The following is a 57,671-nucleotide window of genomic DNA, read 5'->3' as shown; positions in this document are numbered from 1 at the left end:
GTCTGAACGACTGTTGTCATGGCACTAGTATGAACCGTTTGAGCATGTTTTTTTTGATGTGACAGATTGGGCACGACTATCAATATCAATAAAGCGACGATGAATAAAACAATGGCCATTTCAATTAGTGTAAATCCACGTCTCAAGCTAGGTTTTCTATTTTTCATCAACCGATTCCTCCAATCATCGAATACATTGGTAAAAACAAACTGACATAACTGCCAATAATAATCGCCCCCAAGATCAAAAAAGAAATGGGTTGAATCCAAGTCATCATCATCTCAAAGCGGGCGGTCAAACGGTCGTAGTACAGATCCGCTAATGCCGTGAGTTCTTTAACCACTTCTGCTTGTGGCTTTCCCGTTTCAATTAGAACCCGTAATTCTCCTGGAACAAACGCATAATGCTTTAAAATAGTTGTCATTGCCTCGCCCGACGTGAGACGCTTGGAAAGGACCGCGCCAAATTGATAGAGAAGGGTCGTTTTTTTAGCTTGGGCAACTGTTTTTAACATCTCTTGGGTCCCTAAACCACCTCCCGCCATGATGGCAAGCGCCGCCAACAAATAATAACCATAGTAGATTCGAACTAGACTACCGATAATTGGGACTCTGGCAAGACGTTCGATCCGTTGTAGGATTGGTAGGCTTTTTAAATGCTGCCAACCAAGGAGCACCACTAGTAACACCACCAGACTGCCGGCCGCATACAACCACCAGTTTGATTGCGGCGTTGGCTCACCGGTCAATTGCTGAATTTGTGGCAGGACCAAAAAGTTTAACGCAAGAACGATTCCAACCAAAATAAACCCTAAAATCACCGGATATTGCATGAGGCGCCGGATTTTTTCTTGTCGCTGCGTATTGGCCGCTAACAATCGACTAACGTGTCCCAGACTCTCACTCAGTTGGCCATGTTGTTCCGCTAGCTTCAGTTGCATGCCGATTTGATCGTCAACATACGGTGCAAATGCCTGACTGATGCTCGTCCCTTCCCGTAATTGGGCGTTAATTTTTTGAATGTCGTCAAGGTGTTTGGCAAACAGAACTTCACAAAATCGAACTGCATGGTGAACTGAAAACCCTACAGTTAGTAAATCACTCATTAACTTAAATATTTCAGCTTGAAAGCGAATCGGCCACTGCTTAGCCTTCCTGGAATCGATTGGCGATTGACTCGCTAATTTGTTGGTTTTCGACACATTTTCCAAGGTAGCACCTCCATTCTGTTGTCATGCCCGTTTCTTCTCGCCATTCTTCATTAACCGGGCCCCTCTTCATGTCAAGCAGAGCAGCCATCGCACCAGTTATGGTTGGAATCAATCGTTGGTAGGCTACCCCCGTGACCGCCTGATGCAGTGCCAGTTCATCAACGCCCAGTTGCAATAACCGCGGGACAATGCCGTGGACGTTTAACGCGTGAACCGTACTTAAGACCAAATGACCGCTTAAGGCCGCATCAATAGCTGCTTGGGCAGTTTGGACATCCCTAATTTCTCCTAAAATCAAAACATCTGGCCGGTGCCGTAACGCCACTTTGATGAGGTCGTTGTAGCTCATTTGCGCCTCCTGATTGACCTGCAATTGTAGAAAGGTCTGCTCAGCGATTTCAACCGGGTCTTCAATCGTCAAGACAGAGTGAGAATGGCTCAGCGTTTTAGCGAGTTGATAAATTGTTGACGTTTTGCCTGACCCGGTTGGCCCTGCAAACAACACCAGCCCTCGTAACTGGCACCACTGCTGTAAGTGCTCAAATTGGCCGGGGACTAAAAAGTGACTCTGCTGTGTTGCCAAAGGGTAAATCAAGCGAATGACCATTGATTCCAGCTGTTTAAAATTACCGACTGTTGAAAGGCGTAAATGGATCTGGACCTGATTCACGGCAATCATCATCGAACCCAACTGAGGCCGCCTTGCTTCCGTAATCGCCATGTTTGCACGGTATTTAAAATGCGCAATCAGTTGTTGTCCCTTCTCAGCGCTTAGATCTTGAATCCACTGAAACCTGGAATTTTGGTGTTCAAAAACTCCGTAGCCCTCACCTTTAGGGAGCACATATAAATCAGAGCTACCCGCTGCCACGGCTCCTTCAAGTAATTGTTGTCCTAACGTTTCAATCACTTTATCACCTCCATACCTTAACCTACGCAGGACCACCGACAAATCACTTGTCTTTTCAAAATTTAGACAAAAAAGCCGTCCTGAATAATCAGGACGGCTCTTAATCGTTATTAGATTAACTTATTCAACGCCTTCAGGCATCGTGGCTGCTTCGTAAACATCGGCCACATCATCGTTATCTTCAAGCTCGTCAATGAGCCCTTGATATTGCGAAATTTTGTCTTCTGGAACGGGCGTTGTATTTTGTGGGAACATCGTCACTTCCGCCGTATCCAGGTCATAACCCTTTTCTTGAAGTGCATCGCGCACTGCAGGCAAGCTTGACGGATCGGTGAAAATTTCAAAGCTGGTATCAGTTGCTGTCATGTCATCAGCACCGGCATCTAAGGCGTCCATCAATACCGTGTCTTCATCGGCATCAAGGCCGTCGCGTAAAATCACAACGTAGCCTTTCCGGTCAAACATGTAAGAAACTGAACCTGCCGCACCCAGTGAACCACCATGGTGGGTAAATGCGGAACGAACCGCTGCTGCGGTCCGGTTCTTGTTGTCTGTCAATGCAGAAACCATGACAGCAGTCCCGCCTGGGCCGTATCCTTCGTAAGTGATTTCTTCGAATTTGGCACCACCGACACCGGTTGCCTTATCGATTGCGCGTTGAACGTTGTCTTTAGGCATGTTGGCTGCCCGCGCTTTATCCATGACCAAACGAAGTTGAGGGTTGTTCGCTGGGTCAGGATCACCTGCTTTAGCGGCTTGATACAAGTCACGTGAGATTTTTTGGAAGATTTTTCCACGTTTAGCATCTTGGGCGTTTTTACGTCCTTGGATGTTATGCCATTTTGAATGTCCTGACATCGTAACTCCTCTTTTCTTTAAGTAATAGTATCCGTTGGTACAGACTTTATTATACTACCACGTCTATCCCTGCATTTCAATCTTTCACGGACCCGTTTTCATTGGTAGTGGCTCGTCAAATAAAAACCACAGCCAGGCTGTGGTTTCAGTGCCTAATTTGTTGAATCGCGCTTCATTAAACCGTAGGGAAGAAGAACTGTCCGTTCGTCCACGGGTTCACTATTCATCAACTTCGTCAATAACCGCATTGAAACGGCCCCAATATCATAAAGTGGCTGCGTAATTGACGACATCTTAGGGCGCACCATTTCAGTTAGCTTAGTGTCGTTGCTCGTGATGATTTCGAAATCATCCGGAACATTCAACCCTGCATCTGAAACGCCATTCATCACCCCGGCCGCTAATTCGTCATCACCAACGATGGCTGCCGTAGCACCAGCCGCCTGAAGTGCAGGCTGTAATAATTGGCCAGCTTTGTATGAGTAATCAGTTTCAAAAACTAACTTTTCATCGTAACGCAAACCAGCCTTTTTCAAGGCCTGCTTATATCCCTTTAACCTGTATTCTCGGTTAATTGGCTGGTCTAAACTCCCAGAGATAAACGCAACCTTTTGATTGCCACGGTCAATTAGGTTTTTAACCGCCTCTTCCACCGCAGCCACGTAATCGATGTTGACACTTGGCATTTGGCCGGTTGGATCCACACAGCCAGCTAAAACAATCGGCGTTTTGGCGCGATCGAACTCCTTGCGCAACTCTTCTGAGATGTCGTTACCCATAAAGACGATCCCGTCAACTTGTTTTGCCATCAACGTATTCAGAACTTGGACTTCCTTTCGGCCGTTCTCGTCAGAATTCGTTAAAATGATATTGTACTTGTACATCATCGCAATATCATCAATGCCTCGTGCTAATGCCGAAAAGTAAATATTGGTGACGTCGGGAATAATCACCCCAACCGTGGTGGTCTTTTTACTTGCAAGGCCCCGTGCCACGGCGTTTGGCCGATAGTCCAAGCGTTCAATGACGTCGAGAACTTTCTTTCGAGTTGCTGGTTTGACATTTGGATTGCCATTGACTACTCGAGAGACAGTTGCCATCGAAACATCCGCTTCACGCGCTACATCATAGATTGTCACTGTTTGTTTATCCATCGCGATAGCCCTTTCTTTATTGGTCTTATATGTTTTCATGCATTTTCACTAACCTGATAAATATATCAGAAGTATTTTCAGAAATCAACGTGAAAACGTTTTCATAACCACTATACTCTAAACCAAAAAACTTTTCAAGCAAGTTAAATGCTATAATGTAGCTAATTTTATAAGAGGTGATTTGATGTCTAAATTAGAACAAGTTCAAAAATGGACTCAGGATAACAAGGTTGATTTTACCTATATCAGCGATCCTAAGACGATTCAATACCTAACCGGCTTTTACAGCGACCCCATCGAGCGGGTGTTAGCCCTCATCGTTTTCAATAATCAAGACCCCTTCATGTTCGCACCGGCTTTGGAAGTTCAAGCGATTAAGGAAACGGGGTTCCCCTACCCTGTTTACGGTTACCTAGACCATGAAGACCCATGGCAGCTTATTGCCCAAAACGTTTTCACCCGGATTGCCAATCCCCGCGAAATCGCCCTTGAAAAGGATCAGCTTCAAGTTGCTCGGCTTGAACAATTACAACGGGTCTTTCCTGCTGCCGCTTTCAACGCAGATATTACCAGCTTCATCAATGAATTGCGCGTTATCAAATCAGCCGATGAAATTGAAAAGTTAAAAGTGGCTGGTAAGTGGGCTGACTTTGCGTTCGAACAAAGTTTCAAAGCCGTTAAAGCGGGCCGGACTGAGCAAGAAGTAGTCGCCGAATTACAGTACGCCCTCATGAAAAAGGGCATCATGCAAATGAGTTTTGATACGCTCGTTCAGGCTGGCGCTCATGCCGCCGAGCCGCACGGCGCGACCAATGCCACTAAGTTCCAAACCAACGAACTGGTTTTATTTGATCTCGGAACGATTTGGGACGGCTACATTTCCGATGCATCCCGGACAGTCGCGCTTGGAACCCCGACAGACAAAGAATTGGATATGTACCAAGTTTGTCTGGAAGCCCAACTGACAGCCCAAGCCGCAGTAAAACCAGGATTAACCGCCGCTAAACTTGATAAGATCGCTCGCGACGTTATTTCCAAGGCCGGTTATGGGGACTACTTCATTCACCGATTAGGCCATGGTATGGGCATGAGTGAACACGAATTCCCATCCATTATGGCCGGTAACGACATGGTCTTGAAACCAGGAATGTGCTTTTCAATCGAACCTGGGATTTATATTCCAGACGTTGCCGGGGTTCGAATTGAAGATTGCGTCGTCGTCACTGACACGGGTTGCGAACCGTTTACGCACACTTCAAAGGAATTAACCTACGTTGGCTAAACCGCCACTAACCAAACAATAGCCAGTTCAAATTAAAAACCCCGGCCGTTTTTTAACGACTGGGGTTTTGTTATTGATCAATTAATCGGTTAAATAACCGGTGCTTAGTTAGCCGGTTTAACGGTCCCGTTCGGATAAATCACAACGGTTTGCGTCGGATCAATACTTGCCGCAATATCCGCACCGCCGAAAGTCTGTTCGCTGCTTAATACAATATCATCACTGCCGTCGCTTGCTTCCGTGGCAACATTTGACAGTTCTTCACGTAGTTCGTCTTCTGCCGCTTGGGGATCGTTCCAAGACGCTGCAACGTCCTTAATTCGTGCCGAAATTTCTTGAGATTGATCCGCAAAAACGGTCTTAAAATCATCCCATGCATCACTAGCATAAAAGACGTAATCCACCGCGCGATCCTTAGCTACAGCGACCTTGTCTTCAACCTCGTGACGTAACTGTGCTTTTTGTGTTTCATCCAGCCGGTGATAAGCGATGTGAGCCGCAGCGGCACCCGCTACTAACCCAACTAACAATCCAAGTTTCTTACCCATTGAGCTGACCCCTTTCCGATTCCGTTATTTGGTTTTACGATTCCGATAGGCATTGAAGGCGGTTCGACTCAGGCGGGACATAATTCCGGCTCCTGCAGTCTTTTTCGCGGTGCTTGAAACCCGACCCGTCAAGTTTCGAGTTGCGTCATTCAAGTCTGACACACTGGTTCCTAGATCGGCGGCCGCTTTGAACACGGGATCAATCGTAGCGACCTTTTGATTAACGTCTTCTAGCAAGACGTTGGCATTTGATAAGATGTCTTCTGCTTGCTTAGAAATCACGTCAATGTCCTCGGTCATCACTTTCACACTCCGAGTTACTTCCCCTAGCGATCGCACCATGTTCATTAAAAAGACCCCGATAAAAATAACGAGTAGCAAAAAGGCTCCCGCAGCAATCAAGCCGGCAATTTGTCCTGGCGTCATGTCATCACTCCTTCAGTTAATCTAGTTATTTTTAGAATAGCATTCAGCTGGGATTGACGCAATAAATTTCCATTGAAATCCAGGTCATAATAGTCATAGCTAACATAGTTTGTTACACTGAATACAGAGTGAAACAAGGAGCGTTGACACATGAACCAGCAACTGAATCAAATGACCCTTCAACATTTATTTCGCCATTTTAACTGGGAAAAAATGAGTGAACAATTCTTATCAACCATTGGCCAACTGGCCATCGTCACCATTGCTTTGGTTGTGATTAGCACCATTGGGCAAACGGTGATTAAGCATAGTTTTAACCGCTACAAAAGGACCCGCCTAGCTGGCGACTCTGGTAACCGAATTGACACCATTTACACTTTGATCATGAATTTATTCCACTACACCATCCTCTTTTTCTGGATCTATGCCCTGCTGTCTGCTATGGGCGTGCCAGTCGGGACCCTTATCGCTGGCGCCGGAATCTTCAGTTTAGCACTGGGGCTAGGCGCACAAGGCTTCGTTTCGGATATCGTTAACGGCGCTTTCATGTTAATGGAAAAACAAATTGATGTGGGCGATACTGTCCGAATCAACCAAATTGAAGGCACTGTTTCCGCCATCGGCATTCGAACCACCCAGATTGTCAGTTATGATGGCACGTTGAACTTTATTCCTAACCGCAATATTACAATCGTTAGTAACATGTCACGGCACGAAATGCGGGCCATGGTCGAGATTCCGATTTTTCCGGATTCACCCATTGACCAAATTTCCGCGATTATTGAGACCGTCAATACATCAATTAAAACGGATCTTCCAGCGATTACTAAGGCCCCAACGTTGCTTGGTACCACGCCTTTAACAAATGGTAAACTAGCGATTCAAGTGGTCACCTTTACTCAACCAGGGGAACAAGCTAACGTGCAACGTGAGTTACTCACTGCCTACTTGAAGGCGTTAAGTCAGGCCAACATTCCGTTGCCGACGCCCTACCCCCCTGAATCGACTGCCAATTAAGAAAGCCTGGTCAATAAAACTCGAGAGGTTCCAGAAAGCAACCTAAATAAGCCCGATTCCACAAACTATCGGAATCGGGCTTATTTTTGTTAACTGGTCAAAAACTGACTTTAGTTGCATCATTTGGCTGAGCTGCCCACTGCTGTCCAGACAGTTTATAGCAAAAATTGTCAAACACCAGTCTTTATTGCCTACTTTTTAAGTGGCGCACACTGACTAGCAGTGTAAAAATTGTCAAAATGATGGCCTAGGTAATTTAACCGTTTCAAAATTTCTCGTCTCGTGATGATGCCCTCAAAGTGCCGATCATTTGAAACGACAGGCAGAAAGGCGGCATCGACTAAATCGTGGAGGACGCTATCCAAGTCAATGGGCTGTGTTAACACCTTAAAATCCGTCTCCATCACAGAAGCCACAGAAAACTTCAGCAGATTTTCCGGTGCAATCCGGTCGGTCGTCAACATCTTTTCGGTTAACATCTGCAACGATAGCAACCCCTGAATACGTTCGTGTTGATCCAGTACCACAATCTTTGAATAGCCAACCTTTGTCAGCACCAAAAAGGCATGATAACCATCATTGGTCGTCATGACGTTTGCGACCCGACTCGCTGGAATCAATAAATCAGAAATATCTGGGGCCAATAACGTCTTAATCGGTTGCGAAATCATATGGGGCGCTCCTATCGTGAAAATTTTTGGTGAAGTTCAGGGACCGGCTCTTGATCCCGTGTGTAGAACTGGACGTCAATGGTTTGGCGATCCACATCAACAATTGCATAGGTCCCACCAAGAAAACGAAACTCGCCACGAGGAAGCGAAATACTACCGGGGTTGAGATACAATGTTTGGTCCACGTAGTCCGCCATTAATTGATGGGTGTGACCAAAGAAAACCAAACTTGCTCCCACTTCTTTTCCACGCAAGCTCAGTTGCGTCAATCCAAAGTTCACTTGATAGTGGTCCCCGTGTGTCATATAAACCGTTTCCGACTCAAACGGCACCGTCACTTCAACGGGAAAATTCTGTCCGTAATCATTATTCCCCTGAACCACGTATTGATTTTGAAAGAGCGGATCTGAGACACTAAGCTCAGAGTCACCACAATGAAAGATCGCTGTGACGTTCTTGGCGTTTGCCTTGTAAATCGCCGACAAAATGTCGCGATCACCGTGATTATCACTGATGACTAAAAATTTCATTTATTTCTCCCACCAATCATCAAATTGGACCAACATTTTCCTGAGGGCCCGACCACGATGACTGATACTATTTTTTTCTTCATCCGTCATCTCAGCCATCGTTTTGTTAAACGCCGGCACCCAAAATAACGGATCGTAACCAAACCCGTTTTCGCCGTGTGGGGTCGTCAATATTTTCCCATCGACGGTCCCTTCCGTTACCAGCTTATTGCCGTTTGGTTTAACAAGAACCAGCGTGGTGTGAAATGCTGCTTGTCGCTGTGAATCAGGGACCGCCGATAACTTAGCTAACAACTTACGGTTATTAGCTTGATCGTCATGGTCACCCGCATATCGCGCTGAATAAATTCCGGGTTCGCCATTTAATGCCGCAACAACTAACCCGGAATCGTCCGCAACAACTGGTAAGTTTGTTAATTTAGAAATGGCGGTGGCTTTTATCGTGGCATTTTCCTCAAACGTCGTCCCCGTTTCTTCAATTGTCGGTAACTGGTCAAAGTCCGCTAAGGTCTGAACGGTCACGTTCTTACTAGCGAAAAGCTCCCGAAACTCGCGGGCTTTACCCGGATTTTTGGTCGCCACAACAATGTGTCTTGAACTCATTTTTCTTCCTCCATTAACCCAACTTTTCCAACTGTGCCACCGAAATCGCCGTTGCAGTCAGATTAGCGCTTCCTAACCATGCTTTGGCAATTGTTTCGAACTGAGCCGGTTGACCGGTCGTGTAAAACCGGTGAAACACCGGTTCTTGACCATCATTTAACTGGTCATTAGCGGTCAAAATGGCCTTCACCGTCGCCACCGTTTCAGCCCCCGAGTCAATCAAGGCCACTTCGAGGCCCATCGCCGCACTGATAAACGGTCGAAGTAACGGAAAATGAGTGCACCCCATCACCAACGTATCAACTGGTTGGCGCTTAAATACCGCAAGCTTGTCTGCCACTAGGGCCTTGGTTGCCGGGGCTTGATAGGCATTTTGCTCAACCGCCATGACAAACTCAGGACAGGCCAAACCAATCACATGCGCACGAGGTGCTAGTGAAGAAATCGCCTGACTGTAGGCTTGACTGTTAATGGTCCCCTCAGTCGCAATCACGCCAATGTGCCCCGTCTGACTCTGGCGAACCGCTTGCTCACTTCCTGCTTTAATGACGCCAACTACCGGAATCGGCAGCGTTTCTTGTAGCACTGGTAATGCCGCGGCCGTTGCCGTGTTACAAGCAATGACCAATAATTTTATATCTTGCATTTCTAAAAAGTGCGCAATTTGAAGTGAAAAGCGCTGAACTTCCTGCGGCGGCCTTGGCCCGTATGGCATTCTGGCTTGATCGCCCAGAAAAACCATGGATTCATTTGGGAGCTGCTGTAAGGCTTCCTTGACGGCCGTTAGTCCCCCAACGCCTGAATCCATAAACCCAATTGGTCGTTTATCCATGAACACAGGTCCTTTCGTCTCTAACTTAAGACTCTATTATGGTGCATTTTTGACGCGCTTGCAAGAATTCCGAAGAAAGTTTAACTTAAGTGGATAGTGCTTGCATTTCGCCTAAGAGTCAGTGTAATCTAAATGTAATAATAGATGAGGATGACCGATATAATGATGAACAATGAAATTTATGACCAATACTTGGAAAACCCGGATCGGGTACCACTGTTCGGACAAGCTCTAATTCGAGATGTTGTCTTACCCGATATTTTGGGAGATGATGTCGACAACATCGCGTATTGGGAGGGAAAACAATTGGCTCGACGCTTCCAACTTGGCAATATTGAGGACCTGTCCCGCTTTTTCCAACAGGCCGCTTTTGGGACACTCCAGTTAACCACTCAATCAGCCAAAGAATGGCAATTTAGCCTTTCAGGAGCTCCTGTTGCCAGCCGCTTAGCCCATAACTTACAGGCGCCCTTTATGCTTGAGGCTGGCTTTTTAGCCCAAACTGTCGAACAAATGATTGGGGTTGTTGCCGAAACAAAAACGCCATTAGCAACCCCTAAGACGGCAACTGACGCAATCACTTTGAGCGTTCATTTAGACCCCCAAGATGCAATTGCCGATCCAGCTGAACTGACACCAATGACCTTGATTGTCCCTGATCAACCGGATTCAACTGATTTGCCAACTGAATAGCGGCCCCTTTAGTTTTGGGCGAAAAAAAACGACCAGCTCATGATGCGAACTGGTCGTTTTTTGACGTCTATTCAAAACTGACACGTCACTCGATTAAGCTTCCACGTATTGGGAAAGCAATTGCTTTAATTGGTCCTTTGAGTGGTAACCCACGATGGAATCAACCACTTCACCATCTTTTTTAACGAGGAGAGTAGGGATACTCATAATCCCAAATTTCTGTGGCGTATCTGGGTTCGCGTCCACGTCCATTTTGTTAAACGTCACCTGATCACCCATTTCTGTTGCCAAGGCTTCAACAACAGGCGACTGCATCCGACAAGGGCCACACCAAGTTGCCCAAAAATCTGTCAATGTAACGCCATTCGCAGTGTCATTTTCAAACGTCTTATCCGTTGTTTCTGCTACTGCCATATTTAATGACCCTCCTTCTTATTACAATTAGTAAGTGTACCAGAATTAACCCAAAATACAAGTTTTTCAGCCTTAAAGTTTTACGATTGTTGACCCATCACCACCCGCATTGGCAGGCGAGAAGCCGAACGATTTAACTCGCGAATTCGACTGTAAATACTGGGTAACACCCTGTCTTAAGGCGCCGGTTCCCTTCCCATGGATGATGGTGACAGAGGGATAGCCCGCCAATAGTGCCGAGTCGATAAAACGGTCAACTTCTGCCATCGCCGCTTCGTAACGGTGACCACGCAGATCTAAGGTCGGTGAAACCCCTTCTGACCGGGTACGATGCACTGTCGTCCGCTGTTTAGGCTCCTTAGCCTCTTCGACAACCGCCTTTTCAAGGTCGTTGGCCTCAATCTTCATCTTCAAAATGCCCATTTGAACTTCAAAATGATTCTTATCGAGCTTATCCATGATGACACCGCGTTGGCCATACGACTTGACGAGGACCTCATCGCCCTTTTTCAGTTGGTGCTTTCGTTTTTCACGGTTTAATACCCGGTTTTTCTTCAAGGTCGTCTCTTGGTGAAGCGCGTTCAGTTGGCCCTTCGCCTCAATTAACTCGTTTTCCTTAACCGCTGTCTTACCCACTTCGAGCTGCTTTTTACGCAGGTCTTTAATAATTTGATTAGCTTGCTTTTCCGCGTCATCAACAACCCGATTAGCCCGTTGTTTAGCCTCCGTCATTAACTGTTCTTTTTGGCGGAGATAACGATCAAAATTAGCTTGTAACTCTTCATGCAACCGATTGCTTTCGGCCAAGTCTTTAGCCGCCTGCTGAGCATCTTGTTCCGCTTGGCGCTTTTGCGCCGTCAAATCAGCAATCATCTGATTAATATCTTGGCTGTCAGAATCCGTTAATTCCCGCGCCTCGGCGACAATCGTTGAACTAAGACCTAAACGTTGCGCAATATCTAACGCGTTACTACGACCCGGGATGCCAATCAACAATCGATAAGTAGGCTTTAAAGTCTCGTTATCAAATTCCATGCTGGCATTAATGGTTTCCGGCCGGTTATAACCGTAAGCCTTTAATTCCGGATAGTGGGTCGTCACCACAACATCACTGCCAATGGTCCCAATTTCATCCAAAATTGCGATCGCTAGTGCCGCCCCTTCTTGGGGATCGGTCCCAGCGCCAAGCTCATCAATTAAAATCAAACTATTCCGCGTCGCCGTCTCCAAAATGCGCTTGATGTTTTCCATATGCGACGAAAACGTACTAAGGTTTGCTTCAATGGACTGTTCATCCCCAATATCCGCAAATACGTCATCGAATAACCCGACCGTACTCATTTCATTTGCTGGTATAAACAACCCTGATTGCGCCATTAGCTGAACAAGCCCCAGGGTTTTCAGTGTGATGGTCTTCCCACCCGTGTTAGGCCCAGTGATAACGATTGCCTTGTAGTGCTCACCAATCTCGATATCGTTAGCCACCACACGATCCCTGGCAATCAAAGGATGTCTGGCCTGCCGCAACGCCACGTGATTATCGGCCGAAACAATTGGCTCTGTAGCTTGTAAATCATGGGCATAAGCAGCCTTGGCATTAATAAAGTCCAAGTGGCCTAATATTGCCGAATTTTGGGTTAACTCCGCTTGATAGGGGCGAAGCGCTTCAGATAGCGCCAACAGAATTTTTCGTTCCTCTTGTCGCTCTGCAATTTGAGCCTCCCGTAACCGGTTGTTTTCACTTACCACGGCTTGTGGCTCAATATACAATGTTTGCCCGCTGGCACTTTGATCGTGCACAATCCCACCAAAGTGTGACTTGTATTCAGCCCTGACCGGCAAAACGTACCGGTCATCACGAATCGTCACTAATGTATCCGAGAGATACTTTGCTTCTTTCCCGCGGGTATAACCATTCATCTGATTACGAACTGCGGCTTCAATCGTCACAATGCGGTGTCGGATCCGTTTCAGTTCTGGTGAAGCTTCGTCGGTTAATCGGCCATCGTCTTCAACAGCCACCTTTAGCTGTCGGGTCAAATCTGGTAAATGGACAAGCTGACCAACAACGTCGTATAACCGACGAAGGGCAACGGGCCGGTCGGCCAAATCGGCAAAAAAAGCCACAACTTGAGCAACCGTCTGTAAGACCCGGCTCACTTCGGCTAATTCAGTCCCGCTTAACGTCCCATCGATCGATAAACGTTTAACGTGCGGCCCAATATCAGCTAGTTTAGGGATGGGTACCCCGTTTGCTAACCGTAAAATATCCGCGCCGTCCTTCGTTTCATCAATCGCTTCTTGGACCGTCGCTTGATCGTCGCTCGGTTCTAGCGCATTCAGTTCTGTTCGACCCCCGGCCGAGGTCAAATGTGATTTTAACTGGGCCTTAATTTGATCAAAGGCCAGTGTGGAAAATATTTTTTCGTTCATTTGTCGTTCATGTCCCCAGTCTCATATTGAGCGCTTGCTAGCAATAGCTCAACTTACTCGGAAGTGGGCGTTTTTTTGGCTTGCGCTTCTTTTTCAGCCACGTCTAACTGATCTGAGATAGCGTTAAATGCCAGTAAAATGGCCGCTTCTTCCTTTGAAGTTTGCGGTGCAAGCTTTTTGATCTGTGCCAACTGTTCATTCATAATTTCAGTGACCGCCTTCATGTGCGATTCACTGCGGTTACCAACAATGGTGTACGTTTTACCGTCAACCGTTGCTTTAAAACGGCGCTTTTGATTGTCCATCGCGTCTTACCTCCAAATTTAGCGCGAAATAAGATTAGCCGCTGACCCCACTCGGACCAACGGCTAATCTTGTGTGTCTCAGACACAGTTTTCGTGACTTATTCCGGATCTCCGCCCCAGTCTTGGTCAGAAGCATCCGTTCCGTTCCCACTTAGGAAGGTGTTCAGCATTGATTCTACCATATCCCATTCCTCATCACTTTCGATTGGCAACAGTTCGCCGCCTTGTGGGTCGGCAGGATCATCACCATCTGCTAGACGAAAGGCTTGAATATCAACCTCTTCGTCCTCTGACGCACTGGATGGGTACAGTAAAATGTATGATTTATTAAAGTCTGGTGATTTAAACGTGAACAAAACGTTGTAAAGCTCTTCGTTACCATCTTCGTCCACGATTGTAATTTGTTGTTGATTGTCTTCACTCATGGGTATTGTCCCTCACTTTTCAATTGTTAACGGACCTTTACGATCCAGATAGTTCTGTAAAATTAATGCGGCTGCGAGCTTATCAATCACCTTTTTACGTTTCTTCCGTGACGTATCCGCCTCTTCCACCAGCATCCGCTCAGCTTCAACCGTGGTTAACCGTTCGTCTTGAAAGTCGACTGCCAAATCAAAGGTCGTCGTTAATAAGTCGCCATAATTCTTTGCAGCCTCAGCACGGGGACCCATCGAATTATTCATGTTCTTCGGCATCCCAACGATAAACCCTGTCACTTCATACTGACTGACCAGTTCTTTAACCCGGTCAATGCCAAATTCACCGTCTTCTTCCTTGATTGGAATAATTTCAACGCCTTGCGCCGTCCATCCAAGTAAATCACTTACGGCAATCCCGACAGTTCGGGAGCCCACGTCAAATCCCATTAATCTCATCAGTTTTTTGACGCCCCGTTTTTGTCCAAATAAAACCGAACAAGTTCTTCGATGATCTCGTCACGTTCATGCTTCCGAATCAAATTCCGCGCGTCATTGAAGCGTGGAATGTACGCTGGGTCTCCGGACAGGAGGTACCCCACAATCTGGTTAATCGGGTTGTAGCCCTTATTTTCAAGCGCTTGATACACCGTAACTAACGTATCATGAACATCTTTGGGCTGCTTATCCCCAAAATCAAAATACATGGTTTTATCTAACGTACTCATGACCACACCTCCAACACTCTTGTTGCTTCAATTCTATCTGAAACCCCATTCAACAACAATGACTGCAAAACGATGTAACTAAAATGTAATATTCGATGATTTCCGACCACTTACCAGTGTACCAGATTATGCTTGATTTTCCAGCCATTGACTTGCAGCCGCCATCGCATCGTTTAATCCAGCTGGATTCTTGCCGCCAGCTTGGGCTAGGTTTGGTCGGCCACCGCCACCACCATTAACCTTCGGCGCAATTGCCTTAATTAAATCACCTGCTTTGATGCCAGCCTTCATGGCTTCATCACTTGCAGCAACCAACAGGTTTGCCTTTTCGCCAACTTGGGTTCCAAGGACCAAGACGTCGGATAGTCCCTTTTGCCGCCAAGTATCTGCCAATTGGCGAAGTTGATCCATCGAAGAAACCTGAACAACCCCGCTAATCAGCGTCTTGCCATTAATGGTCTCGACGTTTTCAAAGATTTGGCCCGCTTGTTGACCGGCCAATTTTGCCTCTAGTGACTCAGCCTTACTCGTCAGGTCCTTCACTACGGCTTGAAGTTGATCTACCCGAGTGGGAACATCGGCAACTTGAGGCGCCTTCAACGTCGTGGCCACTGACTTGAGAAGGTTATCGCGGCCATTCAAGTATTCATAGGCATCACCGGCCGTTACGGCTTCAATCCGGCGAGTCCCAGCGCCGATCCCAGTTTCAGATTTAATCTTGAAAAGCCCGATTTCGTTGGTGTTTTTGACGTGAGTCCCACCACAAAATTCAATTGAGAAGTCCCCGATTGAGACCACCCGGACCACATCACCGTACTTTTCACTGAAAAGTGCGATAGCGCCCATCTTTTTCCCAGTCTCCGGATCCGTCTCGACGGTTGTGACCGGAATTTCTTCGAAAATCTTCTCGTTCACGATGGCTTCAACCTTAGCTAAATCCTCATCGGTCACTTGACCAAAGTGGGTGAAGTCGAACCGTAAGTAATTAGGTTCAACCAATGAGCCTGCTTGTTGGGTGTGATCCCCAAAGACGTTTCGCAAGGCCTGATCCAGCAAGTGGGTTGCGGTGTGGTTTTTTTCTACCTTACTGTGGAAGTGGCGATCCACGTCCAAAGCAAATTCATCGCCCACCTGAATTGGCGCTACTAACTTCAATGTGTGGAGGTTTTGACCATTAGGGGCGTGTTGCACGTCGGTTACGTCGGCCACTAACTGACCATCCGCAGTTTTCACCGTTCCTTGGTCGGCCACTTGGCCCCCCATTTCAGCGTAAAATGGCGTTTTATCAAAAATGACTTGAGCATACCCCGCACTTGCTTGATCGACAATTTCACCATTCGCAATGATGTCAGTCACCCGCGCAGCCTCAACGTGTAGCTGCGTATACCCTACATACTCGCTTGGCGTTTTAATGCCAATGAGTAAGTCGGATTGAACGCCCATCGCGTTTTCGTCCTTCCGAGCACTCCGAGCGCGATCACGTTGCTTTTGCATTTCAGCTTCAAATCCTGCTTCGTCAACCGCAATCCCTTCATCGGCCGCATATTCACGGGTCAGTTCAACCGGGAAGCCATACGTATCATAGAGTTTGAACGCTTCAGCCCCGTCGATTTCTTTTTGCTGACCTTTTTTGGTCTCCGCAATTAACTCGTTTAACAACGTTAGACCATCCGTCAGTGTTTCGTTAAAGCGGTCTTCTTCAGACTTGACCACTTCAGCGATGTAGTCACTATTCTTCAAAACTTCGGGGTAATAGGCCTTCATCGCTTCGCCGACAACTGGTACCAATTTATATAAGAAGCCGCCGTCAATGCCCAATTTTTGGCCGTTAACAACCGCTCGGCGGATAAGTCGGCGAATCACGTAGCCCCGTCCCTCATTTGAAGGTAAGGCCCCGTCACCAATTGCAAACGTGATGGCCCGTGAATGGTCGGCAATCACCTTAAAGGACACGTCAAGCTTAGGATCTGTATTGTACTTTTGACCGCTAAAGGCTTCCGTTTGGTGGATCATTGGCAAGAACAAATCAGTCTCAAAGTTCGTCTTGGCGTTTTGGAAAATTGAAACAACCCGTTCAAGGCCCATCCCAGTATCAATGTTTTTGCGTGGAAGCGGCTTATAAGAGCCATCCGGTTCGTGGTTGAATTGCGAGAACACAATGTTCCAAACCTCCAACCAGCGTTCGTTTTCACCACCAGGATAGTTTTCGGGATCATCGGCTGACAGGTTATTAAACGTTTCACCACGATCGTAGAAAATTTCGGTATCTGGGCCTGAAGGGCCTTCACCAATGTCCCAGAAGTTATCTTCAGCTTCAACGATGTGGTCTTCCGCGACCCCAACTTGACGCCAAAACTTCTTGGCGTCAGCGTCTTTAGGATAGACAGTCATGTAGAGCTTATCTGGGTCCCAACCGAACCAGTCGTCAGATGTCAGCAATTCCCATGCAAACTTGATAGCGTCTTCTTTGAAGTAATCCCCTACTGAAAAGTTACCAAGCATTTCAAATAACGTGTGATGCCGAGCTGTTTTCCCAACGTTTTCAATATCGTTTGTTCGGATACTCTTTTGTGAACTTGTGAGCCGCGGATTTTTCGGAACAACGCTGCCGTTAAAGTACTTTTTCATCGTGGCCACACCCGAGTTAATCCACAATAGGGACGGGTCATCCACTGGAATCAATGACGCGCTGGGTTCCACCGTGTGCCCTTTACTTTTGAAAAAATCGAGATACATTTGACGAATTTCACTACTGCTTAACTGTTTCATGGCTGATCTCCTTTAATCAAAATAAAACACCGTTGCCAGTAAAGACGCCCAAAAGACGCGGTACCACTTTACTTGCAACGATGTTAATCGTTTACCTCTTAATGCTCAGTTACGCCGAGCCGCGGTTATTCAGTTGCAATTTGGGGGAGCACGAACCGGCGGGATCGTTTTTCACAGCACCCAAAACGTTTCTGAAATGCCCAACCAGTTCGCATATCCCCAAATCTTTGATTTCCGACGATAAGTATAAAATTAATCGTCACAATTGTCAATTCACTACTTGTACCGTTCGGAGCGGGCTTTTTTCTCCCGCTTCATATCACGGTGCGCCTGACGCTGTTTAATCCGACGTTCCATGCGTTGTTCTTTTGAAATGGCGTCTTGAATCTTACGCTTATAACCTGGCTTCACCTTTTTCTTGCGCTTGTTGATCTGGCCTTCTAACGACCCCGAAAGTTCCACCTTTCGATGACCAGCGCGCTTTTGGCGGCGGTTGCGATCTGCGATGTCGATAATCTCGCCATTTCGCAACTCTTTAGGCTTGAACTTGATACCCATTTCCTCTAACGCTTCAATTTGAGTTTCGTCGTCTGGCGTATAGAGCGTGATGGCTGTCCCGGACATTCCCTTACGACCCGTTCGGCCAACCCGGTGAATAAAGTAATCAAGATCCTCTGGAATCCCATCGTTAATGACGTGAGACACGCCATCAATGTCAATTCCCCGGGCCGCCAAGTCGGTCGCAACCACAAACTGAAAATCGAGGTTTTGAACTTCACGCATGACCCGCTTACGCTCACGAGATTGAAGGCCACCGTGAATAACAGCCACCTTTAACCCCTGAGCTTTCAAGTAGTTAGCAATCTCAATCACGCGCGATTTGGTATTGGCAAAAACCAACGCTAAGTACGGCTCACCTAACGTTAATAACTTGTAGATCAAATCGTTTTTTGACCGCCCCTTTGTCGACATTAACCAATTATCAATGGTTGGACTAATCACCGACTTAACTGGGATTTCTTCAATTACCGGATTTTGTAAATACTTCCGTAGAAACGGTCGTAACTTATCCGGGATGGTTGCTGAAAACACCATCATTTGAAGTTTTTCGGGCATCCGACTAGCGATTTTATCGACGTCTTCTAGAAATCCTAAATCAAGGGTCATGTCGGCTTCATCAACAACGAATTGCTTAGCCGTGTGAATATCCAGGGCCTGTGACTGAATTAAATCTAAAACCCGGCCTGGGGTCCCAATCACAATTTGGGGTTGTTCATGTTGCAACTTATCGATTTGCCGTTGCTTGTCCGTTCCACCAACGTAGTTTCGAACCCGGATATCGGCTGAACTGTGGCTGGTTAACTGCTTGGCCGCTTCATAAATTTGGTAGGCCAATTCTCGACTTGGTGTTGTAATGACGGCTTGAACTTCATGGTTGGTTGGATCAATACCATCAAAAATTGGAAGTAGAAACGCGTGGGTTTTACCACTCCCCGTTTGAGATTGTCCCACTACGCTTTTACCATCCTTGATAACCGGAATCATTTTTTCCTGAACCGGGGTGGGGACTGTAAAGCCTAAATCAGAAACCGCCTCAACCAAGAATGGTTGGAGGTTAAACATCTTAAAAGTTTGACTCATTTTATTCTCCCTTGCTACGTTGCACGAGGTTGTCTAGTTCTTCGATTACTTGCTTAATTTCAGTATCATCGTGAGCCACAGCACCGCTTGCCAGTGGGTGACCACCGCCGCCATGCCGTTTGGCTAGTTCATTGATCTCAGGACCCTTCGAACGCAAACGAATTCGGAAAGTGTGATCCTTGGACTCCACAAAAATCGCCCAAGCAACGACTTCGCCGAGCCGGCCTGGCAACGGGACAATCGAACTTGTCGACTCATCTTTTAAGCCGAACGGTTCTAAGAGTTCATCGGTTAACTTAAGGTACGCAGCGCCACTTTCTAACACCGTCAAATTCTCATAAACGTACGCCGATAACCGAGCCAGTGGCAACGAAATCTCGTCTTCTTGTTGGTTAACCGCACTCGCCGAGAAATTAAAGGCCATCAAGGCGCCGGCGACAGCCATCGTGTGTGGCGACGTTGACGGGTACATAAACCGGCCAGTGTCCCCAACAATCCCCGCATATAAAAGCCGGGCTGCGTCATCGGTCATGGTCAGGTTATCCTGATTGGCCGCATAAAAATCGTAAATTAACTCAGATGTGCTTGAAGCGTCCGGGGCGACCCACATCGGAACGCCAAACGGATCGTCGTTAGGATGATGGTCAATTTTAACTAGCGCGTTGCCCATTGTGTATCGAGCATCGTCAACTCTTGGTTGGTTAGCCGTATCCACCACAATCACTAAGGCGTCCTTATAAACGTCATCTTCAATTGAATCCGTTTTACCCAACCAATCAAATCCTGGGTACTGCTTGCCAACGGAATAAACCGTCTTACCAGGGAAACTGGCGCGCAAGATAGCGGCCAATCCCATCTGAGAGCCAATCGCATCCGGATCTGGACGCTGATGGCGATGAATAATAATGGTTTTGTGGGTCTTAATAAGCCGAATGATATCGTGTTGCGTTTCACTGAGTGTCATAATGTGTCCTTTCAGTCGAGTCCTGAGATTCAGTATACCGTTTCTAGTGGTCTTATTCAAAGCGATCTGGCCGATCAAACAACGGTAATTTAATATTTTCAAAATCAATGGGGGCTAACCCGGTCAACGTAATCCCTAATAACCGGACGCCTTGAGTAATAGCCGGCATTTTAGCCATGATTTCAGTTGCAAGTTGCGCGTACACCGCCGCGTCATTTTCGATAAAATCTGGCTGAGTGACCCGTTTTGTCAGGGTTTTAAAGTCCCCATACCGCACCTTTAATACCAGCGTCCGCCCGTGAACCTGTTGCTTTTTAATCGCCTGTTGCACCAGCTTAGCCAACCGGTTTAACTGGTTGTCCACCTCACCCATGGTCGTCAGAAACGGCCAGTAAGTCCGTTCTTTCCCAACTGACTTACGGTCTCGTTGATATTCAACTGGCCGTTCATCAATCCCACGCACCCGTTGGAACAAGACCTCTCCGAATCGACCAAACTGAGCAATCAAATCCATTTCGCGCCACTTAATGAGATCGGCCCCCGTTGTAATTTTTAGCTCATGCATTTTTGGCACCGTCTTGGACCCCACACCGCGGAACCGCTCAATGGGCAAATCCATTAAAAAATCATGTGCATCCTCCGCGTGAATAATAGTGATTCCCACGGGCTTGCGATAATCCGACGCCTCCTTAGCGAGAAACTTGCTATAAGAAACGCCAATTGAACAAGTCAGGTGGGTGGCTTGCCAAATTTGGGATTGAAGTTGCGTGGCTAAAATCACGGGGTCCATGATTTTTTGTTTGTTATGAGTCACATCTAGATAGGCTTCATCGAAAGCAACCGTCTCAACAATGTCTGTGTACTGATGAAAAATATCGTGAATTTGGTCCGAAATTTCACGATAATGGGGAAAGTTTGGCGTCTTGAAAATTGCGTCCGGGCACAGTTTTAAAGCCTGCTGAGCCGGCATTGCCGAGTGAACGCCAGACTGGCGCGCCACATAATTAGCAGTGGTCACAACGCCACGGCCCCCCGTTTTTCGCGGATCCTTAGCAATCACGAGCGGCAGTGTCTTGAATGTTGGGGTGTCGCGCTGTTCAATTGACGCATAAAAGGCATCCATATCAATGTGCAGAATCTGCCGACTCTCATTTATTTGGAACCGATCAGTCAAAAGAATCCCCCCTATTCTTCTCATCCCAAACAAAAAATCTCCCGACAGCCGGGAGATCATGACGGTTACTTATCCGTTTTGTTGTCGTCAGCAGTTGGCGCTGCTGAATCGGCTGGTTCAGCTGATTCAGTTGTTGGCTCAGTGCTTTGAGAAGATGCACTTGGCGTTTCCGTTGCCGCTGAATCACTGGCCGTTTCCGGCACGGCAGTTTTTTGGTTAACCGTTGCGATGGCGTTCAGGTCAAAGACCAAGTAAATACCATCACAGTCAAGTGTTACAGTGCCAGCTTCGCGGTTGATTTCGTCAACCACCCCGTGTAACCGGCCAATGGTAATCACGTGATCGCCCTTTTGTAACTGGCTTAACGTACTCTGATGTTTTTGCTGTTGCTTTCGTTGAGGCCGAATCATTAAGAAATACATTGCAACAATCATCACAACGATCAAAATGATACCAGAATAACTACTTGCACCAGCGCCTGCTAAAATGTTCAATACTTTCACCCACCTTTTCGTCTAAAGACTAATTTATCAAATTTTAAGCATATCGTCCATCAAATCTGAAACATTTAAAAATTCTTTGCGTTTGGTTGGTTATAACCGTACATCTCAAATAACTGTTCGCGATACTCTAACAACTCATCATCCATGATGGCTTGCCGAATTTCTTTCATCAGATTAAGCAGGAAATACAGGTTATGATAACTGGTTAACCGCAACCCAAAAGTTTCGTCTGCCTTAAATAAATGCCGAATGTAGGCCCGCGAGTAATTCCGACACGTATAACACTCACATTTGTCATCAACTGGACCGAAATCACGCTCGTACTTCGCATTCTTGACGTTTAACCGACCATGATGGGTCATCATGGTACCGTTTCGAGCGATTCGCGTCGGCAACACGCAATCAAACATGTCAACGCCACGAATGACGCCATCAATTAAGGCATCCGGCGAGCCAACCCCCATGAGATACCGCGGCTTTGTGCTCGGCAACAACGGGGTCGTAAATTCCAAAACGTGGTTCATTTCAGCCTTCGATTCACCGACTGACAGACCGCCAATGGAATAGCCAGGGAAATCTAGGCCAACTAGATCAGCAGCCGATTGCCGCCGGAGATCCTCGTAGCCGGCGCCCTGGACGATGCCAAACAACCCTTGCCAGTCCGGATTTTGATGGGCCTTTAATCCCCGCTCCGCCCAGCGCGACGTTCGTTCAACCGACTTTTTAATGTAATCATAACTCTCAAAAAAAGGCGGACATTCGTCTAAACTCATCATGATATCAGGACCCAGATCATTTTCAATCTGCATCGCCTTTTCAGGTGACAAGAAGAGCCGATCACCGTTCAGTGGGTTCTTGAAGTGAACCCCCTCTTCGGTAATGTTTCGGATTTCAGCCAGAGAAAAGACTTGAAAGCCTCCGGAATCAGTCAAAATTGGTTTATGCCAATTCATAAACTTGTGTAGTCCACCAGCCTCTTTGACCAGGTCTTCTCCTGGTTGTAACCACAGGTGGTACGTATTCGCCAAAATGACGCCCGCACCCATGTCGTCCAATTCTTCCGGGGCCATCGCCTTAACCGTTGCTTGGGTCCCAACGGGCATGAACATCGGAGTGGGAAACGTTCCATGGGGGGTGATTAACTCACCTAACCGGGCCCCCGTGTGTTTTTCAGTTTTAATTAAGCGATATTTGATCGCGGGTTCCATAACATTGCCTCCGTTTTAAAAACTCATACCCAATACTCTATCATGCTTTTGTGATTTCGCCAAAGGGTCGGTTGCTGACAGAACGAAGTTAACGCTTACTTAATAAACATGGCATCACCGAAACTAAAGAACCGGTAGCGCTCCTGAATGGCATGTTCATACGCGTTTAAGATGGTGTCGCGACCAGTAAAAGCTGCCACCAACATGACCAAGGTTGACTTCGGCAAGTGAAAGTTCGTAATAAAGGCATCCACTACGCGCCATTGATAGCCGGGCTTAATAAAAATGTCGGTCCATCCTGAGTCCGCCTGAATGGCACCATCAAACTTCGATCCGATCGTCTCCAACGTGCGGATAGAGGTGGTCCCCGTTGCAATAATCCGCCCGCCGCTTTGCCGAACTTCGTTTAACGTTTGAGCTGCTGCTTCGGTCAACTGATAGAATTCCGAGTGCATTTTGTGATCTTCAATCTTATCTTCGTCGACCGGCCGGAACGTGCCAAGACCCACATGCAAGGTTAAATAGACCAGTTTAACGTCCTTTGCTTGTACCCGCTCTAAAAGTTCCTTGGTCCAGTGCAACCCGGCTGTTGGTGCTGCCGCAGATCCAGCTTGTCTGGCATAGACTGTTTGATACCGCTCTGGATCATCCAGCTTTTCTTTGATGTAAGGGGGTAACGGCATCTCACCAAGCTTTTCGAGAATTTCCATAAAAATTCCGTCATAGTGAAACTCAATCATCTTGCCGCCATGCTCTAGATCCTCAATGACCGTGGCCGTTAACGCCCCGTCTCCAAACGTAACCTGAGTTCCCACCCGAATTCGCTTAGCCGGCTTCATCAGGGTTTCCCACACATCACCCTGGGTATTATGGAGCAGTAAGACTTCAACATGACCGCCCGTATCGTCTTTTGTCCCGTAAATTCGGGCTGGCATGACCCGGGAGTCATTCATCACCACGGCGTCCCCCGCATGCAGCTCGTCAATGATATCGTAAAAATGCTTATCCTGCATTGCGCCAGTCTTATGGTCTAGAACTAACAACCGTGAGGCATCTCGCGTTTCAATTGGCGTTTGAGCGATTAGTTCGTGAGGCAAATTGTAGTCAAAGTCTTCAGTGGTTAAAGTCATGTTACTCGTCCTTTCGTTTTGGCACGGGGAGACCTAAGTGGTCGTAGGCTAAATTCGTGACCATCCGCCCGCGGGCCGTTCGTTTGATGAATCCTTGTTGCAAAAGATACGGTTCGACCATTTCGGCCACGGTGTCCGTTTCCTCACCGATATTAGCGGCAATCGTGTTAAGCCCAACTGGACCACCATCGTAAAACTGAATCATCGTTTTTAAAAACTTATTATCCGTTTGATCTAACCCTTGATCGTCAACATGAAGCATAGCTAAAGCTTGCTGAACAATCACCAGATCAATTTCATCGTGATCCGCAGAGACTTGGGCAAAATCGCGCACACGTTTCAACAAACGATTGGCAATTCTCGGCGTCCCACGGGAACGTCGCGCAATTTCGTGAGCGCCCTCTGATTGAATCCCGCTGTGCAAAATAGCCGCACTACGCGCCACAATCTCTTCTAGGTCGGCCACCGTGTAATAGGCCATATGGCCAACAATTCCAAAACGATCCCGCAATGGTGCTGATAGGCCACCTGCCCGGGTCGTCGCTCCAATTAAGGTAAAGGGTGGCAGGGGGAAATGAATGGGATGAGCAGTTGGTCCCTGCCCGACGACGATGTCGACAAAATAATCTTCCATTGCGGAGTACAACATTTCTTCGACAATTTTAGGTAACCGGTGAATTTCATCAATAAACAAAACGTCACCAGGATTTAATTCATTCAGCAGTGCCACCAAATCGCCCGTTTTTTCAATCGCGGGGCCACTCGTTGTTTTGATGCCAACCTGCATTTCGTTAGCAATAATCATCGCTAGCGTCGTTTTCCCGAGCCCCGGCGGCCCGTATAACAGAACGTGATCAAGTGCTTCTTCACGTTGTTTAGCAGCTTGAATATAAACGCTGAGCTCGCGTTTCAAGGACCCTTGACCGATATAATCCGCTAGCCGACTTGGGCGAAGTGAGCGTTCGATACTTTCCTCGGCATCGCCTTGCGGTTCGCCATCCATAATCCGATCTTCTTCGTTCACATTGCCACCTCCAGTCCTTTATTAAGGCTTCGTCAACCGTTTCAAAGCATCACTTAAGTATTCATCCGTTGTTCTGACAGACAGGGTTGCCAGGTACTTCGCCGTTTTTTTGACGTCACCTGCTCGGTATCCTAACGCTTCAAGAGCCGCCAATGCATCGTCCAATGCGGGATTTTGCGTGGCAGGAATAGATAAAGCCGGCTGAACCGCCATCCCTGTCGTTAATTCCGTTATTTTATCTCGTAAGTCCAACACGATTTGCTGGGCCGTTTTCTTCCCAACGCCCGGAAACTTCGTCAAAAACCCAACATCGCCGGTATTAATTGCCGTCACAATGGCCTTCTGATCCCCGTTAGCCAAAATGGCCAGTGCGCTTTTCGCGCCAATTCCAGAGACCGCCAATAATTTCTCAAATAATTGTTTTTCTTCAAAAGCTGCGAAGCCATAAAGGGTTTGCGCCGTGTCACTAACAGTCTGGTGGACGTACACTTTAACGTGTTCTTGACCTTCTAAAAAGTGAAACGGGTTTCCAACCCGAACCAAGTAGCCGACGCCAGCGACGTCAACCACGATATAGGCAGGCTTAATAGCGGTAATCGTACCTTCTAAATATTCGTACAAAATTAGTCACGTCCGTTTCTAAACGTATGTTTGCTTTTAAAATTGTACCACAAACAGCCCCGAAACCCACGCCCTTTTCGCAACTCATCAACGGGCGAAGAATCGATTTTTGAGTGAAAATAAAAAAGCCAGTCCACCAAACTTTGGCTGGTCTGACTTGGCCGTAACACCCAATAATCGGGCGCCGTGCTATGCTTCTTTTTCAAGCTTTGTATGATGTTGGACCTTGTCTGGTTTGATTGCAAGCGCACCCAATCCTAGCAAAATGCCGAAATAATACGTGAGCAACCGCCACAGGACCATGGCCAAAACAAGTTTACTGTTATTGGTAATAAAACTACTGAATAGGACGGTGAAACTGTACTCTGCACCACCAGATCCCCCTGGTATTGGAAAAATAGAGATCACCATCACGATCAAGATGTGCAAACAGGTCACCATGACAATGTTGCTGTGTGTGTACCCGAGGGCGTTCATAATGAAGTACGGGACCAGGTAATACACCATGAGCTGAAGGAAAGTTACCGCAGCAACCCCCAACATCAATCGCCATTGCCCGACAATATGCACACTTTCTTCATAGAACAAGTCAATTTTAACATCAAGTTTTTCAATATTTTCAGTCAGCCATTGACTGGAAACAAAAAACTTAAGCGGCGTCGCAATGATCCGAACAGCGCGCTTAGTGAACTTGGGCCAAAACATCACCAACAATAACCCAACGATTACGCCAAAGTGAATGACAAAGCCAAAAACAACAAAGAGCGACAGGTAACTCATCTTAGCCACCATGTAGTGAAAGCCAATCAACAGCGCCACCAAGAAGTTGAGCACAATCATGGCCTGATAAACCACGAACTTCATCAGCAAAATCGAACTGGCCCGCCCCCCATCAATGCCACTTTGCAGCATTGCAATGAGCTGGGCTGGCTGACCGCCAGACGCCATGGGGGTGATTCCGTTAAATAACTGCTCAATCAGTGGGATTCGTAACGCACTCTTCCAAGAATAATGACCCATCCGACGATCCACAAAAATCTTAACCACAGCGCCTTCTAGCCCAAAATACAGCAACATGCAGCCAATGGCGACCAGTAACCAACCAATGTGGATATGGGCGAAGTCATGGATTAAAATACCAAGTTTAACATCCCTGAGAGAATAGCCAAAAATACCTAATCCAAGCAGAATGATAACAAATAGTGCGACTTTATTACGTCTCGACATGCCTTTAAACCTCGCGCGCCTGTTCGGCGTAAAAGTCTTTCCAAACTTCAACTAAACGGTCCTCTGAGTAATAGTCAGCGGCGTCTTTAGCCTTTTGCTTCAACCCCTCGATAGCTGTTGGATCCTGAGCCAAACGAGTAAGTTGGTGGTCCATCTCCGTCACGTCTGCAGCCGCCAGATAGTCACCCCTCAAAATGGTCTGATACAGGGTCAAGTCTCGCAACATAACCGGCGTATGCGTGCTAAAAGCCTCCAATACGGACATGGGAAATAATTCGTTATACGATGGTAACAAGAAAAGGTCAGTCATGTTGTAATAATCAACCAGTCGATTGCGGTCAACAATCCCCGGAAAACTTAGGTTTTCAGGTGGGTTAGCAACTACTTTCTTAAGTTCCTCATAACCATCAGTCATTCGGCCAAATGAAAATCCGCCCGTCCATACAAAGTGCATTTCCGGGTGCCGTTTTGCCAATTCAATAAAATCTGGAACCCCTTTACGAACCTGTACTTGTCCAGAACCGAGGACCGTGAACTGATCCTTAAATCCGTACTGTTGCCGTAAGGCCCTTTTTTTCTCTGGCGTCACCGGATAAAAGGTATCGGCGCTGACAAAGTTCGGGATATAAGTAATTTTATCTTTTGGGATGCCATAGGCTTCCAATTTGGGAATAAATGAGGGATTAACCACCACAAGGTGATCCATCCGCTTATAAAACGCGATGACGTACCAGTAAAAGACGCTTTTGACCAGTTTTGGGAGCTTTAAACTTCCTTCAAGCGTCTCTGGCAAAAAGTGGACATAGCCAATCTTGCGACCACGATTCGTCATAAACGTCGACAAAAAGAACGGAAAATTAATGGTATGGTAGTGGCTAACGTCCACTCTCGAATACCGGTTGACCGTGATGTCTAACGTGTCAGTCGCCCGGGTTTTAAGCAGCTTTAACAACTCGTCATAAACGCTGCCAACCCCTTGGCCTTTCACTTTGTCCGCCCCTGAGAACATATTAATCTTAAGCATTTCCAACTCCCATGTTACCTATTAATTCCCGACGTCAGCTGAATCTTCTCGGGTTTCTTCGTAGTTTAATTCTGCATCTTGGTAAAAATCAATAACCCGCTCGCCAAAAGCTTCCGAAGACACTTCGTGCAGCGTTTCAGCAAGTTGGGCTTGGTCACTAATTTCGGGTGATTTCAAGCACTCAATCACCTTATCGACCATCTCATCATAGGTGGTGAAGATCGCCCCTAATGCATCCGTTTGTAACAATTGTTTTGTGTAAGGTCCTGCCTTAACAACAATTTTAGTCCCCGATGCGAGGGCTTCGATGTAAGTGAGTCCCTGAGACTCTGAATCTGACGCGGATAAAAAGAGATCCGCGGCGTGGTAAAAAGCCGAGACGTCGTCATTATTGATTTCACCCGTAAACGTGACATGTTCACCTAGTGCTAACTGGGCCACCTGGGCTTCCAAGTCCTCACGGGCCGGCCCATCACCAACAATCAATAACTGGGCGTTTGGAAGCGCCGCTAACACTTTAGGCATCCCGTCTAATACTTCGGCAATGTTTTTCTCATAAGCTAACCGACTTAGCGACAGGATGAGCGGTTGATCGTCATCGATCCCGTACTTTTGTCGGACATCAATGTCACTTTTCTGATCAAATTTAGTTAAATTAACGCCGGTCGGAATAATCCGAATGGGCGCTTTAACACCGTATCCCGTCAACGTATCCAAAACTCGCTGACTCGGTGCCACAACTCCATCCAGATGAGCACAGAAGGCCAACGTCATTTGTTTAACGTGGACCGGTCGTAGTAGTTTTCCATTAGCGACGTAGTGTAAATAATCCTCATACATCGTATGGTACGTATGCAAACAAGGAATCTTAAGACTCCTAGCCACAAACTTTCCGATGACCCCCATCGAAAATTCTGTTTGGGTGTGGACAACATCCAAGTTCAATTCTTTAGCAATTTGATAGGCGTGGAACAGCCCCCTAAAAGCAACCCGTCGGTCCGTAAATGAGACAAACGGGACACTTGGAAATCTAAAAATATTACGTTCATAAACGTCCTTTTCAACGTGCGGATCAGTGGTCGTAAAGATATAGACCTGATGGCCGTGCTGTTCCAATTCGTTGCGAAGGGTCTTGATGGATGTTGCGACACCACTCACCTGAGGGAAGTATGTGTCCGTAAATATACCAATGTTCACGTCCGATCCCCCCAAAAATTCGTTTCTACAGACTTAGTTAATAACAGCAATTATATTGGTTTCGTAAAGTCATTGCAAACGTATTGTATCATGCTATCCGGACTGTTTCCGAAATTTTGTTGGAAACTTAGCCGATATTATTAAACTTTTAACCTTCAAATCTAGTCTTTTCCTGCTCTCCTGAGCTTGACATTCCGGAGTTAAGCCGCTTTAACTCCGATAATTGACCGCATCAGGTACTTACAAAAAATGGACGACCGCTTCAAGTATCAAGTGGTCGTCCAGGCATCGTTTATTTGGCTGTTTTAAACACTTTGTTAAGCTTCTGAGGGAACAGCAGCCTTGACTAACTGAATCACTTCTTCGTTAGTCTTAGCGTTGATCGCTTTATCTGCTAACTTAGCCATTTCTTTTGAATCTAATTGTTTGAACAGAGACCGAGTCTTCAACATACTTGTTGCACTCATTGAAAATTCATCTAATCCCATGCCCACAAGTAGCGGTACGGCAATCTGGTCACCGGCCATTTCACCGCACATTGCCGCGAATTTACCCTCTTTGTGACAACTATCAATGACATACTTAATCAAGCGTAAAATTGATGGGTTGTAAGGTTGATAAAGGTAAGAAACACGTTCGTTGGTACGGTCTGCCGCCATTGAATAACCAATCAAGTCGTTGGTTCCAATACTCATGAAATCAACTTCCTTGGCAAATTGGTCAGCCAACACTGCAGCAGCCGGAATTTCCAACATCATACCGACCTTAATCTCGCCCACCGGTTGACCAGCATCAACCATGGCTTGCCGTTCTTCTTCATAAATCTTCTTAGCTGAACGGAATTCATTAATGGTGGCAATCATTGGGAACATGATCCATAGCTCACCAAAGTTAGAAGCTCGCAGCAGCGCCCGTAATTGCGTTCTGAAGATGTCAGTTTTGTCCAGACTAATCCGAATTGCCCGATAGCCCATAAATGGGTTCATTTCATCCGGTAGTTGTAAATACGGGAGGTTTTTATCCCCACCGATATCCATCGTCCGAACAACAACGGGTTTACCCGCCATTCCTTGGACAACTTTCTTGTAGGCTTCATATTGTTCATCTTCAGTTGGCCAGTCAGCTGAATTCATATATAAAAATTCAGAACGGAACAAACCGACCCCTTCACCACCGTTGTCCAAAACACCTTGTAAATCATCGGGAGTTCCGATATTTGCAGCAATGGTGTGGGCGATACCATCTTTGGTGACAGATGGTTCCGTTTTTAATTTTTCCCATTCGGCTTTCTGGGTCAAAAATTGCGCCTGTTTGGCTTGGTAGGTGGCCACTTCAGCTTCTGTCGGATCAACGATTCCCTGACCGTCAAGACCATCAACAATGACCAGTTGATCCGGTTTAATAGCCGTTGTCGCCTCTTCAGAACCAACAACAGCGGGAATTTCAAGGGTTCTAGACATAATAGCGGAATGGGAGGTTCGTCCCCCGATATCCGTAATAAAGCCCTTAACATACTTCTTATCTAATTGAGCCGTATCGCTCGGGGTCAGGTCATGAGCCACAACCACCACTTCGTGATCAATCAGGGCTGGACTTGGGAGTTCAACTCCCAATAAGTGCGCCATCACCCGCTTTGTCACGTCGCGAATATCACCTGCTCGTTCTTGCATATAGGTATTATCGGTCATCGCTTCAAACATGGCAATATACTGATCGGTAATGTCTTTTAACGCCTGCTCAGCGTTGATCTTTTCATCCTGAATCTTCTTATCGATTGCTCCAATGAGTTCCGGATCAGACAAAATGGTGATGTGAGCTTCAAAGACTTCCGCCTCTTCAGCCCCCAAGTTTTCCGTTGCCTTTTCCTTAATGAGGTTCAGCTCTTGCTTTGATGCTTCCATCGCAGCGCTCAGCCGAGCAATTTCAGCGTCAACATCGGAAATCGTCTCTTTAGAGAATGATAAATCAGGATCGACTAACAGATAGGCCTTTGCAATCGCAACACCGTCACTAGCAGCGATCCCCTTCAATACCTGACTGCTCATTATTCAGATAAGCCTTCCTCTTTCATGGTTTTAGCAATGTCTGCCATTGCGTCTTTTTCATCGTCGCCATCAGCGGTGATCGTAACATCGGTGTTTTGACCAACACCAAGTGACATAACACCCATGATGGACTTTAAGTTAACTGACTTCCCGTCGTATTCAAGCGTCACATCGGCATTGTACTTGCTAGCTGCTTGAACCAATAAAGTTGCGGGACGTGCGTGAATCCCAGTTTCTGCAGTGACATGAAAGTTTTGTTTTTCCATAATATACGATCTCCCTTTGAGCATTAAGTTTTCTGTACTAGTGGCAGCTTTCCACGGGTTTCAAAATTTACCAAAATAATGAAACCGATGGAATCCGCCCTATGATTAAAGAATATCAATTAATTCAGCAAAATACAAGCATTTCATTAAACGCTTTCATTGTGGTGAGCTTACCCCTGCTCATGGTCGTAGCGATACGTAATAATGCCATTTTTTTCAGCAGCGCCTACGATCCGTTTCCGGGACTCAAAGGCCATGTACGCCTCATAAAAAGCCATAAACTCATCAGGATGGACTTCCACTGCGTCTAATTCACCACTCTTAAGTTGCGTCATTAACTCTGAATAATCTTTTTCCAAGCTTGCATCCTCCTTTAGTCACCTACCTATTGTACCCGATTTTTAAACTTGAACCACCCATTCAGACTTAATGACTTGCACTTTTTATCAGAATGCGATAAAACTAAAAGTGAAATTAGCACTCGACACCGCTCGGTGCTAACTATCTTGAAATGCCCTAAGTCAATTGCTTGCCATTAACGTTGATTTGAGTATAATTAAATCAATGGTCAAGATTGGTCAAACAAATTTCACCATCTTGATTGGTTAAGTTGAATTGGCTTAATTATGAACGCGCTAAGTAGAAGGGAGTTATGTTATGCTCTGTCAAAACTGTCACCAACGTGAGGCAACGATCCATTTGTACCTCAACGTTAATGGCGAACGGCAGCAAGTTGACCTATGTCAAAACTGCTATCAACTACTCAAAAACCAACAGCTTAACAATAATTCAAATCCAGGCAATGGAGGTGCGAATATGGCACAAGATCCATTTGGCTTTGGAAACCTCGATGATATCTTCCGGGCAATGCAAGGCGGCGCCCAAGGCAATCCTCAGGGTTTTCAATCTCAAGTCCCACCAACCCAACCAAGCGGCCCCCGAAACGGTGGCAACAACGGTCGAGGCAATGGTGGAAACTCACTTTTAGGTCAGTACGGGTTGAACATGACCGACCTTGCAAAGCAGGGTAAAGTCGACCCCGTCATCGGCCGCGATAAAGAAATCGCAAGAGTTATCGAAATTTTAAACCGGCGAACTAAAAACAACCCCGTGTTGATTGGTGAAGCCGGAGTTGGTAAAACTGCTGTTGTGGAAGGCCTCGCCCAAAAAATCGTTGAAGGCGATGTTCCCCAAAAGTTAATCAACAAACAAGTGATTCGCTTAGATGTTGTTTCGCTCGTTCAAGGTACCGGAATCCGGGGCCAATTTGAGCAACGGATGCAGCAGTTGATGCAAGAAGTCCAACAAGATCCAAACATCATCTTATTCATCGATGAAATCCACGAAATTGTTGGCGCAGGTAACGCTGAGGGTGGCATGGATGCAGGTAACGTTTTAAAGCCAGCCCTTGCTAGAGGTGAGTTCCAACTTGTTGGGGCCACTACCTTAAACGAATACCGTGATATCGAAAAGGACCAAGCGTTAGCTCGACGGCTTCAGCCAGTCACAGTTAACGAACCATCTTCCGATGAAGCCGTTAAGATTTTAAAGGGCATTCAAAAGAAGTATGAAGATTATCACCACGTCCACTACACGGACGCTTCACTTGAAGCAGCCGTTAAATTGTCGGACCGCTACATTCAGGACCGTTTCCTGCCGGATAAGGCAATTGATTTGATGGATGAAGCGGGCTCAAAGAAAAATCTCACCATCAACGTAGTCGATCCTAAGACTATTGATGATAAGATTCAGGCCGCTGAAGCTCAAAAGCAAGAAGCTTTAAAAGCTGAAGATTACGAAAAGGCTGCTTACTATCGCGATCAAGTGTCCAAGCTTGAGCAGAATAAGACAGACCAGCCTGCTTCTGATGAAGGCGTGCCACAAATCACCGAAGCTGATATGCAAAAAATTGTCGAGGAAAAAACTGGCATTCCTGTCGGTGAACTCCAAAACAAGGAACAAGAGCAACTTCGTGATTTGAGTGACCAACTTAAGCAACACGTCATCGGCCAAGATGAAGCCGTTGATAAGGTATCGCGAGCTATTCGGCGGAATCGAATCGGCCTTAATGGGACTGGTCGACCAATTGGCTCCTTCCTGTTTGTCGGCCCAACCGGCGTCGGAAAAACTGAATTAGCCAAGCAACTTGCTCGCGAACTTTTCGGTTCCAAGGATGCTATGATTCGGTTTGACATGTCCGAATATATGGAGCCGCACTCAGTGTCCAAGTTGATTGGGTCGCCTCCTGGCTACGTCGGGTACGAAGAAGCTGGTCAATTGACTGAACAGGTTCGTCGGAACCCTTACAGCTTGATTCTACTCGATGAAGTTGAAAAGGCGCACCCGGACGTGATGCACATGTTCTTGCAAATTCTGGACGATGGTCGTCTGACTGATTCTCAGGGTCGGACGGTCTCATTCAAAGACACCATCATCATCATGACTTCTAACGCCGGAACTGGCGATGTTGAAGCAAGTGTTGGATTTGGTGCCGAGGCTTCCGGAACAACGCATAGCGTCTTGGACAAGCTCACCAACTACTTCAAGCCAGAATTTCTAAACCGGTTTGATGACATTGTTGAATTCAACCCACTCACTAAGGAAAACTTAATGAAGATCGTTGATTTGATGATTTCTGATGTCAATGATATGTTGGCCAACCAAGACCTTCACGTTCACGTAACGGAACCAGTTGAAGCCAAGTTAGTTGATCTCGGCTACGATCCGGCTATGGGCGCTCGGCCACTACGGCGGGTTATCCAAGAACAGATTGAAGACCGCATCGCTGACTACTACCTTGACCACGCCGACGTTAAGAACCTGGTCGCAAAGATTGAAAACGGTGAAATTACTTTAGCCGCTGAAACCAATGCATCATCTAGTTCAGAAACCAAGTCTTCAAAACCTAATAACGATTAACAAAACGGTGTCCAACCCCAGCAAATAAAGCTGGGAAGTTGGACACCGTTTTTTTAGGTTTCACGACTGAATGGCTTGGGACCAACCTGAGAGTGGTGGCGTTTTGCCAGTTCTAAAACGCCACTTGGGATGAATACTGCTACTGCGACAATTAGCCACTGGATCGGCGAAAGTGCCACAAGCTCAAACAGATGTTGTAATCCCGGGATTAATGCAACTGCGAGTACCAAAACACCCGCTAACACGACGCCGATATTCAACGCCTGATTACCTTTAATTGATGTAAGCGTCAAGCGACCGCGACTCTTAATCGGATAAATATCAATCATTGACCCGATGGCTAAAACAACAAAGAGCATGGTTGTTCCCACGAGTGCTGACCCCGATGTTAATCCAAACCGACCAATGCTGTAAATCCCGAGTGTCAGCACAATAAACGTTGTCGCTCTCAGCGCAACCCGATATCCTAATCCATCGGTAAAAATGCTACTGTTTCGACTAATTGGTGGCCGCTTCATTGTCAGTGGTTCACCTGGCTCACGGCTCAGGTAGAACCCTGGAATACCATCGGCTAAAACGTTAATTAACAGCAGTTGTTCCGCAATCAGTGGCGCGCCCCATCCGATTGAAACCGCAAAAATCATGAGGAATAATTGAGCGAAATTGACGCCAATCAAAAATTCGACCGCTTTTAAAATGTTTTGATATACCGTTCGGCCAGTTGCAACGGCGGCAACGATGGTCTCAAAATTATCGTCTGTTAAGACCATATCACTCGCATTTTTTGAAACTTCCGTTCCCGTAATTCCCATCGCCACACCAACATCAGCGGCTTTCAACGCCGGCGCATCATTCACGCCATCGCCAGTCATCGCAACGGTGGCCCCATTGGCCTGCCAAGCATTAACAATCCGAATTTTATCCTCGGGCGATACCCGCGCATAGACGCTAATTTGGCTAATTTGATCGGTGAGCTCAGTATCGGATAATTGCCGTAATTCAGCACCCGTCATAACCGCGTCACCAGCTTTAAAGATCCCAATTTGCTCGGCAATCGCTTTTGCCGTTTGCAGATGATCACCCGTAATCATCACCGTTTTAATACCAGCTTCTTCAGCCTGCTTAACCGCCGCAATTGCGGATTCTCGCGGCGGATCAATCATCCCAATGATTCCTGCAAATGTCAGGTCCGACTGAATATCAGAAATTGGCGCCGTTGGGCGACTATCAAAAACTCGGTAGCCAACCGCTAGGACTCGAAGGGCATTTTGGGCAAAGTCATCATGAATCGTATACATTTGAGCTATTTCTGTCGGTGATACAGTTACCGGTAACCGGTCAATGGCCCCCTTGACAATGAGTAGAAATTGACCGGTTGGCATTTCGTGTAACGTCGCCATCGTTTTTTTATTAGAATTAAATGGGTCTTCAGCAATTCGCGGATAAGTCGCCTCCCACTCTGCCCGGGATTGACCAAACTTGGCTAGCCACCTCACAATGGCCAACTCGGTGGAATCTCCCACCTCCACGCGTTCACCGTCTACTGATTCGCTGGTGGCATTTGTCGCCAATCCCATGTAACGCATCAATGCCGTCGCCGCCGGATCATCCTGTTGGCCTTTAACCACTCCAGCTTGCTGCATCTGTGGTGTCCAGTAACGGGTCACCGTCATCTGATTTTGAGTTAACGTCCCCGTTTTATCCGACGCAATGACGTTAACACCGCCGATGGTTTCAACCGCATCAACGCGTCGCATAATGGCATTTTGCTTAGCCATTACGCCAACGCCATGGGACAGCGAAATCGTCACAATAATGGGCAACGTCTCTGGGACGGCAGCTACGGCAAGCGAAACCCCTATCATCAGCGCATCTGCCAACGGTTCACCCTGGTGGAAAACACTCAGGAAAAAGATTAGGAGACCACCGGCAATGGCCACCGTTGTTAACCGTAAAGATAATTTATTTAACCTTTTTTGGAGTGGCGTCATCCGGCTCTTCGTTCGGTTCAACATGCCCGCAATTGACCCCAATTCGGTGGCCATTCCAATGGCAGTAACCACCATCGTCCCAGTTCCCTGGGCAATGCCAGTCCCTGAGAAAACCTCATTTTCCCGGTCACCCAGCTCGGCTGCCTGAACAACCGGCTCAGCCGTTTTCTTAACCGGCTCACTTTCACCGGTCAACACCGCTTCGTCGACTCTCAGGTCAGTTGCTTTTACTAACCGGCCGTCCGCTGGAACCTGATTGCCACCTTCCAGCACAACGACGTCACCGACCACCAAGTCAGCGGCATCAATCACTTGTGACTGACCGTCTCGAATCACCGTCACTTCATGAACGTTCATCTTCTTTAGTGCCGCTAGCGATTTTTCGGCACTGTTTTCTTGATACATCCCAATCACAACGTTGATGACCAGAATGCTCCCAATCACGATGGGCTTGGTCCATCCGCCGCCAGTGGTGATTGCTAAGTACGTGGATAAGACCACGGCAAATAACAATACAAGTGACGCAACGTCTGATAAATGACGCCACACTTTAGCCACCAAAGTTGGTGGCTTTTCCTCAATCAATTCATTTCGGCCACTTTTTTGCTGGCGTTCAGCAACTAAAGTAGCGGTTAATCCCGTTTGGACGTCCGTTTGATACTCTCGTTGGAGCTCTACGGTTGTCATTTCGGCGTTTGTCATCTTCATCACGAGCAGTCCTTTCAAATTCGCTGCAGGGACATGGCAAAACAGCTTATTTCAATTCACAAAAGATTTCTAAGTTAAGTTTACAGAAAAAAAGCGTCCATTACAAGAATTTCACCAATAAAGTCTAATAATGACAATTAGTAATGGTGAGATAAATGTAGTTGGACGCCGCTGGTTACAAGTTTTTATCCATATTGAAGGTCAGTTTTGAAAGCGTTAAACCTTTTTCAAATAACGTATGAATCAAATCCGTTGTAGCGACTCGCATGTCGGCCACAATTTGGTGGTTTCGCTCTGTCAGAAAAGCGGTCAGCGCTTCATCCGTTAGTCCAGTTGCCCCATCATCAGTCACTTGTAGATGCTGCCGGAATTGTTCCTTAGCCGCTGTTAAGTAATCAATGTCTTGTTCGACAAACTGACTGTAGTGAGCTTCTACCAGCACAGATAGTTTCCGATACATCCAATAAGCGCTGGCGTCGTCAGCGTGAAGCGGCGTCACTGCGTAACTCGGATCAGTATCAGTGGCATTAGCAAAAAACGGCACATACGGGGTAAAGGCAGGCACCCCAAAGCACAGCCAAAAAATAGCGGATTGCGCTGGAGCAACGTCGTTTCGCAGTTGCAACACATGTGAATTTTGAGTCCGGTTCATAGATATTGGCCGAAAACGCGTCTTATCTGCTTCTGGACCATTACCCAGCGGATCATAGACCGTTTCATTGTAGTGGGAACTTAAAATGTATTCGACATCCTCAACACTAATCTTCCGGGTTGCTCGGCAAATAAACGGGAGGTTAGAACTAGTGGGTTCCTGCTCGATTTCGGGATTCAAATAACGTTGCCCAAACCAAACCCGTGGCGTGTTATAGTGGCGATCCTTTTCAGTACTCGTGCCAAAAATATGCCGAAAGTTCCAGCCGTCTTTGTCCGGATTGAGGTGGTAGGTTTCAACGAATTCCAAGAGGCCATCGGACCACATAAACTGGTCAGGATCATTAAAATCAATTTGTTCTTGTGCGACTTGATTCGCCATAATGACGTAGGCATCATCAGGAATTCTTGAGGCAACCCAATGATGACCCGTGACGATTTCCATGTACCACGCCTCATTTTGGTCCGCAAATAAAACCCCGTTACCCTCTGGTGAACCATATTGCTTAATCAATTGGCCGAGCCGTTCAACCCCCTCTTTCGCGCTTTTAATATAGGGCAATACCATTGTTTGAAGGGTGTCTTCAGCCATGCCATCAGCGACTAACGGATCATGGGCCAGCGCCTGCGGATTGCCGTAAACACTCTCGGTGGCACTCATGGCAACGTTAGCGCTGTTAATACCGCTCTCTTCATACAGGCCCTTCTCATCGACCTCCACGTTAGGCGTTGCCTGGTAGCGCAACGCTTGCTTGGGGAGCTGAGCTTTGAATCCGTTTTGAGTGGACGTTAACATTTTCTCCTGGTGATTGTTGGCTGGATGCATGATAAACGCTTGTGGTGTTAATGGCAAAAAAGTGTCATCGTTTCTGGCAATCATCACTGAGCCATCGATAGACGCTTTCTTACCCACGATAACAGATGTACAGGCAGATAGTGGTTTTGACATGTGAAAAAGTCTCCTTCGTCATTTTAATGTGTATCCAGTATAAGCGTTATACTTGGCGAAACCAAGTCTTGAACCGAAGTTTAGTTTGTGAAACGATTGACAAATTAATATCATTGTGTAAAATACAATTGTTAGCAATTTGACTAATGGGACTATTTTAGGAGGCCGTTTGATATGAAAGTTGTCATTATTGGTTGTACGCACGCTGGAACGTTCGCAACAAAGCAAATTTTAACTGAACATCCCGATGCCGAGGTCACGGTTTACGAGCGAAACGATGTTATTTCATTTTTATCTTGTGGGATTGCCCTTTATCTAGGTGGTCAGGTAAAAGATCCTCAGGGACTTTTCTACTCCAACCCTCAAGAACTCGCCGAATTAGGCGCCACAATTAAAATGCGCCACGACGTTAAATCCGTCGACAATGTGGCCCACACCGTCGTTGTTGAAGACCTTAACACCCATGAAACAACGACTGTCCTATACGATAAATTAGTGATGACAACCGGGTCATGGCCGGTCATCCCTCCCATCCCTGGAATTGATAGTGACCGGGTGAAACTTTGTAAGAATTGGGTCCACGCCCAAACGCTTTTCAAAGAAGCCCCAACGGCTAAACGCATCGCCGTTATTGGTGCCGGTTACATCGGCGCTGAGTTGGCGGAAGCCTACTCGCTAAAGGGCCACGAGGTCACGTTGATCGATGGTGAAGACCGCGTCATGCCAAAGTATTTCGATCAAACTTTCACCACCAAAATTGAAGCTAACTACCAGAACCACGGTGTGAGATTAGCCCTAAATCAGCGCGTTCAATCTTTTGAAACAACCACTGACGCCGTGACCATCCACACCGACAAAGACGCCATTACAGCGGATCTTGCCATTCTTTGCATCGGCTTTCGACCAAATACCGAGCTGGTCAAGGGAAAAGTCGATATGGCCCAGAACGGGGCAATTTTGACGAACGATTACATGCAAAGTTCTGATCCAGATATTTTTGCGGCCGGCGATGCAGCCGCGGTCCACTACAATCCAACGGGGAAAAACGCCTACATTCCCCTTGCCACAAACGCCGTCCGACAAGGCATTTTAGTTGGCAAAAACATCGCGCAACCAACCGTTAAATACATGGGCACCCAATCAAGCTCGGGGCTCGCCCTCTATGGCGTCTCAATCTGCTCAACTGGTCTGACCTACGAAGCCGCTAAAGCTCAGGGATTAGCCGCCGAACAAGTGATTGTAGAAGACAACTATCGGCCGGAATTCATGCCGACGACCACCCCAGTCTTGATGTCACTGGTGTTTGATCCTAATACTCGGCAAATTCTGGGCGGTGCCTTAATGAGCGACTATGATATTTCCCAGTCTGCCAACCTTTTATCGGTCTGCATTCAAAACCAAAATACAATTGATGATTTAGCCATGGTCGACATGTTGTTCCAACCAAACTTTGATCGACCGTTCAATTACCTCAACATTTTAGCTCAGGCCGCTCAAGAAAAAGTAGCCAAAGCCACGGCAGAAGCATAACCGGCTTCTCAAATTCGCCTCAAAACACAAATAATCCCGATCTGGCAAATTGTCAGATCGGGATTATTTGCGTGATTTTCTAATGCCGCTAGAGGGTTTTCATCCGGTCATTTCGTTAAAGTTTTGAAGTCAACTCAACATCTGGATACTTATCCTTAAACCACCGTTCAGCAAACTGATTTTCGAACAAGAAAAGCGGTTCGCCGCCTCGGTCTTTAACCAATAAGTTTCTGCTCGATGACATTTTTTCATCGAGTTGGTCCGGGTTAATCCACCGCGCGATTTTGTGACCCATGGGTTCCATCACCACTTCAGAATTGTACTCATTTTGCATGCGGAACTGGAAAACTTCAAACTGAAGTTGCCCCACGGCACCTAAAATGTAGTCGCCGGTTGAATAAGACGTATACAGCTGAATGGCGCCTTCTTGAACCAACTGTTGAATCCCTTTGTGGAAGGATTTTTGCTTCATAACGTTCTTAGCTTGAACCGAAACGAACAACTCCGGCGTGAACTGTGGCAATTTTTCAAATTTTACCGGTTGCTTCCCGGTAAAAATGGTATCACCAATCTGATAGTTTCCGGTGTCGTATAGGCCAATAATATCGCCAGCAACGGCAGTATCTACATTTTCTCGCGTATCGGCCATAAACTGAGTCACGTTTGATAAACGCATCGTCTTATTGGTCCGACCGAGGGTGACGTCCATCCCGTGGGTGAAGAGACCAGAGCACACCCGAACAAAGGCAATCCGGTCGCGGTGCCGAGGGTCCATGTTCGCTTGAATCTTGAACACAAATCCAGAAAAGTTCGAATCGGTCGGTTCGACAACCCCGTCATTTTCCGTCCGATGTGGTGCTGGTTCAGGCGCAAACGTTAGGTAGGTTTCCAGGAATGTTTTGACCCCGAAGTTAGCGAGGGCGGACCCGAAGAAGACGGGAGTCTGGTCACCAGTGGCAATCTTTTGTTCGTCAAATTGATTTCCCGCATCGGCAATCAATTCCATGTTGTCACGAGCATCTTGGTACCAGGAATCTTCCTTCAGTGGGTTATCGCCAACGATATCCCCATTTTCATCTAATGGCAGATAGGCCGTCTCCTCTGAATCAGGCCGAAAAACTGCGACCCGGTTGTGGTACCGATCGTATAATCCCTTTAGTTCTTTTCCCATGCCGATTGGCCAGTTCATCGGGTACCCTTCCACGCCCAATACGTCTTCCAGTTCGGCAATCAGATCAAGTGGGTCACGACCATCCCGGTCCAATTTGTTCATAAAGGTAAAAATTGGAATGCCCCGCATTTTACAGATTTGAAACAGCTTCTTTGTCTGAGGTTCAATCCCCTTGGCTGAATCAATAACCATGACCGCTGAATCAACCGCCATCAAAGTCCGATACGTATCTTCGGAGAAGTCCTCATGCCCTGGCGTATCCAAAATATTAATTCGCTTGCCTTCATAGTCAAACTGCATCACGGAACTCGTGACGGAAATTCCCCGCTTTTGTTCGATTTCCATCCAGTCAGACTTCGCAAAGTTGCCACTCTTTCTGGCCTTAACGGTCCCAGCTTCTCGGACGATTCCACCGAACAGCAATAGTTGCTCGGTAATCGTCGTTTTCCCAGCATCAGGGTGAGAAATAATGGCAAACGTTCGGCGACTTGCCACTTCAGCTTCTAAACTAGTCATCGCGGCTCTCCTTTCATTCTTGTGAGATGCTTAAACGTTCTTTTCAATTTGGTGAACCACATAGTTCACGATTTTTAGCGAACTCAATCCGTCATCAATCGCACAGAACCGATCGTAAAACTTCATGAATTTCGCATTACCGCTCATATCACGAACCTCAAGATCATGGGCGATTCCCCGCATCAAATCGGTTTGATTGTTAGCGATTTTCCCCGGTAAATCCTTTTCGTAGTCCAGGTAAAAACCACGCAACTCATCTTTGTAAAGATGGTAATCATAAGGATAAAACAGAATGGGCCGCTTCAGATAAGCATAGTCAAAGAACACTGAGGAGTAATCCGTGATGAGCATATCCGAAACAAGATACAGTTCTGAAATATCAGGATGGGATGAAAGATCGTACACAAAGTCAGTGTAGTCACTAATATCCAATGCATTGGCAATCAGGTAGTGCATCCGTAAAATCAGAACAGTATCTTCTCCAAATTGTGCCTTGAACTCGTCAAGACTAAATGGTAGCTCAAAGGTATATTTTCCCTTCTCCGCAAACTGATTATCCCGGTAAGTTGGGGCATACAAGACGACTTTTTTATCCAGCGGAATGCCTAGTCGTTCCTTTAAGGCCACAATATCCTCCGGTGTCGCATTAATCAGTTCATCATTACGCGGATACCCGACCTTTAAGATCTGGTTATTAAACCCAAAGGCCGATCGGAAAATTCGAGTCGAATAATCGTTAGGAGAGACCAAAGCATCCCACCGATTGGCTTCTTTCACAAAGTTAGCGTGGTACTTGCTGGTTGTTGTCCCAGGCATTGACACGTTTTCGATGTCTAAACCCAACTTCTTTAATGGTGTTCCATGCCACGTTTGGATGTAGGTGACGTACTTTGGCTTACGGACCCACGCCGGGAACCGTGCATTACTAATCCAGTACGTCGATTTTTCGAGGGTTCGAACCCACTTTGAAGTCCGTCGAACGACGTAAGGAATCCCGTTTTGCCGACAGAACTTCTTCAGTGAGCGATCAATGGACCAGACAAAATTAAAGCCCGGATAGAGTTCCTTAAACAACTTGTAGATTGCAAATGGACTATCTGACACTTGTCGGCCACCAAATGATTCAAAGACAATTGTTGTCGCCTCATTTGGTCGATGGCCCAACTTGAAAAGTAACCGCATCCGCTGAAGATTAATCTTATCTTGAATTGTCCGACCAAATTCAACGATCGCCCCTAGCTTACTAGGCGCAGCGGCCAACTTTTCAACCACAGTTGGCGCCGGAAATTCCTTGACAATCAACCCATTGTTGAAACTTTTTTCCAAAAGTGCCATTCTGCCAGAGCTTAAAACCGTTTGTACGTTTTGCCCCTCTAATGACCGGGCCAAAATAAGCCGTTGTTCAACCTTCTGGGTACCGACCATATAGTGAATAAAAAGGGCGACATCCGCATTTTCAGGGAGGTCCGAGAGTGGGATTGAGACGCTAAACAGCCCTCGCAATGTCCCTTTTTCCGTCGGATAGCTCAACGCTTCGCCAGTATTCACATCACGAAGAAGAATTTGTTGATCCTTAATCGGCTGATTATTAATCAGACTATTTCCGGTCAGCTTGAGCGTATCATCAACCAAGTTCACAGAATTGATTGAAAACTCATCTTCCGCCTGCTGCGTATGAATACTGAGGGTTGCCATCCCTTCTGAATCTGAGTTGAATTGAATATAACTCGTTAATGACAATTGGTGCCGATCACTAAGATATTCACTTTCAACCTGCAGTAACACATGTTCATGATTGGCTTCAAAACCCAAAAATAGCTGCCACGTAAATTCACTTTGGTTAAACGCAGCAAACTGCAACGCCTGAGCATCAATTCGAATTCGAATCAAGTTGTTGTCAATCACCTTAACAACGGGTACCGTAATGGTCGCCAAACTATTGGTTTCCAAGAAGGTTACCCGCAAATTATCGAAAGAGGACGGCACGTCAATTAGTTCCAGTTCCAATTCCTGTTTACTTTTTTTCTGGTGTAAGCCTGATAGTATTGCACGCACGGGTAACGACTCCTTAATAGTTAAAAATCAGTTGTTGTGGCATATGGGTCACAAGGTCAGGATTATCATCTAAATCAACGAAAAGTTGACACCCCGACTGATCAAACGACCGCAAAACCATTGCGTAAAATTCGTATAAATCGCCTAAGCGATGATATGAAACATGATCAACGACTTCGTAGAACGGCTTCTTTTCGCTAGCCCGATAAACGACCCGATTATTGGGTGAATCTTCGTCAGGCACCTGGTTTGAAAAATTAAGTTTTGACGTCTTGCCCATACTGTATAACCAGTTAACCGTTCGCATGTGGCGAATAAACCGGTAAACCAGTTCCCCCTGGCTGTTCAGCAATAAACTCTGGGAAAGATGCCCCTGTTCGAAATTCATCAGGCCAATCAACTGGCCCTTTTCAAAGATGGCTGATTGCACAATTTCATTGTGGTCAAATTGCGTCATTTTAAGTGGGATCCCATCAGTATCCTTGATGACTTCGCCGAAGATTTCGCCGTCTTTGACATACCGGTCAACCGTCCCACCAAATTCGGCATCATCAAACGTCTTTTGCTCAAAGGCTAAAAAGTCTTGATTAAACGTCTCAGCCGGCGTCAACGCTACCCCTGTCGACGTTTTAACCAAATCAGCTAACGATTGAACGTGGAGGTGGTTTCCTAACTCGTGATGCTTAAACGTTATTGCAAGCTGGCGCTGCGCTTGTTCAAACTCATCAAACCGGACCATGGCAAACAAAACTGTCACGTCTTCGCCTTCGCTAACTAATGCCGTGACCTTATTTCTAAACGTCGTTTTTCGTAACCCCGCAAGTGAGGTTACCAGAAAGACTGCTTGTCCCATTACGTTAACCCTTTCTATCCACAATAAAATATCCCTAGAATTACTCTGGGGATATCATCATCGCTTCTACTTATTCTTTCCAATCAGCGCCCGCTTGGAGGCCCAGATCTTCTTTGATCTTAGTGGTTGAGATGCCCTCAGTCCGTGGCAAATAAATGACTTCACAGTAATCCTTTAAGAAGTCAAACTTACCTTCCCAATCGTCGCCCATCACAAAAATGTCGATGTCGTTTTCCTGAACGTCTTTGATTTTTTGATCCCAAGTCGTTTCTGGAATTACTTCGTCCACGTAACGAATGGATTCCAAAATATACTTTCGGTCTTCATAAGACGTGTAGGCGCGCTTGCCTTTAATTGCATTAAACTCATCTGATGACACGCAGACCGTCAAGTGGTCGCCCAATGCCCGAGCCCGTTTGAGTAATCGAATGTGACCTTTGTGAATGAGATCAAACGTCCCGTACGTAATAACTTTTTTCATAAAATCTCCTGCTTATTTCATTAATTTCAGTCTCAGTTTCTAACCCGACTATATTACCACAAATCCTATCATAACCCAATATGTGGTCAACGAATTCCCCATCACCCTTAGTAAAGCTTAAGATTCCGGCGTCGTTGAGGCCGCTTTATCAGAAATGTGTGACACGTGATAAATAAACTCAACAATCACCTTCACGATAGCGTACAACGGCACACCGAGGATCATCCCTAGCAATCCCGCAATATTACCGGCAACCAGCAAAATAATGATGATGGTTAACGGGTGGATGCTCAGGCTCCGGCCGATAACGTTGGGGAAGATGAAGTTCCCATCGATTTGCTGAACCACGACGGTGACAACCGCCACCAAGATGACTTGCATTAAGCCACTCTCAATGGCCACGATGAGGGCCGGTAAAACGCCAATATACGGACCAACGTACGGAATGATGTTGCACATCCCGGCGAAAATTCCTAGTAACAACGCATACTTTTCCCCAACTAAGGCGAATCCCATGGAGGTGAAGACCATAACAAACAACACTTCAATCAATTGACCGCCAATGTAATTTGAGATTGTATTACTCATCTGCGAGAGCAAATCCATGGTTTGTTCAGCATGCTTACGAGGTAAAAAGCGCTTAATAGCCGGCTTTAACTTTTGCCCATCTTTCAGCATGTAAAACAACATCACCGGGACCGTAATGGCGACGACGGTAATACTGGTTGCCATGCCAATAACGGTGCCAACACTGGAAGTTAACCCGCTCATAAACGTCTTGGCGTAATCCGATAACCCGGACTGAATCTGATTAGCATACGATTCATAATCCACGGTCTTCAACCAACCGATATGACTCAATCGCTGGTTCCACTCGCCGAGCACCCGTTTAATCACATCCACAAAGTTGGGAATGTTTGTTACCAGGTTTCCAACTTGACCAATTAGCTTAGGAATCAGCCAAGCTAAAGCCCCAATAAACAGCAGCAACAGCAGAATAAAAACTACTGCAACCGCGCCAGTATGGTTAAAGCGAAATTTGCCTAACTTGACCTTTTCAAGTCGCATCACAATTGGATTTAACATGTAAAACAGCACCCCTGCCAAAAGAACTGGCATAAAAATCGTTGAGAAAAACGTGCCGATGGGCGCAAATAGAAAGTCGATCTTGGTGCAAACCCAGATCAATACAGCCACAATCAAGAGTTCTAGTGACCAAAACATGAGCTTGGATTTTTGAATTCGTTCAAACATAGTAAAATCCCCCGTCAAAACAATTAAACTAAGTATACAATACTCCACCGGCAAGGCAAACAAAAAACAGACCATCAGAAATAGTCTGCTTTTGAATTCTAAAACTCCATTACCGCCGACGGGAAAGTTCGAGATAGCGTGAATACCATAAATCTACGTATTCCTTCGAAAATGGCCCTTTGCGGTTGTTGATCCAATCCACCAAAATCAAGACGTTAGCCTTCAATATCTTATCGATGTCTTTGCTATAGTGCCAACGTTTGGAAAAGACCTCATACTCGTCAACGTCAAGCAATCGTTTCTCGCCGTCAGGAAACACCTTAACGTCGAGATCATAATCAATATACTTTAATGCTTCTTGATCTAACACAAAAGGTGAGGCAAGGTTACAGTAGTAAGACACCCCATTATCGCGGATCATAGCGACCACATTAAACCAATAGTGTTTATGAAAATAAACAAGAGCCGGTTCGCGAGTCATCCACCGCCGCCCATCGTCTTCAATAACCAACGTATGGTCATTGCAACCGATGAGGGCATTTTCGCTTGTTTTGAGTACCATTGTATCGCGCCAAGTTCGATGTAAACTTCCGTCGTGCTTATAGCTTTTGATCGTAATGAAGTCGCCTTCCTTAGGTCCTCTAGCTTCGCGCGCCATAGTTAACCCCTACTTTCCAAGTATCGGGTATTAAATTAAAATTTCACAAAACATTATAACAAACTTCTAGTTATTTGCCTACATAATATCTCGAATCAGCAACCCTTAGTCGGCGTCATTTTCATGGTCGGCCAGCCATTTATTAATGGCATCCGACGGAAACCCTTTGCGGTAAAGTGCCTGCCACACTTTTTGCCGACGGTCACTAGCTTCCCGGCTGGCGTGACGACGCCAAAGTTTTTCCGCCTGGCCATTTAACAGGTCTTCTTGCTCGTCTTCGGCCATTTCAAAGCTTGTTTCAGCCAGAACTTGTGAAATAACATCGCTTGAAAAGCCCTTTGCCATCAGGCGTTGGCGAACTTTTTGTTCTTGAATTCGTGGCATATCTCGATGGTACTGACGCTTAATTTTAGGCACCTGCTCGGACGCTTGTGTCAGCTGAACCGACTCATCAAATTCATCGCTTAGGGCCGCTTGAATCAGGCGCTCGCTAACCCCTTTGGCCTGTAACTGACGGCTGATAACCGCCGGGCCTTTATCGCTAGTCTGTCGCATGGTCCGAACGTAGCTGTAGGCGTAATGCTCGTCATTGACCAATCGTTCCGCCTTCAACCGAGCAATGACCGTTTCAATATCTTCTAGTTCAAATTCCTTGGCTAGTAAGTAGTCTGTTAACTCCTGCTCCGTGCGTTGGCGAAACCCCAAGTAATCTAACGCACGCTGCCAAATTTTGGAGAGATCATCTTCGCGTTGGAGTTGTTGAATAAGTCCGGCGTCCAGTTCTGTCCCCTTTAGTAAGCGGTGCCGAATCAACACGTCTTCCCCAACCGCGAATGCGTATTGATCGTCGATGTAAATATTGTAACGGCCAGGCCGCTTTTGGGATTGGATTTTCGTAATCGTCCCGCCATTTTCATTTTTATCCGACATGGTACGTTCACACTTCCTGTTTTTTTGCTATACTAGTTTCGACTAATAACTACGATAGAGGTTGATTAAATGGCTAAAGCACAAGTTGTTTTTGCAACAATTACTGGTAACAATGAAGATATCGCCGACATCATCACCGAACAGTTTGAAGCGTTAGGCGTCGAAGTGACGGAAACCGAAATTTCTCAAACGGAAGCCGATGACTTAAAAAACGTTGATATCTGTGTCGTCTGCCCGTACACCTATGACGAAGGTCAGCTTCCCGATGAAGGAATGGACTTCTATGAAGACCTTAAGGGATTGGACTTAAAGGGTAAAATTTACGGTGTTGCGGGCTCTGGTGATCTATTCTACGAGGACGATTATAACGTCGCCGTTGACGCATTTAGCGCCGCATTTAAACAAGCGGGCGCCACGCAGGGCGCTCAAGATATCAAGATCAATTTGGAACCTGACGAAGATGATATTGCCGCACTTGACGCCTTCACTAAAAAGTTAGTTGAAGCCGCTGGTTAATGATGTTTTGACTTAGAAGCCGACCGTTTTTTGGTCGGCTTCTTTTTCATACTCCGCCGGGTTTTACGAAGTTGTTTAACAATGGCCGTCTCCTCGCTTGGACCTAAGTGCCATTCCTGAGATGCGGCGTTGACCACACCCCCGAGCATTAAAATATAGGCGGAGAGGTTCAGCCAGATAATGGTGACGATGAACGTTCCAATCGTTTTATAACTCGTAATGCGTTGGGCAAAATACCGGATATATAGAGCAAACCCTTGGGATAGTAGTAGCCACCCCACCGTAGTCACTAACGCACCCATCCAGACAAACCGCCATTTGACGCGCACCATTGGCACCACATAATAGAGCAAGCAGGCCAATAAAAACAGTCCGGTCGCGGAAACCGGTAATCGCATGCTGCCGACAAATTGGGTGAGCTGAGGCGAAATATGAAGCCAGGGAGCAACGGTATCAATCACCGTTTCCGACAATCCATAAACAAAACTAATAATAAAAATTAAAATAACAAGAACTAAGATCATCAAAAACGAGAGAAACCGACTCACCAGCGCGTTGGTTGAGTCAATCCCATATGCTTGATTGATACTGCGTTGAAACGCCGCAACCATCTGGCTGGCGGACCAAATCGTCACCAAAATCCCAATTGAAAGTGTCGTGCCGCTCCCTTGTTCAAGAAACGACCGAATAATCGGCGACACCGTTTCGAACACCGGAACAGGTAGAACGGGTTTGATATAACTTAAGACCCAATCCGTATCTAGTCGAAGTAACGAAATCAAGTTACCGGCAATTAGTAAAATCGGAAAAATCGAGAGTAACGAGTAGTAGGTCAAAACCGCTGCCGAATCGCTCACGTTAGCTTGTCGATAATGTCGAAGAAGTGACCTGAGGAACTCCTGGAATTTTTGCATATGCTCACCTCATAGTTGATCACGATGAGCCAAAATGGCTTTCAAAATGTAGTCTGCAGCATGACCATCCCCATACGGGTTTTTGGCATCAGCCATCGCCTGATACGTCTGGTGATCAGAGAGCAGCGATTCTAGCGCTTGCCGGACCTTTTGGGGATCCGTTCCAACCAGCTTCAGCGTCCCAGCCGTGACGCCTTCTGGTCGCTCCGTTTCATCTCGCAGGACTAAAACGGGTTTACCAAGCGATGGCGCCTCTTCTTGGACGCCACCAGAATCCGTCATAATTAAGTAGCTTCTGGCCGCTAAGTTATGAAAGTCAACGACGTCCAACGGTTCAATTAAGTGAACCCGGTCAACGCCACCAAGGATTCGGTTGGCCACTTTGCGAACGGCCGGGCTCAAATGCACTGGGTAAACAAGCGCGGTGTCCGGATGCGCTGCAATGACGTCTCGAACTGTTTCAAACACCCGTTCCATTGGCGCCCCTTGGTTTTCGCGACGATGCATCGTCAATAAAATAATCCGTTGGGACTCATCAATGCCAGCCAAAACATCATGGTGGTAATCCTTAGTAACCGTTTGTTGGAGCGCGTCAATTGCGGTATTGCCAGTGACGAAAACATGATCCGCCGCATGATTTTCTTTGAGTAAGTTAGCGCGACTTAACTCAGTTGGTGCAAAGTAAAAGTCGGCTAAAACATCTGTCATTTGGCGATTCATTTCTTCGGGGAACGGCGAATACTTGTCCCAAGTTCGAAGACCGGCTTCCACGTGACCCACTGGTTTTTGGTGGTAGAATGCACTGAGGCTGGCCGCAAACGTGGTCGTTGTGTCCCCGTGAACGAGGATAATATCTGGATTTGCCTCGTCGATGACAGCGTCGAGTTTGGTTAACACTCGACTGGTGATTTGGGCCAGTGTTTGGTTCGGTTGCATAATATCCAAATCGTAGTCGGGGGTGATGTGGAAAATATCTAAAACCTGATCTAACATTTCCCGGTGCTGCGCCGTTACAACGGTCACAGGGGTAAAATCGGCCGGGTTTTGTTGCATTTTCAAAACGACTGGGGCCATTTTAATTGCTTCAGGACGGGTCCCAAAAATCGTCATTACTTTTACTGGTTTTGTCATTCCTTCAGGCTCCTATTATTTAGGTTAACATTCATTATACCAAACGATAACACCACCCGAAATGGATTCAGTTTTAAAAAAGACTTTGTAATCTTTGATAGATGGCTTAAAATGGAGTTTAAGCTGTGAGAAAGGACTGTTTTAGCCATGCGTACCATCAGCCTGATTGTTCCCTGTTATAACGAGGAAGAATCGATTATGCTCTTTTATGATGCGGTTGCCAAAGTATTTAGTGAAATGAATCAAACAAGCGACCGCTACCAACCTGAATACTTATTTGTTAACGACGGCTCAAGCGACAAAACCCTGCAAGTTCTGAAAACCTTGCAAGCCGAACACAAAGATACCGTCCACTACCTGTCATTTTCACGAAACTTCGGTAAGGAATCGGCCTTAGCAGCTGGATTAGACGCCGCTACTGGTGATCTTGTTGCAGTCATGGACGTGGACCTTCAAGATCCACCGGAACTTCTCCCACAAATGATTAATCTCATTGAAACCGAAGATTACGACTGCGTTGGGACCATCCAAAAGCAACGTCGTGGCCAAGGACGAGTTCGAGCTTTTCTGTCATCTCAATTTTACAAAGTCATTGATGCTATCTCCCAAGTTCATATCGAACCGAACGCGCGTGACTACCGGTTAATGACTCGTGAAATGGTCGATTCGGTACGCTCATTACCCGAATACAACCGCTTTTCAAAGGGGATTTTTGCCTGGGTTGGTTACAAGACAACGTACTTGGAATACGAAAGTCAACCCCGTGCCGCCGGTGAAACTCACTGGTCAATTATGCAATTATTTAACTACGCAATCGAAGGAATCATCGATTTTTCCGATGCACCTCTAAAAATTGCCACTTGGATTGGTGGCCTGAGTTTTGTTCTGGCGATCTTTGGTCTCATATTTGTTGTCGTTCGTGCGCTGACGGTAGGCGGTTCCGTTGCGGGCTGGCCGTCAATGGTCACGATTATGCTGCTGCTAGGTGGTATTCAACTCTTTTGTTTGGGAATTTTGGGCCAATACATTAGTAAAATTTACCTAGAGAGTAAACACCGACCTAAATACATCATTAAAGAACAAAAGTAAGCCCGAAACCCGGTCAGTTCGCCGGGTTTTTGATTTCGCTTGTTATTTCATCCCAGGATTGTTATGCTATCTGACGGAGTTTAACCGCAACGAGGAAGGATCAAAATGAAACCAATTCTCAAACTATATCACCAGTATGAATCGCTCGTTTCATACCTCTTTTTTGGTGGCTTGACCACCCTAATCAACATTGTGGTCTTCGGTTGGCTAAACCACCACATGGACTATACGATTGCCAACGTCATTGCCTGGTTTGCCTCTGTCGTCTTCGCTTTCGTCACCAACAAATTATGGGTGTTTAATTCGAAAAGCATGGCCGTTGGCACCTTCTTGTGGGAAATTTTAACCTTCTTCGGATTCCGGGCGCTGTCTTTGCTTGTCGACCAAGGTATCATGGTCCTTGGTGTCTCCGTTTTGCATGGCAATCCCCTGATTGTTAAAATCATTGACCAGTTTGTGGTCGTCGCCATTAACTACATTTTTTCAAAATGGATTATTTTCCGAACAAATGACCAATAAAAAAGATGCAATCAACCGGTGCTGTTAAGCTGGTTGATTGCATCTTTTTTACTGGCCTCAATTAGTGACCCTGTTGTAAATCTTTCAAGAAAGCGGCCACCGTATCAAGTTCTTCTGGCGTGTACTTTTCAACCAGCCTAGCGTGTTGCTGATCTAACAGGACCGATAACTGGTTTTGCGTCTCGACTACCTGACTGCCGGCCGGTGTTAATTGAAATAATTCCGTCTTCTCATCCGGGTGTTTGCGATTCACAAAGCCAAGCCGACTTAACTTATTCAGGTGCTTCGTCACAACGCCAATCGTGAGATCTAGCGCCGAAATCAATTGCGCTGATGTCGCAGGCTCAATTTCAGCAAGTTGTTGTAAGACCCTAAGGTTCAGGGTTGATAATTGGGAAATGGCATATTGTAAGTCACGGTTTGATAAATGAAGCTGAATCCACTGACGCTCAAAATTATTATCTTGAGCGCGAGTATTAATAATGTTGATGAGTGGATTTTCGATATTTCGCTTATAAAAGGCTAGTTTTTCCAAAGATTCATCCCTCGTTTTCATAGCAAATTGATAATATCACAAATCCCCGTTTAACGCTATCAGTGCCCATCAGATTACCTTAGTTCTAGCCGGACGCCAAATTTTATTTGCTCTGACTTGCAAGTCCCTCAAGAGTCAGTCAAAATGGAGGTAATTAAACCCGGAAGGACTGAGGCATCATGTATGAACACATTGCGGTACCATTGGACGGTAGTCATAACTCAAAGTTAGCACTGAGTGAGGCCTTGAAGTTAGTCAAAACTTTTCAATCGAAATTGACCTTATTAACGGTCATCGACGACAAACGGTTGATCTACAACGTCACGGGAATTCAAGGGGCCGGTGGCTACTATGAAGAGCTGACTCAAAAAGCCAGCCAAATTCTCGCCGAAGGTCAAAAAATAGCGGAAGATCAAGGCGTGAAGGCCGAAACTGAAGTCCGTCACGGTAATCCAAAACAGGTCATTGCCCAGGACTTTCCTGGTGACAATCAAGTGAGCTTGATTGTCATGGGAAAATCCGGGACTGATGCCGTTGACCGGTTACTAGTTGGCTCCACAACAGCTGCTGTAGTGCGCAATGCAACCGCGAACGTACTCGTTATTGCCGAACCAACGCCAGACCAGGTTTAAAGACTTTTTAACGTTACTCAAGCTATCAATGATTATGTGTGGAGGGATCTTTTATGTCTGATTATCAAACCATCGTCATCGGCGCAGGTCCGGCTGGGACTGCCGTCGCGTATCCATTAGCTGCGAAGCAACGCGTTTTAGTCATTGAACGAGACCTCTTCGGTGGAACTTGCCCCAACCGGGGGTGCGATCCCAAAAAGATGCTCTACAGTGCCATTGAAACCAAATTACTGGCTAATCACATGCAAGGATTCGGCCTAAGCGGTGAACCTCAGATTAACTGGCCAGACCTGATGGCCTTTAAACGGGCCTATACCAGCCAAATCCCAGTTGGCACCCAACGCGGGTTGACGTCAGCTGGAATAACGACCATTCATGACGCACCAACCTTTATCGATGCCCATACCCTGCAAATTGCGGGAGAAAAAGTCACCACGGATAATATTGTTATCGCTACTGGGCAGACACCACGAGCGTTAGACATTTCTGGCCATCAGTGGGCGAAAACTAGCACCGACTTCTTAGACCTCGATCAACTGCCCAACCGGATAACCTTTATTGGCGGCGGATATATTAGTTTCGAACTCGCCAACATTGCAGCTGTCGCAGGCGCCAAGGTTACGTTAATTCACCACAATGACCGGCCGCTAAAGGCCTTTCCTCAAGACCTCGTTGACGCGTTGATTAACCAGATGACTGCAATTGGAATTGACGTTAAACTTGAAACGACCCCAACAGAGATCCAACAATCAAGTGGTCACTTCACGGTTCAAACATCTAACGGCGCTATTGAAAGCGATCTGGTCATTAATGCGACGGGGAGGATACCGAACCTTGCAGGCCTTAACCTCAGCGATATCGGCGTTTTAACCGACGAACACGGGATTCAGGTCAACGATCATTTGAAGACAACCGTCGAAAACGTTTACGCCATCGGCGATGTTGTCTCGCGACGGGAACCAAAACTAACACCGGTCGCCGGCTTTGAAGGCGCGTATGTTGCCCAGTCAATTCTAGGGTCGACCACCGCCCCCATCCACTATCCCGTGATTCCAACCATTGTCTTTGGCACCGAAAAGCTCGCTCAAGTTGGTGTTAGTGTGAACACTGCGCTTGCTCAGCCAGATGTCTACACCGTTGAGCACTTGGACGTCACGCACTGGTACACTTATAATCGCATCAAGGACCCAACGGCCCAAGCCCTCGTTGTTAAGGATGCGGCGCACAACGTGGTCGGGATTGCGAGTCTATCCTCAGTAGCCGATGAACTGATTAACACGTTTGTTGACCAACTCACACCGACGGGATCACCCATCTACGCCTACCCGACACCGGCGAGTGATTTAAGTTACTTTGCTTAATCGGTCCCAGTTTTGATAGCGACCGACCACAGGATAAAAAATGCTAAATTAAAGAGCCCGGTCAAAGTTAGATTTGTTTGCTAACTTTGGCCGGGCTCTTCGTTTCGAGACGGTTGTAATTTCACTCTTTTTATTTAGCAGGCTCCACCGGCAACTGCATGCCTTTCCACCCTTCCAGAGCACCAGCAAGTTCAAAGGCTTTAAACTCGTGACTCAGGAGAATTAATAAGGCTGTTTTTCCGAGCGTCGTCCCCTCAGTCCAATCGTAAACAACGTAGGTTTTACTCTTGTCCAGGTCAGCCAAATGGTTCTGTAACTCCTTAGCAGGAATTGCTAAAGCACCCTGAATTTGGTCGCCCTTAACTTGTTTAGGGGCATTTCTGACGTCTAACACAACGATCTCAGACGAACTCGGGTCTTGGATGGCTTTTAACACTGTGAAGTGGTCAATGTAGAGACTGAGATACGTTTCCAATAATTCAATTTTTTTACTTTCCATTATTTTTCCCTCACTATCTTAATAACTTAGCCAATAAGCGATTTAACTGAAATTTTTCCTCAGTCGTTAAACCATGAAATAAATGATTCAAATAATCAAAGTTGACCGGTAAAAAGCGATCAAGTTGTTGGCTTCCCTTGCTCGTAATTTGAACGTTAAACCGTCGCAAATCTTTTGCATCAGTTTTTTTTGCCACTAGTCCTGTTTGAATCATCCCGTGGATTAATTTGCTGCCCATTGGTTTCGCAGAGTTGAGTTTGACTGCGATATCCGATGGACTCAACCCTGCGGCACCAGAGCGCCGAAGAAACATTAAAATTAAAAACCGCGATTCCGATAAACCGTAATCTTGCAAAAGCGTCGCATATTCTGTATCCACTTGCTGATAAACATGTTGAAAAGCGATAAACGCCAAAATATTATCAGAATTTGCACTGGGAAAAGCAGCATTCATCGCCTGAATTCGCTCAGCATCAGGAATATCCAAAAAATCGTAATTGTCCATGGTGACCTCCTCGTTTTTATTTAGCCGGCTAACTAAATGGAGTATATCCACACCAGAATGTCAACTCAAAAATAAAAATTTTCGATTTTGAGACCCGATATTCTAATTCACAGACTTTGAGCAGATTCATTGAACCCCTGACCCGAAACTGGCATGCTTAAATAAAAACCGGAGGTGTCTCATGTCTGACAATATCTTAGAGATTGCCAACCAATTAGTTCAGAAATCGGCCGTTTTTGTTGTCGCCTCGTTGGACGAAATGGGGTTTCCTAGTCAAGTGGCCCTGACGCCGTTACCGTTGAACAAATCAATCAATTCAATTTTGTTTTACACGGACAAAAGCAAATCAACGATTCGAAACATAGCCAACGACAACAGAATTGCTATTTTTAGCTACAATCAACGGAATTATTCCTCAATTTGTTTAAAGGGTCATTTTCGGATTGTTTCGGAAGGTAAGCTCAGCGACGACATTCAAAAACTACTCAACCGGTTTCAACGAGAATTAGCCTATACCGACCCAGTCATTCTGCAATTTAACACGATGTCCTTTAGACTAAGGAACAACAACGAAATCACAACTGAAAAACTGGACAAGCTCAGTAGTCAATCGCATGACTAGCGAGCAACTGCATCCGGTTAACAGCGGTTTTGTTAAGGAAAATCAAAATATAAATCAAATCCCCCTAAACTTGGCCTTTTTGAGGTATGTTTTTTTGTAAACTAGTTATTTCAGGGGGGCACAATATGCCGTTAACCAAAATCAAAGACCAGTTATTGCTGATCATTGCCATTAATTTAGTCTTTATCCTTCTAGCCGGGTACCTCTACAGCCGCGGGCGGTTCGTCTCATTTCTCAGTAAGAATCTTATCCTGGCCTTAATTCCTTTAGATATTGCCTACGTCATGCAGACCGCTTCTCACCAATTTGGGTTCATCAAAGCCCCGCTCCTTTTTATCTGGGTGCTCTTCTACCCAAACACGATGTATATGCTCACCGATTTTTCTCACCTGTATATGGCCGGCGTTAGTCTTGATCGACCCGAAAGCTTTATCAATTATTTCTTGATTGTGCTAGCTGCTATTGCTGGCGTCCTCATTGGGATTCATAGCCTTCGATTGGTCGCTAGTAGCTTAAAAATGACCGTTCCAGTTCAACACGGCTTCTTTCTTGTCATGGCTATTATTTCCAGCTACGCCATCTTTATTGGCCGGTACCTACGCCTTAATTCTGTTGATTTCTTTAGTCAGTGGCACCATTTGGCCACCACGGTTCAAACCATACCAGTCAAATTTATTGTCGTTTTGACAGTGGTCCAGTTCTTGCTCATTGAACTTTTTTCTTGGGGCATCCGGTTAACCGGGACTCAAGCCCCGCAATAGAGAAATAAAAATCCGTCTAAATCAGCGAATTTAGACGGATTTTTAGGTTGTATAAAATGAAGACGTTTATGACCCCACCCGGAATATTGACAGTTTTA

58 protein-coding genes (1 of these 58 running past the window's edge) are annotated in these 57,671 nt (G+C 46.3%); 12 read left to right on the top strand and 46 right to left on the bottom strand.

Annotated elements, in window-relative coordinates; genetic code table 11:
- The 5 genes from comGC to ccpA form a co-directional block, all read right to left on the bottom strand.
- Positions 1–167, bottom strand: partial view of a competence type IV pilus major pilin ComGC gene (gene comGC, locus FC96_RS11035; RefSeq protein ID WP_056943040.1) — the 5' portion only. 148 nt of this gene lie to the left of the window's left edge; only the first 167 of its 315 coding nucleotides appear in the window; its start codon is at positions 165–167; its stop codon lies off the left edge, out of view.
- Complete coding sequence (locus FC96_RS11030; RefSeq protein WP_235804762.1) at positions 167–1,201, bottom strand: type II secretion system F family protein; 1,035 nt, start codon at positions 1,199–1,201, stop codon at positions 167–169. Before FC96_RS11030 ends, comGC begins: the two co-directional genes overlap by 1 nt.
- A complete protein-coding gene (gene comGA, locus FC96_RS11025; RefSeq protein WP_055679735.1) occupies positions 1,146–2,120 on the bottom strand; it encodes a competence type IV pilus ATPase ComGA in 975 nt (324 codons plus the stop codon). The genes FC96_RS11030 and comGA overlap by 56 nt, the downstream gene beginning before the upstream one ends.
- A gap of 120 nt (positions 2,121–2,240) precedes the next feature.
- Positions 2,241–2,978 carry a YebC/PmpR family DNA-binding transcriptional regulator gene (locus tag FC96_RS11020; protein WP_056943038.1) on the bottom strand — a complete coding sequence of 246 codons (738 nt, stop codon included), beginning with the start codon at positions 2,976–2,978 and terminating at the stop codon, positions 2,241–2,243.
- A 152-nt stretch (positions 2,979–3,130) separates the two neighbouring features.
- Positions 3,131–4,132: a catabolite control protein A gene (gene ccpA / locus FC96_RS11015; protein ID WP_055679734.1), complete on the bottom strand. Its 1,002-nt coding sequence runs from the start codon at positions 4,130–4,132 to the stop codon at positions 3,131–3,133.
- A 184-nt stretch (positions 4,133–4,316) separates the two neighbouring features.
- On the opposite strand from ccpA, the gene FC96_RS11010 reads away from it, so the two are divergent.
- Positions 4,317–5,414, top strand: a complete 1,098-nt coding sequence (locus tag FC96_RS11010; protein WP_056943037.1) for a M24 family metallopeptidase — start codon at positions 4,317–4,319, stop codon at positions 5,412–5,414.
- Positions 5,415–5,518: 104 nt separating this feature from the next.
- On the opposite strand, the gene FC96_RS11005 is transcribed toward FC96_RS11010, so the two are convergent.
- Together FC96_RS11005 and FC96_RS11000 are read right to left on the bottom strand one after the other, a co-directional pair.
- Positions 5,519–5,962, bottom strand: a complete 444-nt coding sequence (locus FC96_RS11005; RefSeq protein WP_055679733.1) for a hypothetical protein — start codon at positions 5,960–5,962, stop codon at positions 5,519–5,521.
- Positions 5,963–5,986: 24 nt separating this feature from the next.
- Entirely contained in the window at positions 5,987–6,388 is a 402-nt protein-coding gene (locus tag FC96_RS11000) for a DUF948 domain-containing protein (protein ID WP_055679732.1), read from the bottom strand.
- Between the two features lie 150 nt (positions 6,389–6,538).
- Between FC96_RS11000 and FC96_RS10995 the strand changes: the two genes are divergently transcribed.
- Positions 6,539–7,405, top strand: a complete 867-nt coding sequence (locus FC96_RS10995; RefSeq protein ID WP_056943036.1) for a mechanosensitive ion channel family protein — start codon at positions 6,539–6,541, stop codon at positions 7,403–7,405.
- Positions 7,406–7,596: 191 nt separating this feature from the next.
- On the opposite strand, the gene cbpB is transcribed toward FC96_RS10995, so the two are convergent.
- From cbpB to racE, 4 genes are read right to left on the bottom strand one after another with little or no spacing between them, the layout of a single operon-like run.
- Complete coding sequence (gene cbpB / locus FC96_RS10990) at positions 7,597–8,076, bottom strand: cyclic-di-AMP-binding protein CbpB (protein WP_055679731.1); 480 nt, start codon at positions 8,074–8,076, stop codon at positions 7,597–7,599.
- An 11-nt stretch (positions 8,077–8,087) separates the two neighbouring features.
- The gene (locus FC96_RS10985; RefSeq protein WP_056943035.1) at positions 8,088–8,606 is read right to left on the bottom strand and encodes a metallophosphoesterase; all 519 of its coding nucleotides are present in this window, start codon (positions 8,604–8,606) and stop codon (positions 8,088–8,090) included.
- On the bottom strand, positions 8,607–9,209 hold the full coding sequence (locus FC96_RS10980; RefSeq protein ID WP_056943034.1) for an XTP/dITP diphosphatase: 603 nt from the start codon (positions 9,207–9,209) through the stop codon (positions 8,607–8,609). It abuts the gene before it with no gap.
- Positions 9,210–9,222: 13 nt separating this feature from the next.
- Positions 9,223–10,041 carry a glutamate racemase gene (racE, locus tag FC96_RS10975; RefSeq protein ID WP_056943033.1) on the bottom strand — a complete coding sequence of 273 codons (819 nt, stop codon included), beginning with the start codon at positions 10,039–10,041 and terminating at the stop codon, positions 9,223–9,225.
- 162 nt (positions 10,042–10,203) lie between these two features.
- Between racE and FC96_RS10970 the strand changes: the two genes are divergently transcribed.
- Positions 10,204–10,734 carry a YslB family protein gene (locus tag FC96_RS10970; RefSeq protein WP_056943032.1) on the top strand — a complete coding sequence of 177 codons (531 nt, stop codon included), beginning with the start codon at positions 10,204–10,206 and terminating at the stop codon, positions 10,732–10,734.
- Between the two features lie 93 nt (positions 10,735–10,827).
- Here FC96_RS10970 and trxA read toward each other — a convergent pair whose 3' ends face one another.
- From trxA to FC96_RS10865, 21 genes are all read right to left on the bottom strand, one after another.
- Complete coding sequence (trxA, locus tag FC96_RS10965; protein ID WP_056943031.1) at positions 10,828–11,148, bottom strand: thioredoxin; 321 nt, start codon at positions 11,146–11,148, stop codon at positions 10,828–10,830.
- A gap of 72 nt (positions 11,149–11,220) precedes the next feature.
- Positions 11,221–13,581, bottom strand: a complete 2,361-nt coding sequence (locus FC96_RS10960) for an endonuclease MutS2 (protein ID WP_056943030.1) — start codon at positions 13,579–13,581, stop codon at positions 11,221–11,223.
- A 53-nt stretch (positions 13,582–13,634) separates the two neighbouring features.
- The gene (locus FC96_RS10955; protein WP_056943029.1) at positions 13,635–13,886 is read right to left on the bottom strand and encodes a cell division protein ZapA; all 252 of its coding nucleotides are present in this window, start codon (positions 13,884–13,886) and stop codon (positions 13,635–13,637) included.
- A 98-nt stretch (positions 13,887–13,984) separates the two neighbouring features.
- Positions 13,985–14,311, bottom strand: a complete 327-nt coding sequence (locus tag FC96_RS10950; protein WP_055679727.1) for a DUF1292 domain-containing protein — start codon at positions 14,309–14,311, stop codon at positions 13,985–13,987.
- Positions 14,312–14,323: 12 nt separating this feature from the next.
- Positions 14,324–14,761: a Holliday junction resolvase RuvX gene (gene ruvX, locus FC96_RS10945; protein ID WP_055679745.1), complete on the bottom strand. Its 438-nt coding sequence runs from the start codon at positions 14,759–14,761 to the stop codon at positions 14,324–14,326.
- On the bottom strand, positions 14,761–15,030 hold the full coding sequence (locus tag FC96_RS10940; protein WP_056943028.1) for an IreB family regulatory phosphoprotein: 270 nt from the start codon (positions 15,028–15,030) through the stop codon (positions 14,761–14,763). Before FC96_RS10940 ends, ruvX begins: the two co-directional genes overlap by 1 nt.
- Positions 15,031–15,156: 126 nt before the next feature.
- The gene (gene alaS / locus FC96_RS10935) at positions 15,157–17,799 is read right to left on the bottom strand and encodes an alanine--tRNA ligase (RefSeq protein WP_056943027.1); all 2,643 of its coding nucleotides are present in this window, start codon (positions 17,797–17,799) and stop codon (positions 15,157–15,159) included.
- A gap of 276 nt (positions 17,800–18,075) precedes the next feature.
- Positions 18,076–19,440 carry a DEAD/DEAH box helicase gene (locus tag FC96_RS10930; protein ID WP_056943026.1) on the bottom strand — a complete coding sequence of 455 codons (1,365 nt, stop codon included), beginning with the start codon at positions 19,438–19,440 and terminating at the stop codon, positions 18,076–18,078.
- A 1-nt stretch (position 19,441) separates the two neighbouring features.
- Entirely contained in the window at positions 19,442–20,404 is a 963-nt protein-coding gene (locus FC96_RS10925) for a DHH family phosphoesterase (RefSeq protein WP_056943025.1), read from the bottom strand.
- 52 nt (positions 20,405–20,456) lie between these two features.
- Positions 20,457–21,527: a DNA polymerase IV gene (gene dinB / locus FC96_RS10920; protein WP_282802372.1), complete on the bottom strand. Its 1,071-nt coding sequence runs from the start codon at positions 21,525–21,527 to the stop codon at positions 20,457–20,459.
- Positions 21,528–21,643: 116 nt separating this feature from the next.
- The gene (yajC, locus tag FC96_RS10915) at positions 21,644–22,072 is read right to left on the bottom strand and encodes a preprotein translocase subunit YajC (RefSeq protein WP_082593593.1); all 429 of its coding nucleotides are present in this window, start codon (positions 22,070–22,072) and stop codon (positions 21,644–21,646) included.
- A gap of 74 nt (positions 22,073–22,146) precedes the next feature.
- Positions 22,147–23,289 (bottom strand): tRNA guanosine(34) transglycosylase Tgt, encoded by a 1,143-nt coding sequence (gene tgt / locus FC96_RS10910; RefSeq protein ID WP_056943023.1) that lies wholly within the window; start codon positions 23,287–23,289, stop codon positions 22,147–22,149.
- Between the two features lie 95 nt (positions 23,290–23,384).
- Positions 23,385–24,419 carry a tRNA preQ1(34) S-adenosylmethionine ribosyltransferase-isomerase QueA gene (queA, locus tag FC96_RS10905; protein ID WP_056943022.1) on the bottom strand — a complete coding sequence of 345 codons (1,035 nt, stop codon included), beginning with the start codon at positions 24,417–24,419 and terminating at the stop codon, positions 23,385–23,387.
- A gap of 1 nt (position 24,420) precedes the next feature.
- Complete coding sequence (gene ruvB / locus FC96_RS10900; RefSeq protein WP_156403223.1) at positions 24,421–25,422, bottom strand: Holliday junction branch migration DNA helicase RuvB; 1,002 nt, start codon at positions 25,420–25,422, stop codon at positions 24,421–24,423.
- Between the two features lie 42 nt (positions 25,423–25,464).
- Entirely contained in the window at positions 25,465–26,064 is a 600-nt protein-coding gene (gene ruvA, locus FC96_RS10895) for a Holliday junction branch migration protein RuvA (protein WP_056943020.1), read from the bottom strand.
- A gap of 189 nt (positions 26,065–26,253) precedes the next feature.
- Positions 26,254–27,291 (bottom strand): lysylphosphatidylglycerol synthase transmembrane domain-containing protein, encoded by a 1,038-nt coding sequence (locus FC96_RS10890; RefSeq protein WP_056943019.1) that lies wholly within the window; start codon positions 27,289–27,291, stop codon positions 26,254–26,256.
- Between the two features lie 4 nt (positions 27,292–27,295).
- On the bottom strand, positions 27,296–28,315 hold the full coding sequence (locus tag FC96_RS10885; protein WP_056943018.1) for a glycosyltransferase family 4 protein: 1,020 nt from the start codon (positions 28,313–28,315) through the stop codon (positions 27,296–27,298).
- 21 nt (positions 28,316–28,336) lie between these two features.
- The gene (locus tag FC96_RS10880) at positions 28,337–29,512 is read right to left on the bottom strand and encodes a glycosyltransferase family 4 protein (RefSeq protein ID WP_056943017.1); all 1,176 of its coding nucleotides are present in this window, start codon (positions 29,510–29,512) and stop codon (positions 28,337–28,339) included.
- A gap of 317 nt (positions 29,513–29,829) precedes the next feature.
- Positions 29,830–31,557, bottom strand: a complete 1,728-nt coding sequence (gene ptsP, locus FC96_RS10875; RefSeq protein ID WP_056943016.1) for a phosphoenolpyruvate--protein phosphotransferase — start codon at positions 31,555–31,557, stop codon at positions 29,830–29,832.
- The gene (locus FC96_RS10870; protein WP_055679726.1) at positions 31,557–31,823 is read right to left on the bottom strand and encodes a phosphocarrier protein HPr; all 267 of its coding nucleotides are present in this window, start codon (positions 31,821–31,823) and stop codon (positions 31,557–31,559) included. Before FC96_RS10870 ends, ptsP begins: the two co-directional genes overlap by 1 nt.
- Positions 31,824–31,993: 170 nt before the next feature.
- On the bottom strand, positions 31,994–32,182 hold the full coding sequence (locus tag FC96_RS10865) for a hypothetical protein (protein ID WP_056943015.1): 189 nt from the start codon (positions 32,180–32,182) through the stop codon (positions 31,994–31,996).
- Positions 32,183–32,480: 298 nt separating this feature from the next.
- Between FC96_RS10865 and FC96_RS10860 the strand changes: the two genes are divergently transcribed.
- A complete protein-coding gene (locus tag FC96_RS10860) occupies positions 32,481–34,742 on the top strand; it encodes an ATP-dependent Clp protease ATP-binding subunit (protein ID WP_056943014.1) in 2,262 nt (753 codons plus the stop codon).
- A 53-nt stretch (positions 34,743–34,795) separates the two neighbouring features.
- On the opposite strand, the gene FC96_RS10855 is transcribed toward FC96_RS10860, so the two are convergent.
- A complete protein-coding gene (locus tag FC96_RS10855; RefSeq protein ID WP_056943052.1) occupies positions 34,796–37,435 on the bottom strand; it encodes a cation-translocating P-type ATPase in 2,640 nt (879 codons plus the stop codon).
- Between the two features lie 181 nt (positions 37,436–37,616).
- Positions 37,617–39,041 carry a C69 family dipeptidase gene (locus tag FC96_RS10850; protein ID WP_056943013.1) on the bottom strand — a complete coding sequence of 475 codons (1,425 nt, stop codon included), beginning with the start codon at positions 39,039–39,041 and terminating at the stop codon, positions 37,617–37,619.
- Between the two features lie 174 nt (positions 39,042–39,215).
- Here FC96_RS10850 and FC96_RS10845 point away from each other — a divergent pair, with 174 nt between their 5' ends.
- Positions 39,216–40,571, top strand: a complete 1,356-nt coding sequence (locus FC96_RS10845) for an FAD-dependent oxidoreductase (protein WP_056943012.1) — start codon at positions 39,216–39,218, stop codon at positions 40,569–40,571.
- 115 nt (positions 40,572–40,686) lie between these two features.
- Here the strand turns inward: FC96_RS10845 and FC96_RS10840 are convergent, their stop codons facing one another.
- The 7 genes from FC96_RS10840 to recX all read right to left on the bottom strand — a co-directional run bounded on the left by FC96_RS10840 (position 40,687) and on the right by recX (position 48,489).
- Positions 40,687–42,258 carry a peptide chain release factor 3 gene (locus FC96_RS10840; RefSeq protein ID WP_056943011.1) on the bottom strand — a complete coding sequence of 524 codons (1,572 nt, stop codon included), beginning with the start codon at positions 42,256–42,258 and terminating at the stop codon, positions 40,687–40,689.
- Positions 42,259–42,288: 30 nt separating this feature from the next.
- Complete coding sequence (locus FC96_RS10835; RefSeq protein ID WP_056943010.1) at positions 42,289–44,313, bottom strand: CDP-glycerol glycerophosphotransferase family protein; 2,025 nt, start codon at positions 44,311–44,313, stop codon at positions 42,289–42,291.
- A gap of 13 nt (positions 44,314–44,326) precedes the next feature.
- On the bottom strand, positions 44,327–45,166 hold the full coding sequence (locus tag FC96_RS10830; RefSeq protein WP_056943009.1) for a hypothetical protein: 840 nt from the start codon (positions 45,164–45,166) through the stop codon (positions 44,327–44,329).
- 70 nt (positions 45,167–45,236) lie between these two features.
- Complete coding sequence (gene tagD / locus FC96_RS10825; RefSeq protein ID WP_056943008.1) at positions 45,237–45,647, bottom strand: glycerol-3-phosphate cytidylyltransferase; 411 nt, start codon at positions 45,645–45,647, stop codon at positions 45,237–45,239.
- 117 nt (positions 45,648–45,764) lie between these two features.
- The gene (locus FC96_RS10820; protein WP_056943007.1) at positions 45,765–46,901 is read right to left on the bottom strand and encodes an AI-2E family transporter; all 1,137 of its coding nucleotides are present in this window, start codon (positions 46,899–46,901) and stop codon (positions 45,765–45,767) included.
- Between the two features lie 109 nt (positions 46,902–47,010).
- Positions 47,011–47,559 carry a nucleoside tri-diphosphate phosphatase gene (gene ntdP, locus FC96_RS10815; protein ID WP_055679719.1) on the bottom strand — a complete coding sequence of 183 codons (549 nt, stop codon included), beginning with the start codon at positions 47,557–47,559 and terminating at the stop codon, positions 47,011–47,013.
- Positions 47,560–47,664: 105 nt separating this feature from the next.
- Positions 47,665–48,489 (bottom strand): recombination regulator RecX, encoded by an 825-nt coding sequence (gene recX, locus FC96_RS10810; protein WP_055679718.1) that lies wholly within the window; start codon positions 48,487–48,489, stop codon positions 47,665–47,667.
- Between the two features lie 69 nt (positions 48,490–48,558).
- Between recX and FC96_RS10805 the strand changes: the two genes are divergently transcribed.
- On the top strand, positions 48,559–49,005 hold the full coding sequence (locus FC96_RS10805) for a flavodoxin (RefSeq protein WP_056943006.1): 447 nt from the start codon (positions 48,559–48,561) through the stop codon (positions 49,003–49,005).
- Here the strand turns inward: FC96_RS10805 and FC96_RS10800 are convergent.
- Entirely contained in the window at positions 49,002–49,919 is a 918-nt protein-coding gene (locus tag FC96_RS10800; protein ID WP_056943005.1) for a YihY/virulence factor BrkB family protein, read from the bottom strand. The genes FC96_RS10805 and FC96_RS10800 overlap by 4 nt on opposite strands.
- A gap of 9 nt (positions 49,920–49,928) precedes the next feature.
- The gene (gene wecB / locus FC96_RS10795) at positions 49,929–51,050 is read right to left on the bottom strand and encodes a non-hydrolyzing UDP-N-acetylglucosamine 2-epimerase (protein ID WP_056943004.1); all 1,122 of its coding nucleotides are present in this window, start codon (positions 51,048–51,050) and stop codon (positions 49,929–49,931) included.
- A 147-nt stretch (positions 51,051–51,197) separates the two neighbouring features.
- Here wecB and FC96_RS10790 point away from each other — a divergent pair, with 147 nt between their 5' ends.
- The gene (locus tag FC96_RS10790) at positions 51,198–52,139 is read left to right on the top strand and encodes a glycosyltransferase family 2 protein (protein WP_055679715.1); all 942 of its coding nucleotides are present in this window, start codon (positions 51,198–51,200) and stop codon (positions 52,137–52,139) included.
- Between the two features lie 105 nt (positions 52,140–52,244).
- Positions 52,245–52,658: a GtrA family protein gene (locus FC96_RS10785; protein ID WP_056943003.1), complete on the top strand. Its 414-nt coding sequence runs from the start codon at positions 52,245–52,247 to the stop codon at positions 52,656–52,658.
- A gap of 61 nt (positions 52,659–52,719) precedes the next feature.
- Here the strand turns inward: FC96_RS10785 and FC96_RS10780 are convergent, their stop codons facing one another.
- Positions 52,720–53,193, bottom strand: a complete 474-nt coding sequence (locus tag FC96_RS10780; RefSeq protein WP_055679713.1) for a MarR family winged helix-turn-helix transcriptional regulator — start codon at positions 53,191–53,193, stop codon at positions 52,720–52,722.
- Between the two features lie 179 nt (positions 53,194–53,372).
- Here FC96_RS10780 and FC96_RS10775 point away from each other — a divergent pair, with 179 nt between their 5' ends.
- The gene (locus tag FC96_RS10775) at positions 53,373–53,825 is read left to right on the top strand and encodes a universal stress protein (RefSeq protein ID WP_056943002.1); all 453 of its coding nucleotides are present in this window, start codon (positions 53,373–53,375) and stop codon (positions 53,823–53,825) included.
- A gap of 53 nt (positions 53,826–53,878) precedes the next feature.
- Entirely contained in the window at positions 53,879–55,186 is a 1,308-nt protein-coding gene (locus FC96_RS10770; RefSeq protein WP_056943001.1) for a dihydrolipoyl dehydrogenase family protein, read from the top strand.
- Between the two features lie 130 nt (positions 55,187–55,316).
- Here FC96_RS10770 and FC96_RS10765 read toward each other — a convergent pair whose 3' ends face one another.
- A complete protein-coding gene (locus FC96_RS10765; RefSeq protein ID WP_056943000.1) occupies positions 55,317–55,685 on the bottom strand; it encodes a rhodanese-like domain-containing protein in 369 nt (122 codons plus the stop codon).
- 13 nt (positions 55,686–55,698) lie between these two features.
- Positions 55,699–56,190, bottom strand: coding sequence for a MarR family winged helix-turn-helix transcriptional regulator (locus FC96_RS10760; protein ID WP_056942999.1), 492 nt, complete (start codon positions 56,188–56,190; stop codon positions 55,699–55,701).
- A gap of 181 nt (positions 56,191–56,371) precedes the next feature.
- Between FC96_RS10760 and FC96_RS10755 the strand changes: the two genes are divergently transcribed.
- Together FC96_RS10755 and FC96_RS10750 are read left to right on the top strand one after the other, a co-directional pair.
- Positions 56,372–56,812: a pyridoxamine 5'-phosphate oxidase family protein gene (locus FC96_RS10755; protein WP_055679710.1), complete on the top strand. Its 441-nt coding sequence runs from the start codon at positions 56,372–56,374 to the stop codon at positions 56,810–56,812.
- A 125-nt stretch (positions 56,813–56,937) separates the two neighbouring features.
- Positions 56,938–57,573, top strand: a complete 636-nt coding sequence (locus FC96_RS10750; RefSeq protein WP_056942998.1) for a DUF1361 domain-containing protein — start codon at positions 56,938–56,940, stop codon at positions 57,571–57,573.
- Positions 57,574–57,671: the final 98 nt, after the last annotated feature.

This window comes from Secundilactobacillus kimchicus JCM 15530, assembly GCF_001433995.1.
GTDB lineage: Bacteria > Bacillota > Bacilli > Lactobacillales > Lactobacillaceae > Secundilactobacillus > Secundilactobacillus kimchicus.
Note: the sequence above shows the minus strand (reverse complement) of the source record. Positions and strands in the feature narration are given on the sequence as shown.

Excerpts from the sequence above, each read along its gene's own strand:
- FC96_RS11020 (WP_056943038.1), bottom strand. The coding sequence starts at position 2,978 with ATGTCAGGACATTCAAAATGGCATAACATCCAAGGACGTAAAAACGCC.
- ccpA (WP_055679734.1), bottom strand. The coding sequence starts at position 4,132 with ATGGATAAACAAACAGTGACAATCTATGATGTAGCGCGTGAAGCGGAT.
- FC96_RS11010 (WP_056943037.1), top strand. The coding sequence starts at position 4,317 with ATGTCTAAATTAGAACAAGTTCAAAAATGGACTCAGGATAACAAGGTT.
- FC96_RS11005 (WP_055679733.1), bottom strand. The coding sequence starts at position 5,962 with ATGGGTAAGAAACTTGGATTGTTAGTTGGGTTAGTAGCGGGTGCCGCT.
- FC96_RS11000 (WP_055679732.1), bottom strand. The coding sequence starts at position 6,388 with ATGACGCCAGGACAAATTGCCGGCTTGATTGCTGCGGGAGCCTTTTTG.
- FC96_RS10995 (WP_056943036.1), top strand. The coding sequence starts at position 6,539 with ATGAACCAGCAACTGAATCAAATGACCCTTCAACATTTATTTCGCCAT.
- cbpB (WP_055679731.1), bottom strand. The coding sequence starts at position 8,076 with ATGATTTCGCAACCGATTAAGACGTTATTGGCCCCAGATATTTCTGAT.
- FC96_RS10985 (WP_056943035.1), bottom strand. The coding sequence starts at position 8,606 with ATGAAATTTTTAGTCATCAGTGATAATCACGGTGATCGCGACATTTTG.
- FC96_RS10980 (WP_056943034.1), bottom strand. The coding sequence starts at position 9,209 with ATGAGTTCAAGACACATTGTTGTGGCGACCAAAAATCCGGGTAAAGCC.
- racE (WP_056943033.1), bottom strand. The coding sequence starts at position 10,041 with ATGGATAAACGACCAATTGGGTTTATGGATTCAGGCGTTGGGGGACTA.
- FC96_RS10970 (WP_056943032.1), top strand. The coding sequence starts at position 10,204 with ATGATGAACAATGAAATTTATGACCAATACTTGGAAAACCCGGATCGG.
- trxA (WP_056943031.1), bottom strand. The coding sequence starts at position 11,148 with ATGGCAGTAGCAGAAACAACGGATAAGACGTTTGAAAATGACACTGCG.
- FC96_RS10960 (WP_056943030.1), bottom strand. The coding sequence starts at position 13,581 with ATGAACGAAAAAATATTTTCCACACTGGCCTTTGATCAAATTAAGGCC.
- FC96_RS10955 (WP_056943029.1), bottom strand. The coding sequence starts at position 13,886 with ATGGACAATCAAAAGCGCCGTTTTAAAGCAACGGTTGACGGTAAAACG.
- FC96_RS10950 (WP_055679727.1), bottom strand. The coding sequence starts at position 14,311 with ATGAGTGAAGACAATCAACAACAAATTACAATCGTGGACGAAGATGGT.
- ruvX (WP_055679745.1), bottom strand. The coding sequence starts at position 14,761 with ATGAGATTAATGGGATTTGACGTGGGCTCCCGAACTGTCGGGATTGCC.
- FC96_RS10940 (WP_056943028.1), bottom strand. The coding sequence starts at position 15,030 with ATGAGTACGTTAGATAAAACCATGTATTTTGATTTTGGGGATAAGCAG.
- alaS (WP_056943027.1), bottom strand. The coding sequence starts at position 17,799 with ATGAAACAGTTAAGCAGTAGTGAAATTCGTCAAATGTATCTCGATTTT.
- FC96_RS10930 (WP_056943026.1), bottom strand. The coding sequence starts at position 19,440 with ATGAGTCAAACTTTTAAGATGTTTAACCTCCAACCATTCTTGGTTGAG.
- FC96_RS10925 (WP_056943025.1), bottom strand. The coding sequence starts at position 20,404 with ATGACACTCAGTGAAACGCAACACGATATCATTCGGCTTATTAAGACC.
- dinB (WP_282802372.1), bottom strand. The coding sequence starts at position 21,527 with ATGGATGCCTTTTATGCGTCAATTGAACAGCGCGACACCCCAACATTC.
- tgt (WP_056943023.1), bottom strand. The coding sequence starts at position 23,289 with ATGGAACCCGCGATCAAATATCGCTTAATTAAAACTGAAAAACACACG.
- queA (WP_056943022.1), bottom strand. The coding sequence starts at position 24,419 with ATGACTTTAACCACTGAAGACTTTGACTACAATTTGCCTCACGAACTA.
- ruvB (WP_156403223.1), bottom strand. The coding sequence starts at position 25,422 with ATGGATGGCGAACCGCAAGGCGATGCCGAGGAAAGTATCGAACGCTCA.
- FC96_RS10890 (WP_056943019.1), bottom strand. The coding sequence starts at position 27,291 with ATGTCGAGACGTAATAAAGTCGCACTATTTGTTATCATTCTGCTTGGA.
- FC96_RS10885 (WP_056943018.1), bottom strand. The coding sequence starts at position 28,315 with ATGCTTAAGATTAATATGTTCTCAGGGGCGGACAAAGTGAAAGGCCAA.
- ptsP (WP_056943016.1), bottom strand. The coding sequence starts at position 31,557 with ATGAGCAGTCAGGTATTGAAGGGGATCGCTGCTAGTGACGGTGTTGCG.
- FC96_RS10870 (WP_055679726.1), bottom strand. The coding sequence starts at position 31,823 with ATGGAAAAACAAAACTTTCATGTCACTGCAGAAACTGGGATTCACGCA.
- FC96_RS10860 (WP_056943014.1), top strand. The coding sequence starts at position 32,481 with ATGCTCTGTCAAAACTGTCACCAACGTGAGGCAACGATCCATTTGTAC.
- FC96_RS10855 (WP_056943052.1), bottom strand. The coding sequence starts at position 37,435 with ATGACAAACGCCGAAATGACAACCGTAGAGCTCCAACGAGAGTATCAA.
- FC96_RS10850 (WP_056943013.1), bottom strand. The coding sequence starts at position 39,041 with ATGTCAAAACCACTATCTGCCTGTACATCTGTTATCGTGGGTAAGAAA.
- FC96_RS10845 (WP_056943012.1), top strand. The coding sequence starts at position 39,216 with ATGAAAGTTGTCATTATTGGTTGTACGCACGCTGGAACGTTCGCAACA.
- FC96_RS10840 (WP_056943011.1), bottom strand. The coding sequence starts at position 42,258 with ATGACTAGTTTAGAAGCTGAAGTGGCAAGTCGCCGAACGTTTGCCATT.
- FC96_RS10830 (WP_056943009.1), bottom strand. The coding sequence starts at position 45,166 with ATGGGACAAGCAGTCTTTCTGGTAACCTCACTTGCGGGGTTACGAAAA.
- tagD (WP_056943008.1), bottom strand. The coding sequence starts at position 45,647 with ATGAAAAAAGTTATTACGTACGGGACGTTTGATCTCATTCACAAAGGT.
- FC96_RS10820 (WP_056943007.1), bottom strand. The coding sequence starts at position 46,901 with ATGTTTGAACGAATTCAAAAATCCAAGCTCATGTTTTGGTCACTAGAA.
- ntdP (WP_055679719.1), bottom strand. The coding sequence starts at position 47,559 with ATGGCGCGCGAAGCTAGAGGACCTAAGGAAGGCGACTTCATTACGATC.
- recX (WP_055679718.1), bottom strand. The coding sequence starts at position 48,489 with ATGTCGGATAAAAATGAAAATGGCGGGACGATTACGAAAATCCAATCC.
- FC96_RS10805 (WP_056943006.1), top strand. The coding sequence starts at position 48,559 with ATGGCTAAAGCACAAGTTGTTTTTGCAACAATTACTGGTAACAATGAA.
- FC96_RS10800 (WP_056943005.1), bottom strand. The coding sequence starts at position 49,919 with ATGCAAAAATTCCAGGAGTTCCTCAGGTCACTTCTTCGACATTATCGA.
- wecB (WP_056943004.1), bottom strand. The coding sequence starts at position 51,050 with ATGACAAAACCAGTAAAAGTAATGACGATTTTTGGGACCCGTCCTGAA.
- FC96_RS10790 (WP_055679715.1), top strand. The coding sequence starts at position 51,198 with ATGCGTACCATCAGCCTGATTGTTCCCTGTTATAACGAGGAAGAATCG.
- FC96_RS10785 (WP_056943003.1), top strand. The coding sequence starts at position 52,245 with ATGAAACCAATTCTCAAACTATATCACCAGTATGAATCGCTCGTTTCA.
- FC96_RS10775 (WP_056943002.1), top strand. The coding sequence starts at position 53,373 with ATGTATGAACACATTGCGGTACCATTGGACGGTAGTCATAACTCAAAG.
- FC96_RS10770 (WP_056943001.1), top strand. The coding sequence starts at position 53,879 with ATGTCTGATTATCAAACCATCGTCATCGGCGCAGGTCCGGCTGGGACT.
- FC96_RS10765 (WP_056943000.1), bottom strand. The coding sequence starts at position 55,685 with ATGGAAAGTAAAAAAATTGAATTATTGGAAACGTATCTCAGTCTCTAC.
- FC96_RS10760 (WP_056942999.1), bottom strand. The coding sequence starts at position 56,190 with ATGGACAATTACGATTTTTTGGATATTCCTGATGCTGAGCGAATTCAG.
- FC96_RS10755 (WP_055679710.1), top strand. The coding sequence starts at position 56,372 with ATGTCTGACAATATCTTAGAGATTGCCAACCAATTAGTTCAGAAATCG.
- FC96_RS10750 (WP_056942998.1), top strand. The coding sequence starts at position 56,938 with ATGCCGTTAACCAAAATCAAAGACCAGTTATTGCTGATCATTGCCATT.